This is a genomic window from Agarivorans sp. D1326, assembly GCF_056958115.1.
This window is the reverse complement of record NZ_JBTWEN010000003.1, coordinates 173014-230684: the sequence shown is the minus strand read 5'-3', so window position 1 is coordinate 230684 and position 57671 is coordinate 173014. Positions and strand designations below refer to the sequence as shown.

Below are 57671 nucleotides of genomic sequence, written 5' to 3'. Positions count from 1 at the left end.
ACAAATTGACAAATAAATTAGCCTTAATTAAGGAAATTCACTGTATTTGTTGAAAAGAACTAGGGTCTGTTGACCTTTGGTGTTGAAATTTTGTTCGAGATAAGCGGGCTTTAATCGCGGCGAGCACTTAGAAGCCTAGTGGGCTAAGCAAGAAGTGCTTAACAAAGAGTAAAGTTCGCTTATCCGAACCCTCCGGGCAGCATTTATTAGCCATTTATTCAGCGTTAGCGAGTGATTATTAAGCCCACTTAACTGCACACTCACTGCCTTGCCTAAATGGCTAATAAATTGCTGCAAAAACCATCAGCAAAGATCAACAGCCCCTAGTGAATAAACACAAATGATTAGCGAAAAACTGAGTGATAAAAGTGAATCAAAAACTTAAGCGAGCCACAACCACGAGTAGCTCATTTATAGTTAAATTGAAGCCTTAAGGCTGATAGCGCTTTTGGTTATAGTTATTAATAGCGTGTTCTAAGGCGAATGCTCGCTGCGGAGCTTGCTGCTCTACACGCTTTAAGAAGTGACTAAAGCTTTCCCCTTTAGCCCGAACAACTCCCCGCCTTGCCAATAGCCAACACTGCCATTTTAGCGAGACAACTTGTTTATTGGGCAGACGCCATTGCCAAGGTTTAGCCATAAGCAAAACAGTGGCAAGTAAACCCAGCAAAATCATCCCGGCGGTTAACATTAATAAGGAGCTGCCCGGCAGCCAAGCCAGCAATTGAGAAAACAGACTTAACTGACGTTTGTGGTCAAAGTTAAGTACCCACTTAGCCCACCAATAATCGGCCTGGGCAAGCCATAAGCGCAGTTGGTTAAAGCCTTGGGTGTACCAAATCTTTTGGCCCCAACCGCTAATGCTTTGCCACTGCTGAGCGGTAGCTTGGCTTTGCTGTAGATTGTTTTCCACCCGGTCAGGGGCGATCCAAGCAGTGGGATCAAGCCGCACCCAGCCTTGGCCATCCCAATACTCCATCCAAGCATGAGCATCGTAGTTGCGCACAGCCAGTAAGCTGTCTTGTTGTTCCCACTCGCCACCTAAAAAGCCGGTAACCATGCGAGCGGGTATCCCTTGTAAACGCGCCAGTATCACCACGCTTTGCGCATAATGAACACAAAAGCCGCTTTGCTGATCTAATAAAAAACGCTCGACACCTAACAGCCCTGGGTAAGCTGGCGGACTGAGGGTATAACTAAACTGCTGACTTAAGAACCACTGCTGCACGCGTACCATCACTTGCTTTGGGTAATCGGGTGATCGAGGGCTTAAGCCAGAACCTAAGTGCTCACTAAGCTCGCTAACTTTGGGTGTAATGTTTTGCGGTAAACGGGTGAGAAAGTGCAAATAAGCAGGTGGAACTGCGCTGCTGGTAGGCGGCTCTAATTGACTAAAATTTAGAATTTGTCGTGGAAAGCTCTCGCCTTCGCGCAGCCAGCTACCATCGGCCACGTAATTAGCGCCACCACCACGAACTTGGCTAGGGTTTAAGGTGGCTAACCACGCTTGGTTGGCGGGTTCTAACAAGAGTTGATACTGGTTTATAGCACTTGAGCTATCGGGAGCTTGTTTCTGTTGGGCTATCTGGCTGCGGGTCCATTGCTCACCATCAAATTCGTCTAAAACCATGGCTCGCCAATACAGCTCATCGGGTTCTGGCGCGCGACTAAACTCCGCCCGAAACACTAACTTATCTGAGCGAATCAATTGGCTGATATCACCAGGGCGAACCACATCAGACAAGCCAGTTTGCGCGCTGCTCGGGGTAGGCATTTTCCACAAAGGTGCTAAGCGTGGTGCAACAATAAATAGTGCGATAGCTAGGGGAGCAATAGCCAATAACCATAAGCCTAATCGCTTAGCCCAGTTAAAGCTTATTTTCACATCTAAGCTAAGCAACAGTAGCAAGTGTAAAAATGCCACTAGCGCTGCCAATAAAGCAGCTAAAGGCTGGCTTGAAAAAACCAATGAAAATGCCACCAAAAACAAGCCAGTAAGGCTAAACATTTCCACATCACGCCGCTTATGCAGCTCAATGTACTTTAAGCTGTAGCCAAGCATTACCAGGCTCACTAGCTTATCAAACAGCTCAAAGGAGCGCGCTAACCACAGCACCATTGCAATAAGTAGCACTAAGCTTAGCTTTACCCAGCGCGGTTTCGGTAAAGTGGCTAAGCCTTGCATCACCCGCAAGCGCCACCACCCCGCAGTCAAGCCTACAAGCACTAGCAGCCAAGGCACTTGTTGTAGCAATAACAAGGCTGTTGCCGAATAACACAACAACGACATGCGAATATGCGAACTATTGAGACTATTCATCACTGCTCGGCGCCTCTGCAAGTAATCTTAAACCCGCTTTTAGTTGCTGTTGACCGCTCCCGCTGGCCAGTTGCTTTGCACCAACTTGTAAGCTAAAACTCTGTTGTTGCTGCGCCAACTGGCGCAACCAAAAAGCCAATACCGAAAGAGTTTGTTCATAATTCAAACCGCTGTGCCTGCGATCACTAAGGTGTAAATCAATACTAGGGTTGCCAGTAAATGCCTTAGTCTGTAAGCCTCGCCCCGCAGCAAACTGCTTCCAAGCCAATAAGCTTTTTCGCTCGCCGCTACGATAAGCCTTAAGGCCCGAAAACTCACTTTGCAACTGGCTATCACTAGCCGCACGCTCAACATCATGGGCTTCTACCCATTCTTGAGAAGGGCAAGCAAAACCGGCCAGCGGTGCAGGATAAGCCAGCAGCTCACAATTAAAATCAGCCACCGTCCAACATCTAAATAAACCCAGAGGAAAGATACTTGAGAGACTTATCCGAGGCAGTAGTTGACGCCCACGTTGCTTTACTTCCAAGTCTAACGCCAACTGACCGTCGAGTTGTTGATAAGCTTGCTTACAGGGCCAGTTCTTTATTTCTGCGGCTAAAGCATGGGGCTGCTTGTTATTAACTATGTTAAGTAATAAACGCAGCGGCTTGTCACATTGCCCTTCTGGCCGCTGCAATAAACTCACGGTATTTCCGGACATGTTTTGATGGCATAACACCAAGCACACTAACCAAAGCGCCAACAACCACAGGCCCAAGGCAATAATTAAGTTATTTTGATAATTGCTGCCCATCATCAACATCACCACTAAGGCGATTAAAAACCCCCAACCAAAGCGAGTGGGCAGAATAAACAGATTTTTTCGAGTTAAACGTAAACTACTACTGCTAGGCACGCGTTTAGCTAACCAAGCCTCGCTGCGCACGCCCTTCCACTGTTTAAACGCTTTTAGTAATTTGAGTCTCATGCTTAAGTCAAATCACTATAGGGGTCTACTTCGGCCAATATTTGTTTGGCGTAGGCTTCTCCGCTATCTCCTCGCCCTAAACGGTGGGCACTCACCGCACTAAACACCGCTTGCACATCCTCTGGGGAAACGTGCTGCTTATGATGAACAAATGCCCACGCCTTGGCGCAAGCAAGTAAGGTTAAGCTGCAACGCGGCGACAAAGGACTAGCCCCTTCCAGCACTCGGCTGCAGTGCACCAAACGCAATAAATAATCTAACAAAGCATCACTGCAATGCAGTGCGTTCACTTGCTGTTGTAACTCCAACAGTTGCTCTACTGAAAGTGCCGCTAAAGATTGGCTGGTTTGCTTGCCTCGTTTAAGCATTGCCATTTCTGAATCTAAATCAGGAAAACCAATGCTTAAACGCATGGAAAAGCGATCTAACTGAGACTCGGGTAAGTCAAAGGTACCAAGCTGTTCGCGCGGGTTTTGGGTGGCAATAACAAAGAATGGCGCTTTTAAAGGGTAGCTCTCACCGTCGGTACTCACTTGTTGCTCTTCCATGGCTTCGAGCAAAGCACTTTGGGTGCGAGGACTGGCGCGATTAAGCTCATCAGCCAAAACTAGATGGTGAAAAATAGGCCCAGGATGAAACTTAAACTGCTGAGTAGGCGGTTCAAATACCGACACACCGATAATATCAGCAGGCAATAAATCGCTAGTAAATTGAATTCGCTGAAAACTTAAACCAAAACCAGCAGCAAGCCATTTAGCTAAACTGGTTTTCCCAGCACCCGGCAGATCTTCAATCAGCAAATGGCCAGAGGCCAATAAACAACTCAAAGCCAAACGCACCGCTTTGGGTTTGCCAAGCAATTGTTGCTCAAGGTAATCACAAATTGGCGCTAATTGAGGATGTATTTGATTCATATAAGTAAAGGCCCTATTTTTAGTCGCTCTAGCATACAAAGCTTTTGCTCATTTGTGCAGCCAAAGTCGTCAAACTTATCGCTCTAGTCGAAAATTTGTTGCGAGAGGTTCGCCTAACATTGATGCCCGAAAACCCAGTATCCACTTCCCTCTAAGGCATAATCAGCCAAACCACCTAAAGCCATACCTGTAAAGATAATGCTGCACAAGCCTCTGTCGTTATCGCCTTGTTTAACTGTAAGACTAGCTCACTAGACTAAAGTCTAAGCAGGTTAAATGGCGGAGTTTGAGATGAATACTCACCAACACGCAACAACTGGCAAGGCTAATGGCCGCTTATGGGGATTGTCATCTCAAGACTGGGCCAATATTCAAGAGCAAACCTGTCGCCCAGTATATCTAGCAGCATTTGATAAACTGGCCATCAACGAGACTAGCTACTACTTAGACGTTGGATGTGGCTCTGGTATGGCCGCCGCTTTGGCCAGCGAACAAGGCGCAACAGTGCATGGGGTTGATGCTTCACAAGCCTTAATAGAAATCGCCAAGCAGCGATCTCCAAAAGGATCATTTCATGTGTCTGATATAGAAACGCTGCCATTTAAATACAACAGTTTTTCTTGTATTACCGGCTTTAACTCATTTCAATATGCGGGGGATCATGTTGCAGCCTTGGGCGAAGCCAAGCGCGTTGCCAAGCCTAGCGCCAAGGTAATAATTATGACTTGGGGTGAACCAGAAGGAATGCAAGCGGCCTCCTTAGTGGCAGCCTTAAAACCGTTGTTACCCGCACCACCCAAAGGCGCTCCGGGGCCTTTTGCCCTATCCAACAAAACCTTATTGCGTGAATTTGCCCTTGAATCTGGGCTAAAACCTATAGACATTTTCGACGTTGTGTCCCCCTGGCAATACGCTGATTTAGAAACTGCCTTGCGCGGCTTAGCCTCATCTGGAGTTGCAGCAAAAGCCATTGAAAATACTAGCCATCATGCATTAGACAAAGCACATCGTAAGGCCTTGTCGCCATTTGAGAACCTCGATGGCAGCTACCACATAGAGGCCACTTTTCGTTGCTTATATGCCAGCGCTTAATTAGCCGAGTTGAACAGGGAGTATCAGAGTAAGTGACAGGAGGGAAAAACAAAGTTTCAATCGTTTATTAAGAACTATCACCATCGAATAAAGGCGATAGCTCTTAAATTATCGCGAAGTCATTCTAAATTATGCTTGAGCGACAGCAGGCTCTCGTTTGAAGTACTTAACAATACCTACCACTGATGCACCAATCCAGAATAGCTCAATAACAAAGCTAGCTAGGTTAAAATTAATGCACAAACTAATTAGCAGTAAAATAGCACCGCTTAAGTTCATTAGGTTATAGGCAAGTTGCTTGGGATTTAAACGCTCTAACTGTAAAAGAAAAAACGAACCTACCACTAAAGCAGTTCCAAGTAGTCCAACGATATCGGCAAAAATACTTTGCATAAAATTCTCATTAACAAGCAAAAATGTTCGTCCAAATTGCTGGCCCAATCCTTGGGGTGGACGTTCTCAACTGTTTAACAGCACTCCATGAGACAGCTTGTTAGTGGCATATAAAAATGCGGGCGTAATTTACCAGAAAACGCCCGCCGATGCATGAGGATTTTTTAAACAATTTAACGGAAGAATTATTCCGTTAATTAACTAATTGAAAAATCTAATTTTTAGCTTTTCTAAAGCGGCGTAACACCAGCAAAGCAATTAAACCTAGACCGCCAGCAGCCCCTCCACCACCAGAGCTAGGCCGAGGAACCGCAGCTAGTTGAGAGCACAAACTTGGGTCTGCTCGCTCTGCTTCGCTGGCTTGGATTACTTGGTTAATCCAGCCTGACAATTTGCCAACATCTGCGTAAACCCCAGGCGCATTAGCACAACTGCTTGTCCCCCAGCTAACAATGCCTGCCAGCTTGTATTGGGTCCCCTCATCAATAAACAATGGACCACCACTGTCGCCAGAACATGAATCGGCTATATCACTATCCGCACAAAACATTTGCTCACTTAACCACTCCGCGCCATAAAACTGGCTACATTCTGAGGTCGATGTTAAAGAGAGATCGGCTTGTTGAAGCTCATCAAGATACTCGGGGTTATCAGCATCATTGTTTACTCGGCCGTAACCAATTACTCGCAGGCCAAAACCAGGAGAATACTGGTCAAAAATCGCACTTTGATTAATCGTTATTGGCATAATAGAAGTAGCGTCAGCTAAACGTATCAACACTAGATCATAGTCTCCAATAACCTTGCCTTCCTCAGTGTTATCAAAATCAACGTAATCTGGATGTTGGCATACCTCTGCCATCGACAAACCGTCATCATAAGAATAATTGAATTCATCTTCGCCAATAAAAGCGATGATATCTTCAGCTTGGGTATGCTGCCCTTCTTCATATTGATCGAAAGTACAATGCGCAGCACTTAACAGCCATTGCTCATTAATTAACACAGCACCACAGTGGCTGCTACCCGCTTTAAGTTGAGCCATCCACGGATAAGCACCTTTAGGGGCATCTTCCCCCCCTACAACATAGGGAACGGCTAGATCGGAGCTTGCAAAAGAAGCGCCTGAGAATAGAGTTAGAACGAGCAAGCCACCTGCGGCGTTACGGCTTATTAGCATCAATACATCCTTGTTTTTACTACTATGAGTTGCGCTACCTTCACATCAAATATTATTTTAATCAATAGAGATGGATCAATGTAGCTTAGCTTTTATCTGCTAATCCTTAGCAGGCCAGCTTAAGGATGTTTGAGTCGTTACCACCTGCTGCAAGGTTTCGGTCAGCAAACTCACTGTATCTAATAAGCTGTCTGCTGCTTGCCCCACCTCAGCCAGCAAACGTTCGACATTTTCAGCTAGCTGGTCTGGACAAATATTGCAGTGTAGTTCAGCGTACTCAAGCATGCGCTTCTCTCCAGGATGCGGCAGCTCATTAATAGCAAAAAGAATGTCGAAATAACTGGCTAAAAACTCTGCACAACGGTGATTTAAGCTAACTCGGTCTTGGCGTTTTAAGGCCTTGGCTAATTGGAAGTAGTAAGCGGGCATTAGTGTTGTAAGCAAAGGCGCATTTTTATTTACTACTGCTTGTTGCAGTGCGTTGGGATAAGCCACATCAAAACGTTGCTGTAAACGCTTGGCTTCACCGTTAGCATCGTAAAGGATTTTTGAATCTAGCAAGTTTGCCCAAAAGCAGGAACTATAACCCACCTTTGCTTGATGGCGCTCCACTAAGTAATGCAGCTCATTTTCCAAGAAGGAAAAGTCTCTATAGATGAGTTCAATCTCTATTCCGTCGAGCAATACACCGTCGTCTTCGGTTTCCCAAAACTGATTATTTAACTCAAGATACTGACAATGCTTTGCCACTATCTTTTGACGTGCTTCAGCCGCCAAGGGGGCGTTTAAATAGACATATACATCGTAGTCAGAATAGCTATCAGAAAGGCCGCTAGCTCTTGAGCCCGCCAGTAAAATGGCATCAACTTGTGCAAGCGTCGAAAGCTCACCAACAAGCGCTAAGAAGTGGATAGATTCAGACATATTTAACATTCCCTGTTGTTTATCAAGCTAGCTTAATAAAAAACCCTGTTAAATATAGGGGCACTTTATAGAAAAGCGCTTTCAAGCACTAAATCACTATGTGGCTTGTTTCTCTTCGTCTTTTAAGAAGCGAATATCACTAAAGCCCAAACGCTGGAACTCTTTTGCTCGGTATTCTTTCAAGGTAGCCTTGTCTCTAGTAGACATAGCTAACTGTTTCTCCATAGCTAAAAATGAAGAAATATCAACACCTTCAGCTGCCGCTACTGCTTCATGTACGTCATGATATTTATCAAAAGAAAAATTTATGACCTTGGTTTGACGTTTATATTTGTATGTCACTTGGCGTGCCATCATGCCCTCTACGCGCTCTAAAATTTGGCTAGATAATAGCGTAAAGCCAAGCCCAATGCTGTGCTTTATCCATTTCATAAATAGCTTTTATAGAGAAATCAAACACTAACAGGCTGCTTTATTCTTCACTCACCAGATTAAGCATCAAGCAAACATCAAATTTGCGGATAAATCCCGAAGCTTAAACTCGGTATTACTGAGGCTACCTTTGGTAAATATGGGTGTATATTTAGCCCCTACTTATTTTTAGTAATTACTAAAAAATAAAGGCGTCAGAAAGGCGTTTCGCAAGGATCGCGTTCTAGTTAGCATCCGCCAACTATACCAATGCAGGGAGCTCTCGGCTCTTTCGGCAACTTGTTCCGCACCATTGTATAGTTTGAGGATAGTTTCATGTTTTCCATCCGTCTTCGTATGCTTGTGACTGCCGCAGCATTAGTTTTGCTCAGTGCGTGCAACTCTTCTACCGAGTCTGCCGCCCAGATACCCGCCAGCTTAGTTAATACTGAATTGGCACAAAACCTTCAATACGCGCCTTCCCAGCAATTTGTTGGTCGCATTGAGGCTTATCAAGATGTAGATATTCGCGCACAAGTAAGTGGCTATTTGGTAAAACGCCACTTTGAAGATGGCCAGATGGTAAAACGCGGACAACTGCTTTATGAAATTGACCCTACCCGCTACCAAGCCGCAGTAGCTCAAGCCAAAGCCTCACTAGCAAAAGCTAAGGCAGCACTAACCAATGCCGAGATAAACTGGCAACGTGGCGAACGTTTATTGCCAAAGAATAATATTAGCCGCTCAGAGTTTGACCGCTTAACCGCAGAAAAGCTATCTGCCGAAGCTCAGTTGGAAGCTGCAGAAGCAGAGCTTAACGCCAGCTTAGTCGATTTAAAACACACCAGCATTGTTGCCCCTTTTGATGGGCGAATTGGCCAAAGTAAAGTAAGTAAAGGTGACTTAATCACTATGACTAGCGGCGCGTTAACTAACCTTGTGAGCTTGAATCCAATTCGTGCCAGTTTTCGTGTATCGGAGCGCGAGCGCCTAGCAATGGGGCTTGATCATGTAGACGCACACTCAAGCGCACAAACCGACGATACCATCGTTGATTTGGTGATTAGCGATAACCGCAGTTACCCCAACAAAGGCCGTTTAGATTTCATCGACAACCGAATCGATTTGCAAACCGGTACTATCAATATCAGTGCTCAGTTCGACAACCCGCAACAGCAACTTTTGCCCGGCCAATATGTAGAAATAGGCCTCACCAGCACCGCATTAGTTGAAGCAACAGTGATTCCTCGTCGCGCGGTACAAAGTGATTTAGAGGGCGAATTTGTCATGTTAGTGGGCGAAGACAACAAGGCTGAGCGTCGTAATGTCACCATTGGCCCAGTGCTAGAGCAAGGCGTTGTGATACATAAAGGTTTGCAAGGTAACGAGCAGGTCATCACTGCTGGCTTACAACGTGTACGCCATGGTCACCCAGTACAAGTTGTTGAAAAGCAGCAAGGATAAGGTAATTAGTCACTATGCTTAGTCGCTTTTTTATTCAAAGGCCAAAGTTTGCTTTGGTAATTTCTATCTTATTGTCGTTGGCAGGGGCTATTGCCCTAATGGTTTTGCCAGTGGCCGAATATCCTCAAATTAGCCCGCCTTCGGTAAGTGTTTCCGCTTACTACACTGGTGCCAGCGCCGAAACCGTAGAAGAAGCCGTCGCCGAAGTGATTGAGAGCTCGGTGAATGGCGTGGAAGACATGTTATACATGAACTCCAAAAGCGCTAACGATGGCTCTTATTCGCTAACGGTAACCTTTGATATTGGTACCGACCCCGACATGGCACAAATTAATGTGCAAAACCGGGTTACTCAAATTGAATCTAAGTTGCCGCCAGAAGTGCGCCAAGTGGGTGTAACCGTACGTAAACGTTCACCAGACCTATTAATGGTGCTTAACTTTTATTCTCCAGACGGGCACTACGACGATACCTTCTTAAACAACTACGTCACGCTAAACATTGAAGACCAACTCGCTCGTGTAAAAGGCATTAGTGACGTACGAGTAATTAGCTCGGCTGAATACTCAATGCGGGTTTGGTTAGATCCATTAAAGCTTGCCAACCTTAACTTAACTACCAGTGATATTCGCGCCAGTTTAGCCGAGCAAAACGTGCAAGTAGCTGTGGGTTCTATTGGTGCACCGCCCTACCAAGCTAACAACGACGTGCAGTTTAGTCTGCTCACCAAAGGCCGCTTAGATACCGTAGAAGACTTTGAAAACATTCTACTGGTCGCCAATGCCGATGGCTCAAAAATATATTTGAAAGACGTAGCCCGAGTAGAGTTAGGCAAACGTGGTTATGCCGCCTTTGGCGAGTTTAGAGACCAGCCTTCGGTATCAGTGATTTTGTCCTTGCAAACTGGCGCTAACGCTTTAGAAAGTGGCGAAGCAGTAATGGCTTTAATGGGCCAGCTTAAAGCCAATATGCCAGAGAAAATGGATTACGAAATTGCCTACGACACAACCTTATTTGTGGAAGAGTCGGTCAAAGGTGTAATCAAAACCCTAATTGAAGCTATTTTGCTGGTGATTTTAGTTACCTACTTATTCTTAGGAAGTTGGCGTTCTACGCTAATACCGGTAGTGGCTATTCCGGTATCGCTGATCGGCACCTTTGCCATTATGTTGGCAACCGGCTTTACCATTAACACCATTACCTTATTTGGCTTAATTTTGGCCATCGGTATTGTGGTGGATGACGCGATTCTGGTGATTGAAAACGTCGACAGCAAACTGTCGGCGCACCCAGAACTCACCCCACGCCAAGCCACCTTAAAAGCGATGCGCGAAGTAACCGGGCCAATTATTTCCTCCACCTTGGTATTGCTAGCGGTGTTCTTACCGGTTGCTATGCTGCCAGGAATTACCGGGGTAATGTATCGTCAATTTGCCATTACCATTTGTATCTCGGTGGTTATTTCCTCAATCAACGCTTTAACCCTTTCACCGGCGATTTGTTCGTTGGTACTAAAGCGCGGTAAACAAAAACAAGCGCGTTGGTTTGCGCTGTTTAATCGAGGTTTAGTGGCAATTACCACCCGTTACGGACAAGCTGCTGGCATGTTGGTAAGGCGCAGTGCAGCGCTGGTGGTATTCTTCTGCTTAGCCATTGCTGCTGTAGCGTGGATGAACCACAACACGTCTAAAGCGTTTGTTCCGCAAGAAGATAAAGGCGTATTACTGGTTAACGTGCAGCTGCCCGACTCAGCTTCACTTAGCCGCACCGCGGAGGTCTCTCAGCGTCTCAATGACATTATCCTTGAAGAACCTGGCGTAGAAGCAGTGAGTTTAGCTAACGGCTACGGTTTATTAGCTGGGGCTATTCAGTCAAATGCTGCCACTATGTTTGTAAAACTAAAACACTGGGACGAGCGCAATGCCTTGCTGGGCGAACACAGCTCTTTTGCCATTAGCCAGCGTATTAATGAACAAGCCTATGGGCGAATTCAAGATGCAATGATTTTCGCCTTTGGCCCTCCTGCTGTTCCTGGCATGGGCACCGCTTCGGGCTTTGAGTTTGTGCTGCAAGATGGCTTAGGTCGCTCGCGCAGCGACCTTGCACAGGTGATGCAAGACATCACTATTAAGGCCAATGCCGCACCAGAAATTGGCAGTGCTTTTAGTACTTTCCGAGCCGATGTACCGCATTTTTATGTAGACATCGACCGCAGCAAAGCTAAACAGCTTGGCGTGCCACTAGGGGATTTGTTTACAACTTTACAAGCCAACCTTGGCTCGTTATATGTGAACGATTTTACCCTTTACGGTAAAAACTTCCGAGTCACCATGCAGGCAGAGGATGAATACCGCAGTCGCCTAGATAACCTTGGTCAGTTTCATGTTCGAAGCATGAGCGGCGACATGGTGCCACTGAGTACCTTGGTCACCATTGAACAGCAGTTTGCACCCGACGTTGCCTGGCGTTACAACCTTTACCGCAGCGCAGTACTGCAAGGCCAACCGGCACCGGGTTACTCATCTGGTGACGCCATTGCAGCAATGGAGCGAATAGCCGCAGAAGAGCTGCCAAATGGTTACCAATATGAATGGACAGGCATGGCTTACCAAGAGATCCAAGCGGGTAATATGGCCATATTCGCCTTTGCCTTAGCACTGCTATTCATCTACCTGTTTATGGTGGCACAATACGAAAGCTGGACGATTCCGCTTGCCATTATCCTAGTAGTGCCGGTAGCCACTTTAGGTTCTTTTGTTGCGTTAGCCATTGCTGGTTTGCCAATGAACTTATATGCGCAAATAGGCTTAGTACTGCTGATTGCCCTGGCCGCCAAAAATGCCATTTTGATTGTTGAGTTTGCTCGTATGCAACGAGAAGATAAGGACATGCCCATCAATCAAGCGGCGGTAACCGGAGGCACCTTGCGCTTTAGAGCGGTAAACATGACCTCTTGGTCGTTTATCTTTGGCATGATCCCTCTGGTATTAGCGAATGGCGCTGGCCATATTAGCCAAAACTCTTTGGGAATATCGCTGGTAGGTGGATTGCTGTGTGTATTACTAGTAGGCACCTTCTTAATACCTGGTTTCTACGCGATGATTCAGCGTCGCCGCGAAACACACCATGGTGGCTCTACAAAATTAGAAGAAATAGAAGAGGTTTAAGCCTTCGCTATTTACCTCACTAAAAAGCAAGCCCTAGGGCTTGCTTTTTTATTGGTAAGGCAACCGCTAAAAATTGTCTCGGTTACGCCTAATTGCGCGATTAATTTCATTTAAATGCTCTAAGCATGGAGAAGATTTAGACATCACCATATAGATGTTCTGCTCACTAATACTAGGCTGCATATCCACCAATACATCGGCATATTCTGTATCAGCAATTTTTAGCCTGCCCCCATGGGTGGCATATAGCAAATAGTCAGCTCTTTTTAAGGCAATCAGCTTAATAGCTCTATCTAGGTCATCCATTTTAGAAATAGTAAGATTTTGCTTGGCATAGCTATCAAACTGGTCACCAAAGCTACTACCCAACATTTGTATACCACGCTTGCCCTGTAAGCTTTCTAAGCCACTAAAAGCAGCACTTTGCTCTTTATGAATAAAGGCAGTGCTGTACTCCACGCCTACCGCTTCGCTAAATACAAACTTACTACCGCGCTGTTGATTATAGAAAGCAGCGATAACCACATCTAAATCACCCGTTTCCAACTGCAAAAACTGCCGCTTCCAAGGCACCATTGCTTGATATTCAACATCAATACCTACCTCGGCAAAAACTCGATTTGCCAAGTCGACCGCTAAGCCTTGCAAGGGAGCTTGAGCATTAACTCTGTATGACACGTCAAACCAATTATGCTCGCCATTCACGCGAATCTGTTCGCAGGTGGCTTGTACGGTTGCGCACAATAAGCTGCTAAAAAACAATGTGAGTAGTCGTAACACTGGCGGTTCCTTTTGCCGTTCCTTGTATAACATTAGTAAAAACAAGGCTACATTCAAGAGCATTTAAATGATAAAAATATCAAATTTAATTAGCAATAATAAGGTTGCTTAAACCTATACACGCCAATCTAAAACCTCGCGCTCTTCAAACAATTCTGACATTTATCTGCATATTATCCACAAAACTGGTTACTTGAAGAAAATGGCTAATGATTTAGCTCAACGATTCACAAAAATACGCTAGGGTTTATTATCGCAATCAGCTAATCTTGCGGGCAAAAATAGATAAGCCCCAAACAGCATATTATCTGCTTGGTAAAACCGCTTGGTTCGCCAAACAGGACTTTTCGTGCTAACTAATGGGTGAGGATAGAATATGAATTCATCAGACCAACCTTGGTTAAAAAGCTACCCAGACGATGTGCCCGCAGAAATAAGCACAGAGCAATTTGAGAATTTGCTGGAATTGTTTGAGCACAGCTGTAAACAATTTCCCAAACAAACCGCCTTTATCAACATGGGTAAAAGCCTCACCTATCAAGAGCTAGACCAAAAATCGCTGGCCTTTGCCGCTTATTTACAACAAGAGCTAGGCATGCAAGCTGGCGAGCGTATCGCCTTAATGATGCCCAACGTGTTGCAATACCCCATTGCACTTTATGGCGCCTTGCGAGCAGGCTTAGTGGTAGTCAATGTGAATCCGCTGTATACGCCACGTGAATTAAAGCACCAGCTTTGCGACTCAGAAGCTAGCGCAATAGTGGCCGTAACCAACTTTGGTAATAGCCTGCAGCAAGTGATAAAAGATACCCAAGTTAAACATGTGATTCTTACTAGTATCGGCGACCAACTAGCCGTGCATAAACGCACCCTAGTTAACTTTGTGGTTAAGTACGTTAAAAAAATGGTGCCTAAGTACAACCTGCCTGGCGCCATATCAATGCGTCGCGCCTTAACTCAGGGCAAAACCATGGCTTATCAAAAGCCCCAGCTTAGCGGCGATGATATTGCTTATTTGCAATATACCGGCGGCACAACTGGTGTGGCGAAAGGGGCGATGTTAACTCACCGCAACGTACTAGCTAACGTGATTCAGGTTTACTATCACTTTGCCCCACGCACCTTATTAGACCAAGAACACGCGGTAACGCCCCTACCGCTTTACCACATCTTCGCCAACACCGTGAGCATGATGTTCATCTTGTATATTGGTGGCAAAAACTTATTAATTACTAATCCACGTGATCTTAATAGCTTTGTAAACGATCTTCGTAAGTACCCGTTCACGATGATTTTTGGCTTAAACACGCTGTTTAACGGTTTGCTTAATCATGCCGGGTTTAGGCAGTTAGATTTTTCGAAAGCACGTTTCACCATTGCCGGTGGCATGGCTACCCAAAAGCACATTGCCGAGCAATGGCAAGAACTTACCCAAATGCCAATTATTGAAGGTTATGGGCTTACTGAATGTTCGCCAGTTGTGGCTGCCGGAACCCACCAACAACAAGCCTTTATCCCCTCTATTGGGGTACCGATGCCTAGCACCCAAATTCGAGTGGTAGATGAAGAAGGTAACGAGCTAGATGTGGGCGGTGTCGGTGAGCTACAAATAAAAGGCCCGCAAGTTATGCAGGGCTACTGGAAACAACCTGAAGAAACCGCCAACGTTATCACCAAAGACGGGTGGATTAAGTCTGGCGATATTGGTCGCATGGACGAACAAGGCTACTTCTTTATTGAAGACCGTAAAAAAGACATGATCTTGGTGTCAGGTTTTAATGTCTTTCCTAGCGAGATTGAGGAAGTTGCAACGCTACATCCATCCATTGTTGAGGCTGCAGCAGTTGGCGTTCCAGACGATGTGAGTGGCGAACGCATTCGCTTGTTTGTTGTGTGTAATGCGCGAGTTGGCCGAGAAGAAATTAAAAAGCACTGCCGCAAACACCTTACCGGTTACAAAATGCCAAAAGACATTGTTTACCGTGAAGAGCTACCTAAAACCAATGTAGGTAAAATTTTACGTCGCGAGTTACGCTAACAAAAAGGGCGCAGCTAAGCTGCGCCAAAATTCCAAGATTAGGCTCTGTCCCTATCGCCCATTAAAAGTGGTAATAATTACCACCACGCGTCGAACATCATGCCTACGTTAGTAGCCGGTGTTGTTTTATCACCCACTTTCACTTCACCATGAGTTACAAAGAATCGAATCTCTGGGCGCGACCATAAGAAGCTTCCCATCGACATGTTTTGCTGAATACTGACTTTCCAAGCACTCTCGTCTTGGTTATCGTTGAAATCTACACTGTCGTAACCAAACTCAAACGACGTAGAGTGGATATCAGACCAACGGTAATGAGGTTTAATAACAAACTGATTCCAGGTGCTTTCATCGTTGTTTTCTAAATCAGATTGTTCAAAGCTGTAACCATAATCAATAGCAAACGAATCACTTAGACCTAAGTTACCAAACCAGTAAAATGCTGTTGAATTAATGTCACCTTTAATTTGGCCGGCATCCAACAAGTTGTTATCGCTCACATTATCGTTGTAACGAATAGCAAATTCGTTAGTACCCATGCTCCAACCCACTTTATAGAAAGCTGCTGCTTGAAGCGAGGTTACGTGTTTTGGGTCATGCTCATCAGACTGGTCACCAAAACCATAGTTAAAGTTAAAGCCTATGCTACCTGAGCCTACTTCGATGCTGTGTAGCTTTGAGGTTACCGCGTAACGTCCGTTATTACCGTTATCGCCAGATACCACTGCCAAATCAAATTTAGCCATACCAAAATCCATGTTGTCGAAACCACCACCGGCACCGTCATTCATGAAATAGAAGTAATCATTTAAGCCAAACTGAGCTCGGCCATTAAAGCGTTTACCTGCCCACACATACATATCTTTCTGGCTTTCAAACAAGTTTGAACCACCCGCAAAAGCCTGAGCCATTCTTAAATTGTAAGTTGTACTATCATTGTGATCACGCTGCCAGCCATAGCCGTCGTCCGCCATAAAGTAGATATCCCAATCACCCGCATTTTCACTCTTTTGGTGATAATTAATACCTAACTCCATACCGGTACCTTCGTTACCAATACGACCAGGTTGTTGCGGGCTGCTTGGAGCTTTAATAATTGCAATACCATTTCGTACCGCGTTATAAGCTTGAGCTTCATGTTCACTATTATTTTTTTCTGTATTAAAACCCGCAACCATGCGGGCGTAGCCGTTGTAACTTAGGCCTTCTTCCTTCGCAAAAGCAGAACCACTAAATGCCATACCGGCACTCATCATCGCAACTGTAAGCGCTTTCATATTCATGTTTACAACTCCATGGAATAAATTTTTTTTATTAGTTTATCCGGCGAGTGAACCTCACCTTCGAGCCTGAGTATAATTTTGAGAGTCAAATTTAATTGAGACAAATATCACGCACAAGCAGAATAAAATAACTACAGATCACAAAAACAAAAGCTTTTACTGCGATTTAAATGTTAGCGATAATTTAAGATAATTGAGGATAAAATATCATTAAATGATTCAAAATCAGATCAAAACGCACATAAACGACAAAATATAGAGATAAAAGTTTAATGCAAAAAACATAAAAGCAAAGGCGGCGTTTAATTCAATCAGCATAAAACTCTAAACAGAAATGTTGTGATTTAGATATTGAGGCGTTAACTAAAGAAGAAATTAGTATTACTAGGTGGGAATTTATTAAAGGCTTACAAACAAAATAAAGGGCGTAAACAACGCCCTTTGATTATGCAACAGCCTCAACCGGTGAAGCTATAATTCATGGGTAAAACGCTTTACCACCAAGACTCAAACATAGCACCTAAAGCCAAAGTATCTTGCTTGGCTTCGATAGCTTCATTGCTACGAACTTGATTGTCGGCTTGGCCAGTAGTGGCATAGAAACGTAACATTGGACGAGCGTTACCAAAGGCATTAATGGTTACGTTTTGCGATAATGTCACTTTCCAAGCCGTGTTTTTACCGCCTTGATCGTAATCCACTACCGAGTAACCAGCCTCTAACCACGTAGAGTGCGTATCGTTCCAGTTATACATAGGTCGAACAATAGCGCTATAGTTGGTACGGTCATCTTCCGACGAGTTCGCATCGTAGTTGTGGTAGGCACCTAAATACTCTAAGGCTACTTGCTCACTAAAGTTAACCGCGCCTTCTAAGCTTAAATACAATGTGGTTAAATCTTCAGTTTTATTAAATACGCTGGTGTCTGCATTATCTGCATAGCGTGCAATAAACTGATTACGACCTTTAGACCAATTTTGGTCAATCACCGCAGCTAGGTGGTAGGCATTAATCTTGTCTTTGTTTTCTATTACGCCATTATCATCATATTGGTCGCTTTCAAAGCCATAGTTAAATAGAAAGCTCAATGCAACAGAGTCGGCGAGTTGCAAGGCATGCAGCTTAGACGTTAAGGCATAGTTACCGTTGTCTCCCGGCCCATCAACCTGGCCAACTACCGAGAAATCTAACTTGGCCATATCACCTAGTTCAAGGTTATAAATACCACCACCTTGACCATCGTGACTCATCCAAAAGTAATCATTTAAACCCTGTTGTGGACGTTGGTGGAAATCTCGACCCGCCCAAATATACGCATTAGGCTGGGATGCAAAAATATTGGTAGCGCCGGCGTAGAATTTTTTAAGAGCAATATCGCCATACTCACTAATTTCTTCGCCACTTTCGAGCTCAGATTCATACTTCCACCAGTTTTCTAGCATCAGCACTACATCCCAAATAGCACCACTTTCACTTTGAAATGCTTTAGCGAATTGGAATTCACCACCATTGGTTTCGTTACCTAAACGACCAACAGCACGGCCAGCAAGCTCACCTTCAGCTTGAACATACTTTTGAAAGTCATCTGAATAATGTAAGCCGTATCGGGCATATCCTGAAAAGATAATGCCTTCTTCAACAACAAACTCAGGGTCTAAAACCACTGGCTGAGAATCTTTAATTTGTTGAAATTGTTCAGAATTAACCTCGTCTTCTGCAGCGCTAACGAGGGGGGAACAAGTAAGTGCGATTGCCACAGCTGATGTAAGCGCTTTCACATTCATTAAAAAACTCCTGGAATAGTAATTATTTTATATTTTTATTCTGCCCGAATGGATTTATCTCTAGGCAAAAAGAATATAACTCCAAATAAGCCGAATTATTGAGAGCAATATCACGCATGAAAACCTTACCAAAGATTCAGATCACAAAAATAGCAGCAATAACTGTAAAAAATATAATCAAGTAAAAATGGCAATATTGAAGATAAAAATCACAAATAAACTTAATTTTAAGAAATAAGTTTCAAAAATCGCACAATAAACAGCATAAAGAAAAATAAACGAAAGATTAATTTGAACAATATTTGCTTGTTGTAAAGCTCAATCAGTGCAAGTAGATAAACTTAAGCCCGCCACTCTACACTACTGATTTTATTAGTAATAAATATCAATGCGCCCTGTTAGAACCTAGATCACAAAAACTATTTACTATAAGACGATTAGTGTTTTTGGTAATCATATGAAAGCGCTTTAATCTGATTTAATAACACAGACTTAAAGCAAATGACTGCTTGCTCCCCTGCGTTGTTAGCGCTAACAGACATCAAGGATTATTTATGCGTGTACTACCATTAGCACTACTTTCTACAGCTATAAGCATTGGCCTAATCGCTTGTGGAGGCTCAAGTTCTGATTCGGGAGAACCTATCGAGGTACCTCAAGTAGAAAGTCTAAAAGCACTAAGCACTACCTACATGGGGGCGGCCGTACCAGCAGGATACGAGGACCAGTTTAGTAACGGTATTGAAACACGCCCAGAATTGCAGGATGTTGTTATTCAACATTTTGATCAGATCACCGCTGAAAACATTATGAAATCGGCATACATACAGCCTCGCCAAGGCGATTTCACCTTTCAGGATGCCGATAACCTAGTTGATTGGGCCCTCGACAACAATATTACAGTGCATGCTCATGCTTTAGTGTGGCACTCACAAATGCCTAGCTGGATGGAGAACTATCAAGGTGACTGGCTCACTATGATGGATACCCACGTAAGCACCGTGGCCGATCACTTTAAAGGCCGTGTAGTAAGTTGGGACGTAGTAAACGAAGCGTTTAACGACAATGACGATAACGGCTATGCCACCTACCGTGATACCGATGCAAATAGCGGCGGCCATGGCAGCCCTTGGTACCAAAATTTAGGGAAAGACTACATTCCTGAAGCCTTTAAAATGGCCCATGCTGCAGATTCTGGTGCAGAGCTTTATTATAACGATTACAACATCGAAGACGACGGAGCCAAGCTAGCCTCGGTACTAAGAATGGCCGATGAGTTACTTGCCGATGACATCCCTATTGATGGAATTGGCTTTCAAATGCACGTTAACTACGATTGGCCAAGTGCTCAAGCTATTGGTACTTCCTTTGCCAAAGTTGTGGCAAAAGGACTGAAAGTGAAAGTGACCGAGCTTGATATAAAAATGAATCCAAACGGTGACCGAAATACTTTTACTGCCGCTATGGCCGAAGAGCAAAAATTACGTTACCAAGAAATCATCAAAGCCTATTACGACAACGTACCTGCTAATTTACGCGGCGGCATTACTGTTTGGGGTGTAAGTGACGCTGATAGCTGGATCCCTCACTTTACCGGCCACAATGATTGGCCACTGTTATTTAACAGCAGCCTTGAGCAGAAACCTGCCATTGAAGGTGTAGCAAGCGAACTAAAATAGAGAGTAAGGCTAAGGGTTGTTTATCTTTCGCGGTTAATATTGTTCGCGAAAGATAAACAGCCCCTAGCTGCCAAACCAGCAGTTAGCCGTTTCTTTTCGCTTAAATCCACACTAGGTCACTTCTTACCACACATAGCGTTGCCCCTCTTTAGCTAGCCAAGTAAAGTAAAACTAAGCACTCGTTACTTTTAGGCTATGCATGCCATATCAACATATTCGTGTACCCGCTGGCGGAGAGAAAATAAGCCTTAACCAGCAGCAAGAATTACAGGTTCCCGACAAACCCATTATCACCTACATAGAAGGTGATGGCGTAGGTGTAGACATCACCCCAGTGATGTTAAAAGTAGTTGATGCAGCCGTGGCCAAAGCCTATGGACAACAACGAAAAATTATGTGGATGGAAGTCTTTAATGGAGAAAAGGCCGCCAACATGTACGATGGCGACTGGTTTCCACAAGAAACATTGGGTGCAATACGTGAACATAAAGTAGCCATTAAAGGGCCACTTACTACACCGATTGGCGGAGGCTTTCGTTCGCTCAATATATCCCTGCGTCAAGAGATGGATCTGTTTGTAAATATTCGTCCGATTCGCTGGTTTCAAGGGGTGCCCTCACCACTTAAAAATCCCGAGCTAACCGACATGGTGGTGTTTAGAGAAAACTCTGAAGACATATATAGCGGCATCGAATGGAAAGCTGGTAGCCCAGGAGCAGAGCGAGTAATCGACTTCCTTCAACAAGAGATGGGCGTAACCAAAATGCGCTTTAGTGAGGAGTGTGGCATAGGGATAAAACATATTTCCGAGCAAGGCTCAAAACGGCTGATCCGCCATGCGATTCAGTACGCATTAGATCACCAACGCGACTCCGTTACTTTGGTGCACAAGGGTAACATCATGAAGTTTACCGAAGGCGCCTTTAAAAATTGGGGCTACCAACTGGCCCAAGAAGAATTTGGTGCAAAAAACCACAGCAACGGCTATTGGTTAGAGATCCCGCGACAAGACGGGCAAGCCCCGCTAGTGATCAAAGACATTATTGCCGATAGTATGTTCCAGCAGGTAACCTTGCACCCAAAGCTTTACGATGTAATAGCTACCATGAATCAAAATGGAGATTTACTGGCCGACGCATTAGCTGCCCATGTGGGAGGAATTGGCATTGCCCCAGGCGCTAATATGAGTAGCGAAGTAGCCTTTTTTGAACCCACACATGGCACCGTTCCACGCTTAGCTGGCCAAGATAAAGTAAACCCCTGCTCTATTATTTTATGCGCGCAAATGATGCTAAAACACATCGGTTGGATAGAAGCTGCCGACCTGATTAGCCAAGGCGTAGACGGTGCCATTGGCGCACGAACCGTCACTTACGACTTTGCCCGGATGATAGAAAATGCGACCGAAGTAAGCTGCTCTGCCTTTGGCGATGAAGTGATCAAACACATGAGCAGCTAAACGGGTACTTTTAGACTTCTTCAACAAAGCGGTTTAACTCTTTTATTGAACGAATCACATAAAGCTTTTTGCCCTTAGCTATAGTTTGCAGCTTCTGCATAAAATCATCATTCCAAAACCTAGGGCAGAGCTTCAAGGTTTTATAGCTTTGCAGCGACCCTTTAATCACCGAGCTACCACTAGGCCAACCAGCTGGTTTAACAAATAAGCCTTTTAGTAGCCTTTTAGTCACCAGCCAGTAACTCACTGCATAAGGCAAATCGATATAAATAAGTGTATCAGCAGCCTCAAGGCGCTCATAAAAAGAAGAAATTGGTCCAAAGCCGTCTATTATCCAGCTGTCTGCATGTAATATCGCGCGATGCTTTTGATCATAAGCTTCGCGCTCTATTTGGCTGCCATCAGGCTTGAATAAGATGGAGTCTAACGCGTGTAACTCTAGATGTGTTACTTGGGTCAAACCTTTGCTTAAGGTTGACTTACCACTGCCTGGTTTTCCAAATATCGCTACTTTTTTCATATGACCTCCTAACAGTAAATACCCCAGAGGCAGAAATAGAAAACCCGCCTCAAGGGCGGGTTTCTAAATTTTAAGCACATCAGCAAACCCACCATTCCTATGGAATGATGATAATTCGTGCTGAAAGTTGGCTAAATAATATACTCATAAACTAATATTTATCGATATCTAGATTAATGTCAACCAAGGGCTCTACTAGCTACCTATTTAGCAACAAGTAAATGTATACACCACTTATCTTAAGCTAACCCACTTTGGTACAAACTAGTCATCGCTTAACCAAGGCTTCTTAGAACCCTGTTAACAAATATCCTTCTTTTATCTTGCGCATCACTCAATATTTCTCTGCCAAATAATCAGTAAAAGCTTAAATATGAGATCTAGCTCAGAAAAATCATAAAAACATGCTTAAGGCTTAAGCGCTAAATAATCACACAAGAACCCTCAACACTACTGGCTAGGTATCGTTTTCAGAATTCATGAAACTAAACTATCTATATAATTATTATGAATTTTCATCAGTTATAATGATATTTGTTAGTTATTTTATAAATATTATATTAATTCAAATAAGCCAAGCTTTTTGACCGTTTGGTAAATAAACACCTAATTAATGGACTAACAAAAAGGTGTTAAGTGTTAACAATCAATAGGGAAATACATGAACAATATAGTGTGTCGCAGCATCATTTTCTGCTGCCTACTCCTCTCCTTTTCTAGCCACTTACAAGCTGCTCGCTACACTGGCGGTGTGGCGATTAACATAGATCAAAACGTCACCTTCAATTTTGGCATTGCCAATCAAGGCAACCGCACCGCTACCGTTTGGTATAGCAATAACATGGCTATCGCCATCGAGGGCGCAACAGCAAGCACTTATGAACGTGCAACCATGGAGAAGATTGTTGCGCTGATGGCAGCATCTAAGGCCTCATTTGAAGAATTCACTGGCCTACGTAATCTGCCTCTAAATGGCTCTTACAGAGGTCTACCCACCATTCAAGTTCCTAGAGACAACAATGGCGCGGGCGGCCTAGCAGCACATGGCGTATTTGGGCTTTCTGTTGGTAGCGGCCTGTTTAACCCTTTTTATGAGCGAGTCAAACAGGGTGATATCAGCATCGACCAAGTGTGGCTCTATGAGATGAACCGTAACTTCTACAAGAGTGGCAGCAACGGTTGGAACGCTTGGATAGACTGGGCCTGCGATGGTAATAACTCTAACTACGGTTATTGGACAGTCGGCTTCAACAATGCCGCTGCATTTTGGATTGTGGATGACTTAGGTGTAGGGCTGCACTACTTCGGTAAAGACTATGCACGCTTTCGCCAAGATCACAAAGACGAGCTAGATAAATACCTAAACAACACTGCCTATAACTTTAACAATGTGTGGGCAACCAGCAAGCTACCTTGGCGCAATGGCACCATCAATACGCTAATGTCTGCGGTATTGCTGGAGTGGTACGACGATCTTGGTGGTAAAGCCTTTGTTCAGCGCTTATATCAACAGATAGAAAACAACCCCAAATTACGCGATCGCTTCGACCATCAAGGTGCTAGGGATAACTGGTACCGCATGGTTAGCCGTGCTAGCCGCAGCGACCAAGCCCAGTATTTTGAAAACACGCTGCGCTGGAGTATCTCTAGCTCGGCCAAAACGCAAATTCAAAATGAGCTCGGTGGTGACAATGGCGGTGGTGGCAATGACAGCGACATCATTATAGAAGCAGAAGATGCCCAACTCTACGGTCTGTTCAAGGTAGGCAATGACAGCACCGCTTCAGCTGGTCAGTATATTCACTCCGAGTACCAAGGAAATTACTACGGCGAAAACGTTGAAGCCAATCGAGCCGAGCTAAGCTTTACCGCATCTCAAGCGGGTTTGTATGCGCTAAAAGGCACTACCTATGCACCGAACAATCAAGCCGACTCGTTCTACATTAAAGTTAACGACAACCCACGTCAGATTTGGGATACCACCAACAGCTCAGTCTACGAAGAGATGGACGTTAACTACCGCAACGAAGCCAACCAAGTTGAGATAGATATCTCAGCGGGCCAACACAAAATTGTGGTCTACGTGCGTGAAGATGGCACCCGTTTAGACCGTCTGCGCTTAGTGCGTATTGGTGACGGCAATGGTGGTCAGGATGATGGTGAGAATGGTGGCTATGACGGCATTCCCCGCCCCATAACCATTGAGGCAGAAAGCGCCACCCTATCGGGATTATTCCGCAAAGGTAGTGACGCAGCGGCAAATGTCGGTGGTTATATTGATTCGATTCTCAACGGCCAATATTTTGAGGGCAATGCTAGCAACCCTAATCGTGCTCAGATGTCCTTTATTGCGACTGGCGCAGGTCGCTACCTGCTAAAAGGTACGGCGTACTCGCCAACACAAAGTGCAGACTCGTTCTGGGTGCAAGTAAATGGCGGGACGATCCACCTCTGGGATACCTTGGCTACAGCAGCGTATGACGAGATGGACGTAAATTCTCGTGATGTTTCCGACACCCTTGAAGTCCAGCTGAACGAAGGTGAAAACACCATCACCGTGTACGTGCGTGAAGATGGTACTCGCTTAGACCAACTGCGCTTATTGCCACTTGATGGCAACGGTGGAGGCGAGGAGCCGCCAGTTCCTGAGCCAGAAGTAAACCTGCTGGTAAATGGTGACTTTGAAAGTGGCAACAGCACCGGCTGGGTTTCTGGCTACTCCGCTACCACCACTACCACCACCAGTGCTTACAGCGGCAATTATGCACTGTTGAGTAAAGACCGTAGCGCTTGGTATCACGGCCCTAAGCAAGACGTCATCGGCAAGCTTAATGTTGGTAGCAGCTACAAACTCAGCGCTATGGTGCGCATGGTTTCTGGCAGCAGCGCCAAGATTGAGTCACGCTTACTGACTCGAGATAACACCGGCCATGTATGGCACAAACTCGGTCAAGTATCGGGCTCTACTGCCTGGCAAGAGCTAAGCGCCGAATTCACCGTTCAAGCGACTGGCAGCCTGACCAATGCCGAGCTGTACTTCTTCGGCCCGGATGCAGGTAACAACTTCATCATTGATGAAGTCTCGCTGACCGAGCAATAAACCTTTGAGGCTGGCCAGCCTAGTGCTGGCCAAGCCCAATCCCCTCACTGCTTTATTTGTATTTAATACAAGAGAACGAAATGAAAAAGACAGCCCCCTTAGGCGCACTTGCTTTGCTAACCGCGAGCCTAGCTGCCATATACGGCCTAAATAGTGATGACCCACAACAAGACTTAGAGCAAGCCTTGGCTCAGCCGACGCCTCAGCAAAAATCAGCCAGTCCTAAAACTAAGCAAACAAAGCCAAGCGAAGGCAGCACTCTACTTGCTCAACAGAGCAAGACTATTACACCTCAGCCGGCCAACGCAGAAAAACAACAGACTGCACTTCAAGCAGCAAGCGATGAGGAAAACGTAGCCGGCGACTTACCGCGCGCAACACATGCTCGCGCTTGGAACGAATTGCCAGAAGTGCCAGCCCAGTTTGAAGAGCTGCTCAAAGACGGCACCGAGCGCCATTTTGTCGAGTATTCAAATTTCAAGGTGCAAGATTTGCGGGTTGGCGATCAACTTGACATCCCAGTCCCACAACTGGACCAAAGCTTCGCCACTGAAGTCGTCAGTGTGGTTCCCCTACAGCACGGCGGAAAGGACATTACCTCTCGTTTTGATACCGGAAACGGCGAGAACTATCGAGTCACGCTTACCTCGGGCCAAGGCGCGCTATACGCCACCATTGACACCCCCTATGAGACCTACTTTGTCCAAGGGCACGGCGGTGAAGCTTGGGTCATATCTAGCCGGGAAATGAGCTCACTGCGTAGCTGGGATCATTCCGATGAGTTACTGCCAGAACCAGTGAAAGCACCCAAACCACCCGTTAATTAATTCACTACAAACCAAATAAGAGAAACCACAACATGTTTCAAGGAACGAACAAAACTAAAGCAAAGCTAGGAATTTGCCTCGCTGGCTTGCTCGGCTCTGCCGTTGCACAAGCTACGCATACTGTTGATGTGATGGTGCTTTATACCCCTGGGGTAAAGGCCGAACAAAATGGTGCTATCGACACTTATATTAGCCACTTAATCAGCACCACAAACACTGCCTATCAAACTAGCAGCATGGACATTGAAGTGCGCTTAGTGCATAGCAGTGAGTACAACAAAGCGGGCGCTACTGCGATGAGTGGCGACGCGTTAAATCAATTTCGCCAAGACCAAAATGTAAAAAACCTACGCACTGAGCATGGTGCCGACATCGTTACCCTACTCACTATGCCCAGCAACAGTACTTGCGGCTTAGGCTATGTAGGCACTGGTTCCAATGGGCGCTTTGATGGCTATTTCAAAGATTGGGCTTACAACTTTGTGGGTGGCAGCTCGGGCTGTGATTCACTTACCTTTGCTCATGAACTTGGCCACAACATGGGACTTGGTCATTCGCGTAAGCAAAACAGCTTAGGAGGTGTATATGACTACGGCACCGGCTACGGGGTTGACCGCTCATTTAGTACCATTATGGGCTATCCTCAAGCCTTCAGCACCTATACTCGAGTTCGTCAGTTTTCTGATGCTTCTGTATCGACCTGCCGCGGTTACCCTTGCGGTGTAGACAAGAACACCGCTAACGGCGCTGAAGCTGTGGACGCGATTAATGCTGTCGCTCCCCAGCTAGCGGCATGGTATCCAACCGTCAATAATGGCGGTGACAACGGTGGCGACAACAGCGGCGGTGATAATGGCGGCGGAGACAACGGCGGTGGTGATAATGGCGGCAACAGTGAGGACGTCATTTTAGAAGCCGAAAGCGCTAGCTTGTTTGGTTTGTTTAGAACCGGCTCAGATACCGCAGCAAGTGCAGGTGGTTACATCGATACCGCTTTTCAAGGCAATTACTACGACGATACCGTTAGCACACATCGCGCCGAGCTGAAGTTTACCCTCGAAAGATCGGGAATCTATCGCCTAAAAGGCACTGCTTATTCTTCTAGCAACCAAAGCGACTCGTTTTGGCTGCAAGTTGATAATGGTACTCGCCACCTGTGGGATACCTTAAACACCCCAAGTTACGACGAGATGGACATAAACTCGCGTAACCTTAGTGACACCATTGAAGTTGACCTGAGCCGCGGCGAGCACTACATCACGGTTTACGCACGAGAAGATGGCACTCGCTTGGACCAAATCCGCTTAGTGCGCACAGGCGATAGCAATAATGGCGATAACGGCGGTGGTGACAATGGTGGCGGAGATAACGGCGGTGGCGAAACCGGCGGCGAACCAAGCACCATTGTGATTGAAGCAGAAGAAGCCCAGCTCTATGGCATCTTCCGCCGAGGTAATGACAGTGTAGCTAGCGCAGGCAACTACATAGATTCGGCCCACAACGGCAGCTACTACGAAGGCAACGCTGCAATAGCAAACCGCGCAGAGTTAAGCTTTTACGCTACCGGCACTGGGCTCTACAGCGTGAAAGCTACCAGCTATGCACCAACCGCAACCGCAGACTCATTCTGGTTTAGCATTAATGACGGTGAGCGCCATCTGTGGGATACCCATAACCAAGCTCAGTACCAAGAGATGGACCTAAACTCTCGCGGCATTTCAGACACCTTCGAGGTAGAGCTCGCTCAAGGCAATAACACCATTACTTTCTACATTCGCGAAGATGGTGCCCGCCTAGATCAAGTTCGCTTTATTCCAGTAGATGATAGCGGTGGCGATAACGGCGGTGATAGCGGCGGCGGTAGTGAACCTCCACAACCAGAAACTAACCTTCTGAAAAATGGTGACTTTGAGAGCGGCCAAACCACTAATTGGAAGTCTGGATACAGTGCCACCACTACTATCACCACCAGCGCTTACAACAGCAACTATGCGCTGCAAAGTAAGAACCGTACCCAGTGGTATCACGGTCCTAAGCAAGACGTGTTCAACGTGGTTCAAGCAGGACAACGCTACCAGCTAACCGCACAAGTGCGCACGGTATCTGGAACTAGCAAGATTGAATCACGCCTGTTGATTCGCGATGATGCTGGTCATACTTGGCATAAGCTAGGTCAAGTGTCTGGTAACAGTAGCTGGCAAGAGCTGACGGCAGATTTTACTGTGCAAGCCACTGGCGCAATTCAAAGTGCTGAGCTGTTCTTCTTCGGACCAGACGCTGGCACAGAGTTCATCATTGATGACGCTAAGCTAAACGACTGGCAAGAAACTGAAACGCCAACTGACCCGAGCGATCCGACAGATCCAACCGACCCTGGTGATGGCGGCGAAACCGGCACCGTTTCAGCTGAGTTACTTGTTGCAGTAAATGAAGCCAGAAGCGTCGGCCGCAACTGCGGTAGCACCTACTACGCGGCAACCACACCTGTGCAATTTCATCAGTCATTGCAACTAGCTGCACAGGAGCATTCCGACAACATGGCAAACAACAACTTCTTCTCACACACTGGCTTGGATGGTTCTGATTCAAACGACCGAGCCCAAAAGCATGGCTACGACAAATACTGGGCTGGAGAGAACATTGGTGCAGGCTATGGCTCTGTAGCTGATGTGATGAACGGCTGGTTAAATAGCTCTGGTCATTGTAGCCACATCATGAACCCGAACCATGTCGATTTTGGAGGTGCTAGCGCAGAAAATAGTAGTAGTAACTACCGTGTCTACTGGACTTTGTTGCTCGGCTACTAAAGTTACATCAATAAAAAACGAGGCTAATGCCTCGTTTTTTATTATCACTTAACCATGGCTCACCATAGCTTGGCTATCGTGGTACTCAGCACGTTTACGCGCTTGAGCAATACAAGCCACATTGTCTACAGGGCGAATCACTTCTATATGTTGCGAATCAAATCCCATTAAACAATGAGCGCGAGCAAACACCGCTTCCATTAACTCTGCTTCAGCTTGATTGGTGGTGCTAAGCGATAGCATCATATCTTGCTTGTTAGCAATTACCGTTGTGGTTAACACATCCAATAAACAGCTTGGGATGGCGCAGCTGTATTCATCTAAAATGGCTTTGCTGCTGCCATGGCTAATATTGATTGTGCTAGGCTTGTCAGCGCTGGCTTGGCACTGCTTTAAGTGGATCTCACAGGCCATCTCTTGGCAGCTCTGGTTTAGTTTACGGTAAGTTCCACCAAATTCTTCTACCAAGACAGACAGCGCTTCAAAAAACTGAGCCGCGTCGGCAGTATTATTGCCTAGCAATTTTTGCTCAATAAATGTCGCAAGGGGAGCGTCAATAAATAGGTTGTCTTTGTGTTGGTAACCTTGACCGCTTTGTTGTGTTGTATTCATGGTCAAATTCCTTCTGGTGGTATTTTGTTATTGTTTTATTGGCTAAGTCATTCGTTTAACTAAGCCTCAACTTCAAGATAGCGCGCCACCAAAATAAAATGAAATTGTAGTTTTCAATACAAACTATAGATTCTGTGAATAGTAGTAAGTTAGTCCCTCCAATTTACACATTGGTGACAGTGCTAACTTAGGAAAAACAAACAACTGAGCCCCTGCTTATTGCGTGCCGTATTGTACCCTAACAATCTAAAGAGCAGGCAATGTCGGCAGCGCCTCCGTTAACTGCTGCTGTGACAAGGTATGCATGGTAAACCACTGCCAATCATTATTAATACGGCTAAACCTGCCAATGCCTACATCACCGTTGGTGGTCCATTGTTGCCACCCCGCTTGTTTATCAAGCCAGTAATCGGAACCGACACTCATAAGGTATTGCGCTTGGTCGCGGTTATCAGGGCCCTCGGGATCATCTAATACCAAACGAGCTGCAACTACCGAAATCACCCCGGCTATACGCGATTCACTAATTGCTTTTCGTCCACTAGATTTAGGCCAAAAATGAAAATTGTAATCCGCTGTTAAGCTTACCGAACTGCCAAGCTCTTCTTTGCGCCTGTCAGCCATTTTGTTTTCATCATCAACAAAGTCTTCACGGTAATAATGACCATCAACATCTGCAGAAGATTGCAGCACGTACCAAAGACTATCTTCGCTATCTAATACATAGCTAGTAAGGTGAGCTATTTGAACTCGAACGTTATCAACTGGCTCACTACCAGCAGCCAAGTAAGCCTGCCCCCAAGTTAAAAAGGCGCTAAATTCACCAGGGTAATTACCATAACCAAGCCGAGGAACATGGGACCAATCATAAGAGCTGGGCACGCCACTTGGTAACATTTGATGCGGTAAACTCATATCGTCACTTAAGCGTTGAGCTAAGGCTGGCTGCAGTGAAACAAGTGCTGGAGACTCCACCTCTAACTGAGTGGAAGTGGTTTGATTTACATGTTGCGAAGAATTGCAGGCTAACAAGCCGCTACTCAACATTACTACGACGAGAGTATTGCTTGGGGTGATAGGTTTAAGCCATTTTACAAAAGTACGCATAGTCTTGTCTCACTGCTTGAGCATTAAATTTAAGCCACGGTTTAAGCAAAGAAACAAGACATAAGCATTTGAATAGAAGGGATAAGCCTGTACTCGCTCCATCACTTGGACTGTTTAATTTGCCACAGCCAACACACCCGTTTTGAGAGCCAGTTCATAAGCTTATTCAAACATACTAATGCCGACTAATGGTTTGAGAACAATCCAACAATATTGCTAAAAAACAGTAGCGATTAGCAATAATCATAAAGACTAGCGATCCAACACCGTAGTTGAAAACTCAGTAAGTGAACGGCGCAACCATTGGTGGGCTTTCGAATGCTGTAACAAAGGGCTCCAAATCATTTTGGTCTCGATAGGTACAATTTGAAAAGGTACCCTTACTATGCGCAGATCGGGGCTGTCTTTGTAAAGCATTGCCTGCCGGCGCGGCAATGTAGCCACCAACTGAGGCTGAGCCACCAACAAACCTGCCAGGGCATAATGGCGCGTATACACCCGAATATTGCGAACTTGTTCTAACTGCGCCAATGCTTCATCTACCCAGCCAAGCTTTTGGCTGGCGGCTTGATTACCAATGCTGGTTTCTGCACCCCAGCCTGCTCGGTTTAACCAAACATGCTCAGCAGCTAAATAACTGGATAAATCTAAGTGTTCTACATAAGGATGGTCTTTATGTACCAAGCAGCAAAAGTTATCGCGCCAAATGCTCGATTGATGAAAGGTTTTTGGCAAGCTAGTGAAGCGATTAATGGCTAAATCTATCTGGCCTTTTTCCATGTCACCTAAACGAATATCACCAGGCGCATAAATATCGAAGTTAATTTTGGGCGCACCACTAAGCACACTTTGAATAAAAGGAGCCAACAAGGTTGCTTCAATGTAGTCGTTACACATTATTCGAAAAGTAACGCTGCTTTGGGCCGGTGAAAAGTCCTTGTCGGGCTGAGTGATCTTCTCGGCCATACTTAATAAGCTTACAATTTCTGGCTTTAACTTGGTGGCTTTTTCGGTAGGGGTCATACCCTCTGCGGTGCGCACCAGTAGAGGATCATCAAATAGTTCTCGAAGGCGTTTAAGTGCATTGCTCATAGTAGGTTGAGTAAGCGCTAGCTTGCTGGCGGCTCGCGAAACATTGCGCTCTTCGAGCAACACATTTAAGTAAACTAATAGGTTTAAATCTACTTTTCTAATATTCACAAAAACTATACTCGGCTAAAAAACCATTGGTTAGTTCAATTTATGCAGCTCGCTGCCCACAGTAAAGCTTCACAGCTTAAAAGCGTGATAACACCTCCAAGACAGTAACACCCACCTCTAATATTGATTTTGTAAATATAATCACTGGCTACACTTTTGCTTATAAAACCCGCAAACAAAGCAAACTTTTATCACGCCACAGCTAAAGCATTTCTAAAGTGAAGTCGATAACAAACTTAGATTAGTTGGCACACCACCTGTAAGGTAAAGGAAGGTAGATGAGAAATAATCAACCCATCACTAAACAAGAGCAGAAGTTCACTTCTAAAGAAGACCTAGTTTCCATCACCGATTTACAAGGTAAAATTAAATACGTAAACGACGCGTTTGTTGCAATAAGCGGCTTCAGCCGTGAAGAACTAATTGGTCAAGATCACAACATTGTGCGTCACCCAGATATGCCGCCCGCTGCCTTTGAAAGCCTTTGGGGCACCGTTAAATCGGGCAATCCATGGCGAGGATTTGTTAAAAACCGCTGTAAGAATGGTGATCACTATTGGGTAGATGCTTTTGTCTCTCCCATCGTAAAACAAGGCCAAACCGTGGGTTATCAGTCGGTGCGCTCAGAGCCCACAGCTGCGCAAGTAAGCGATGCCGAAAAGCTCTACGCTAAAATGCGCAATGACTCGAGTATAAAAATTCCCAAAGCACCGCTGTTCGAACGTACTTCTATTAGCACTATTAACAGCATATTTAGCCTAGTTTTACTGTGTTTTTCCTTGGCCATTGTCTTCATGGCAGACAGCAGCCTACTCAGTGGCATAGCAATTGGCGCAGCAATATTGCAGGCTAGTTATTGGTTTTATAGTCATCAGCATGTTTATAAAAGAATTCAGTTGATTCAACAGCATAACCGAGATTTAGCCGCTGGAGATTTTACTCGCCCCATTGCGGTTGATGGCAACTTAGAAATGCTACAAGCCTTAGCTTCGATAAAAATTGTTCAAGCTCGCTACAAAGCTATGTTTATGCAAGTATCTGAATCGGTAAAAACCATGATAAACACCGCGGACAGTTTGTCTGCAACCAGTAATGACGTGCTGGAAAGCATGCGTACTCAAAGCAGCCACACCACGCAAATAGCAACCGGTATGAATCAAATGTCGGTAACCGTAGACGGGGTAAGAGAGAACGTACAACATACTGCCGAAACCACCCAGTTTTTGAGTAAAACCGTTGACGAAGGTGACCAAGTAGTAGCGGATGCCTTAGTCACCATGCAGCAATTTACCAGTGAAATGGCCAGTACTACCGAGAAGATTAAAAACCTTGCTCAAGAAAGCCAGCAAATTAGTTCGATTACCGACACCATTAGCAGTATTGCCGAGCAAACCAATTTGCTAGCACTAAATGCGGCCATTGAGGCAGCGCGAGCCGGGGAACAAGGCCGTGGATTTGCGGTAGTAGCAGATGAAGTACGTAATCTAGCCGCTCGCTCTCAAGAAGCCACCAAAGAAATTCAAACCATGTTAGAGCACCTTTCTTCAGGCATTAGCAGCTCTGCCAGCACTATCGACCACAATAACAACTCTGCAAACCAAGCCTTAGAGAAAGTAAGCCTATCTCGCGAGAAATTTGTTCAAATCACCGAGGGGGTTGAGCAAATAAACCAAATGAGTACACAAATCGCCACTGCAGCGAGCCAACAAAGTGTGGTTGCAAATGAAATGGCAAGCAGTATCGAAAGCATTAGCGCACAGGCCTCTAGTACCGAGTTAGAGGGAGAGAAGTTGCAAAATAACGCTACGCAGATAAATCAAAACTCTCTAAATCTACAAATACAAATTGATGAATTAGAGCTAGCACAAAAGGGCTAGCTCTCCATCTATAATAGCAATAAGAAGGAACTTAGGCTGCTTACTAGGTTCCTTTTTAAGGTCTCTTCAGCATCTAAAATTAGGCTATTAGCTATGAACTATAAGCTTTTATTAAATGTGATAATAATTTGGGATTTTGCAGACAAATAAACCGTGCGTTTCGGCTAAGCTAGCGGCACTTTTTAGCGCTAGAAATAGCATAAAACCTTTAAAACGTAAGCTAGCTCTATGTTTCGCAAACATAATTCACTTGTGAACTAGTAGATCCTAGAGATCCTTAGCTATGCTTTTATTGCAAGCAACTAACTCTTCTGATTTTGCTGCAATACTAAGCAAAAGCGTAAGCTGTTAACGCTCACCCAAAGCAATGATACCGATCAATCGAGCTAGTGCACTCAACGAGGTTTAAGCAGAGAAATTCTTATCAATAATAATGAATTAGAACAGAGCAACGAAAGAGATAGAGCCAACCTGTTATACGACAACGCATTTTCTGGCATTGTAATCTCGATCATTGCTTCCAGCTTTTTAGTTTTTGCCTTCAATATTAGTGGCACTCAGCAGTTTAAACACGCCTGGTGGGTAGTAATGACAAGTTTATTACTTATCCGATTGCTGGATTGGCGAGTATGGAAACACCGCGAGCAGCATAAAGCTTTTAACGGTAGAAAAGCCATTCGGCGTTTCATATTAGGCGCAAACATTACCGCTATAATGTGGTCGGTTTATATTCTCAAAGTTATTTCCAATCCACTAAGTGGTGATATTGATTTAAGCACTCATATTATTATTATTTCGGCCATGGCCGGCGGCTCAGCCACGGTGTTAGCTGGGCATAAGTACACCGCTATGGCTTATGCCTTTATTTTGCTAGCTCCGCCCTCTGTAGGCCTAATGTTCTCTGGTATCTACGAGCGCCAAATGCTGGGTATTCTGGGAGTGTTATTTGGTATTGTGATGGTGGTGATTGCTAAAAAAAATGCCGAGTTTACCGCCCAAGCGGTGTTACTAAAAAACCAAAACGCTGTACTGGTTCATCACATGGAAGAAAAAGTAGAGAGGCGTACCCACACCATTTATGAGCTGTCGAACCTAGACCCCCTCACCGGTTTATTTAATCGCACTGCCTTTTTGCAGCACTTAAAGCTTCGCTTACTAGAAGCCAAACAACAGCAACAGTCGTTAGCGGTTTTGTTTATCGACTTAGATGGCTTTAAAAAGATTAACGATGCTATTGGCCATGATACTGGCGACCAGGTATTGAATAATACCGCGCAGCGCCTAAAACACCTTTGTCATAATCATCAACTGCTGTGCCGCTGGGGTGGTAATGAGTTTTTACTTGCTATAGAAGATTGCGATGAATCACTCGCGATAAGCCGCTCAGAAGAGATTATTCAAACCCTATCTGCAGCTTATACCTTTGCCAATAATCGTTTGTCAGTTGGTGCTACGGTAGGCATCGCGCTTTATCCGCAGCATTCACAAAATGAGCACAGCCTAATTCGTCTTGCCGATACCGCAATGTACGCTCAGAAAAAACGGTTACCCTCTACGGTTGGCGTTTTTTCTGACCAACTAGAAAAACAAATTCACCGCGAATTACTGTTAAAAGATGGTTTAAGCCAAGCAGTAGAAAAAGATCAGCTGCATTTGGTCTACCAACCCATCATAGACGCTAATGATTGCCAAATAGTCTCCTTTGAGGCGCTGCTGCGCTGGCGCTTGAATGATGAGATGATTCCGCCCGATGAGTTCATTAGCATTGCTGAGCAATATGGTTTGATCCGAAAAATTGGCCAATGGGTATTAGAGCAGGCTTGCCAAACCGCCAGCATTTGGGCACAGCGCCACCCCATCGCCATTTGCGTAAATGTATCGGTGGCTCAATTAGAAGATGATGACTTTGTAGACATTGTGGATGCCGCTCTGCAACACAGTCAATTAGCGCCTGAGTTGCTGCACATCGAAATGACCGAATCGGTATTTACCAGCGACATTGGTTTGTTGGCCGAGCAAATTAAAGCGCTGCAAGACAAAGGAGTAAAAGTATCGATTGACGATTTTGGTACTGGTTATTCTTCGCTTTCCATCATGCAAGATTTAGCGGTAAATATTGTTAAAATCGACCGCTCTTTTGTGGAGCGTATTGATACCAATGGCTATGCGATTATTACTGCGGTGATGCACATGGCCAGAGCCTTAAACTACTCGGTAGTGGCTGAAGGTATAGAAACCCAAAGCCAAATGAATATCCTGCGAAGCCTTGGGGTGGATTACCTGCAAGGCTACTACTTTGCTAAACCCTTACCTCTTGACCAAGTTGAACAATTAATTAGCGCTGAGCAAGCGCCTAAGTTGTTGGCTGAGTCTTAAGCTAGCCTAGTATCAATTGAAGATTGATTAGATGCACTTAGCACAATGGCGACCGACTTAGAGGTTGGCGTATCACTAAAATCCCCTTTGCTAGCTAGCGGCACCAAAGGGTTTGCCTCGGGAAAATAAGCCGCGGCATTGCCCTGAGGAATATCATAAGCAATCAACTTAAAACCACTCACCTTACGCTCTACTGTATCGGGCCAGAGCGTTTCTATATCCACCAATGCGCCTTCTGTAAAGCCTAAAGCTTGAATGTCTTTAGGGTTAATCAGTAGTACTTTACGTTCGTTATAAATGCCACGATAACGGTCTTCAAAACCATAAATGGTGGTGTTGTATTGGTCATGCGACCGCAAGGTTTGCAACACTAATACTTGGTCTTCACTTAATGCACGCACTTCGGCGGGTAAAACATCATCTGGCAGAGGATGACTAATAAACTGGGCTTTGGCGGTCGCGGTATTCCACTCTCTACACCGCGCACTGTTACCTAGGTAGAAACCACCAGGCTGCTGTATTCGTTGATTAAAGTGCTCAAAACCTGGAATGGTCTGCTCGATATAGTCACGAATCTTGTCATAGTCTTGTACACTAGCTAGCCAGTCGATAGGCGATGCGCCTAATACGGCGTTAGCAATGCCGGCAATAATCGCTGGCTCAGAGCGCATATCATCGGCACTTTCATCCACCAAACCGGCAGAGGCATGCACCATAGAGAATGAGTCTTCAACAGTTACTTTTTGTGGCCCCGCAGCTTGCATGTCGACATCAGTGCGGCCAAGGCAAGGTAGAATAAGTGAGTATTTCCCCGGTGTTACATGAGTACGATTAAGCTTGGTGGCAATGCTCACGGTAAGTTCACAGTTTGCTAACGCTTGCTCGCTTAGGCCGGTATCTGGCGCTGCAGCCACCAAATTACCACCTAAGCCAATAAATACTTTGCTCTGGCCCTTTAACATTGCTTCGATGGCCTGCACAACGTTGTGACCAGGTTTGCTTGGTGGGGCAAAGCCAAACACATCTTCAATACTTTTCAGAAATGCTGCGTTGGGCTTTTCGTTAATGCCCATGGTCCGGTCACCTTGCACATTTGAATGGCCACGCACCGGACAAACACCAGCCCCCTCTTTACCTATTTGGCCAAACAATAACTGCAAGTTGGTGATTTCGTTTATTGTTGCCACCGAGTGTTTATGCTGAGTAATTCCCATGGCCCAAGCGATAATGACTCGCTCCGACTGCTGATAAATATCAGCAACACTTTCTAGCTGCGCTTGGCTAAGCCCTGATTGCTGTTCAATATGCTGCCAAGAGCTTTGTTCCACCTCTATTAAGTATGCTTCTATTCCCTGCGAGTGCTGCTCAATAAACGCTTGGTTAAACACGCTATCACCATGGCGTAAAGCTTGTTGATGACGCTCTAACAGTATTTTTACTATGCCACGAACCGCCGCCATATCGCCGCCAAGTTTTGGCGTAAAATAGTGGCTCGTTGTTGGACTGGCCGCTCCACCTAGCATTTCTACCGGCTTTTGAGGATTGGCAAAGCGCTCTAAGCCGCGCTCTTTAAGATTATTAAAGGCCACCACTTTTGCACCACGTTGCGTGGCGTGAGCCAAGGTTTCGAGCATTCTAGGATGGTTAGTACCGGGGTTTTGCCCAAATAAAAAGATCGCATCGGCCAGTTCAAAGTCTTCAATGGTAACCGTGCCCTTGCCTATGCCAATACTGGCAGTAAGCGCATGACCACTGGCTTCGTGACACATATTGGAACAATCAGGAAAATTGTTGGTGCCATAACGGCGTACAAACAGCTGATATAAAAATGCCGCTTCGTTGCTAGCTGGCCCAGAGGTATAGAATTCGGCTTGGTCGGGGCTGACTAACTGATGTAGATGCTCGGCTATCAACTTAAAGGCATCATCCCAAGAGATGGCTTGATAATGGTCACTGCCCGGCGCAAAAACCACTGGCTCGGCTAAGCGCCCTTGGTACTCCAAAAAGTAGTCACTTTGCTTGGCTAGCCACTGCACGGAGTATTGGGCGAAAAAACTAGCGTCAACCCGCTTGGAAGACGCTTCCCAATTAACTGCTTTTGCGCCATTTTCACAAAAGCGAAAAGTGGCTTTGTGTCCCTTTTCACCCCACGCACAACCGGGGCAGTCAAAGCCATGGTCTTGATTGGTATTGAGCAAATTCTTGAGATTTTTAGCGACGTTTTCGCTTTTTACGAGATGCTTCGCGGTGCTAGCTAAGGCAGCCCAACCTCCCGCAGCACCTTGATAAGGTTTATGACTCATGCTGGGACCCACCCTCTTTACTTATTCGCCATGGAGCGTGATAAACATTAAATTGGCTGTCTTTAGTAAAGCCAATTAAGGTGATATTAAATTGTTTTGCTACCGATAATGCCAAGCTAGAAGGAGCTCCAACCGCCACCACTACCGGTATATTAGCAATCAGCGCTTTTTGCATTAACTCAAAACTCACTCGACCACTTAATACCAAAACGCTGCAAGCCGCCTGTTGAGACTCCAACAGCAATTGGCCTAACGCTTTATCTAATGCATTGTGCCTACCGATATCTTCGGCAACACTAAGGAACTTGCCATCAGCCCAAACACCTACACCATGCACCGCACCACTTTGCTTAAACAAGGGTTGATGTTCTTGCAGCAAGCTAGGCAACTGATAAATAAGTGATGCAGCTAGCCACTCTTCTTGCGTGTCTAATTCTGGCTGCTGGTTTAAAGCCAAGGCCTTAACAGAGCTCGCGCCACACAAACCACAACTCGAATAGCTGGCAAAATTACGCTCTAATGCCGCCCAGTCAAATTGTCGTTGCCGATTGAGTTGTATCTCTAGGTGATTGTAATCTTCAACTTGCGCAGCCGCAGCCCCTTGAGCAAAGCGAATATCGTCTATGTCGTTTAGTGACTCTATAATATTTTGGCTTTGCAAAAAGCCCAGAACCAAGACCACGTCGTTACCTGGTGTGCGCATGGTAAGGCTAAGTGGCCGCTGCTGATATTGGTTGGTGCGTTGGCAAAACCATTGCAAAGAAAGCTGCAAGGGCTCTTCTATCGCTAAACAATCATGCTGAACTTGCGTGGAATACGCAGCTTGAGCAGAAAAGCGCTGAATACCTGTATGCAAGCTAGCCTTAGCAGTAGCACTAAGTTCTTGCACTACTGCTAATCCAAGATTCGAATGTTGCTGCTTAGGCTTTAGCATTTCGCTCCTACTTAAAGGGGTAATACCAATCGTACTAAGTAACTGTTCATTCTATCTGGCTAAAATACTTGATAACTGCATTAGAATTTTTGATTGTAGAATAAGCACTTATCGAAAAATCCTGCTTTATTCTCAAGTATTTTTCTGCGTTATTTCTGGTCACTTACTTAGTGTAATTGGTATAACAACTCTCGGCAGTTATTGCCGAATATTCAGCCTAATCAAAAGCCTGGCGCAAGGCCAGAACTTTGCTTATAGATGTTCCAAACTGTGCTGTTTACACCGCCTCACTCAAGGTCGTTAAACTCGCACGATTAGCATAGGCTTGAACGGCGATATCACGTACTTCCACTGAAATCATGTCAACACTGGGCAATAACTCACATACAGCGCGGGCAATATCAGTGGCTAAGGCTTTCTTTTGTAGCTCACTACGGCCACTTAGAATTTGCACTTCGGTATGTACATACGGGGCTCGCTTACCACCTACTCGATAGTGGTTGGCTAACACTAAGCGCGCTTTTACATCACCAGGTGAAAACAGGCCACTAGCATCGGCCGCATCGTGTACCGCTTCCACCAAAACATCAAAATTGACTATGCGGGCTAAATCAGCTGGGCATTCTATTACGCAGTGTGGCATGGGGATTCCTTAATCTGTGTTGTATTCCATTAACTCAATCCTCGCCATTATTGGTCAGGGATCGCACATTTGATCAGACTGCTTGAATCGCTATAGCTTCTTGCCTAGAGTGGTTTCTCGCTATCAAAGATATGACAAATACTCTAGGAAGAGTAAGCCAATTCAGCTTAAGTCTATTAAAAAGGAAAATTATGACAGTAGAAACCATTCATAAAATTATTCTTCATCCTTTCATCCAAGAATCTTTACAGAGCCTTAAGCTAATGACCGGCCTTGATGGCCGCGCCGATGAACCATTTATCGATAATGTTAAAGACTTCCGCTTTAAAGGTTATGCCGTTTGTTCTGACATGCAAGGCCAGCTAGATGGCGTGGTGCTCATGCACCACTATCAAGAAACTGCCGTAGCAATTGGTCAAGCAGTGCAACAATCCTTAGTAGGAGAAGCAAGTAGCAGCGAAAGCTTAGATGACGACCTAGTTGCAGCCCTTGAAGAATGGGGCAATACCATTGTGGGTCGGGCTACCCATATTCTACAAAAACACAACTTGGGCTTCGAGTTTGCCAGCCCCCATGTTGCTCTTGATTTAGCCGACATGAGCCGTTACTTAGAAGGCGTACAGCAAATTGTTACTGTGCCAGTGCATGTAGAAGGTGTTGGCCGCTATTACTTTAACTTGTTAGTACGCGAGCTTAATCAACAAAACGACTACCAAGAAGCGGTTTTCAACTCTGACGCTTGTATTGTTGCTCCACCTACCACCGGTGAAACCTTAGCTAAAGATGCGCTAATTATGACAGTGGATGACAGCCCATTGATCCGTAAAGCCATGAAACGCATTCTTGCTGGCATTGGTTACAACAACGTTATTGAAGCAGATGACGGCGACAGCGCAGTAGCCGCATTAACCGAGCATAAACCCGAATTTGTGTTTATGGATGTGGTAATGAATCGCTTGAATGGCGACAAAGCACTGGGCCAAATGCGCCAGCTGGATAAACAAACACCCATCGTAATGCTCTCTTCGGTCACCGACAGCAATGTGGTTGACGCCTGCCAAGAGCAAGGCATTCAAGGGTTTATTTTCAAACCGTTAAATGCCGCAACCGGTGGTGAGTTATTGCAAGCCTACCTAAAGCGTTAATGCTTTAACCACTTAGTTAATCTATAAAGGGGAGACCTTAGTCTCCCCTTCATTGTTGTTACCACCAATCGTCGATGCGCTAGCTGCTGATTAAATACAGCTAAGCTCAGGTTAGGATTGCTTAGGTTTTCTGGTGACAATAAGCAGCGCCAAGGCAAAAATGAACAGCACAATTGTCACTGGCTCTGATACTGAAAAAGCCGCTGCGCTAAAACCACTAAGCGGAATAACTTCCACATATACATTATCGATAAGGTTACCCAACGAACCATTTACCATAGAGTCGAAACGGATCCGTGATAAGGAATCGCTTGCAACAAAGTCACCAGAAAAGTTTCGCCAAGAGCTAGCGTCATGATCATCAATAACTTGCTCAAATACCTCGCTGCCACTGCTATCTTGAATGCTCACAGTAAAGGCCTCTGGTTTGTTAGTGCGTGCTCGATAGTCCAAACCAAAACGATATTTCGCTCCAGCTTCGGTTATAAAATCTTGGTAAATATGGTAATTGCCGGGTTGGCAAGCCTTTTTGCCTTTGCCAGAACAGTGTGCGTTTAGCTCAATAAACTGTTGCCCATGTGCTGCTTGAATATTGAACAAGTTATCCCAAATTTCGATATTGTGTCCCTGCCAACCAACTACATCCTCGCTGGCAAAAAAGCTCCAGCCGCCATAACGAACATCATTTTGCTCAAAACTGCCGTTGCTAATAATTCCAGCTTGGCTTACCAAGGGTAAGCAGCATATAAACATCAATAGGGTTCTCATAAAGCCTCTCTTGCAAATTGCAAATAACACCATTTGATTGGGATACAGCAAGCAGCGGGCCAAGTTATAAAAATCAACATAAGCCATTGAATAGTAATGACTTAATAAACCATGGGTGCATTGGTGAATTGAAAATCCAGCTAAATAACAACGTGGAATCAATACGGTAGATATAGATCCATAAACACCTTTTCGACGTAAACTTAAGCAGTAACCTACCATTAGGGATAAAGCATTATCAGCCACTCAGATAACAATAAAGCCTCTAAAGTGCCCAGTTCGCGCATTGCCCGCTTAGGAAAGCTAGGGTCTTTAGCCTCGCGTGTAGCAGGAGGTATGCTAGCAGAAGGCGCCGCCCAATTAGCAGCAGGCAAACGTCCAAAACTAAATGAAATACTTCTTACCCCCAACAATGTAAAACGGGTGGCCGACCAGCTGGCAAAACTTCGTGGTGCTGCCATGAAGGTAGGCCAACTTATGTCGATGGATGCTGGAGAGATGCTTCCTAAAGAAGTGAGTGAGCTGTTAGCGCGTTTGCGCGCAGATGCCGACCCAATGCCAATTGGTCAGCTTAGCCAAGTGTTGCTCAATGAATGGGGGGAAAACTGGCAGCAACAATTTAAACAGTTTTCTTTACAGCCAATAGCTGCGGCTTCTATTGGACAAGTACACAGTGCTTACTTATCCGAACAACAAAGAGTCGCGATTAAAATTCAATACCCTGGCGTTAAAGGCAGCATCGACAGTGATGTTGACAACGTTGTAAGCCTGCTCAATATCAGCGGTATATTGCCCAAGCAGTTTGATTACCAGCAAATTCTTCAAGACGCCAAACTACAGCTTCACCAAGAAGCAGATTACCTTCAAGAAGCCGAATATCTGCGCCAATATCAAGCTAAACTCGCTAAGCATTCAGAATTTGAATTACCAGAGCTATTTGGCCACTTAAGTACCAGTAACATTCTCACCATGAGTCATCATGAAGGAGAAGCGATTGACCAATTACAGCAGCAACCTCAGGCATTACGTGACCAAGTCATGCATAACTTATTCAAATTATTGATGATGGAGCTGTTTGAGTTTGGCCTAATGCAAACCGATCCCAACTTTGCTAACTACCTGTATTCAACGCAATCAAATAAAATTGTTTTGTTAGATTTTGGCGCAACTCGGCAAATTCCCCAACACATTAGCCAGAGTTATCGCAAACTTCTAAGTAGCGCATTGGCACAGCCATTTACTCTAGATTTAAGCGCCTTAGAGCAACTCGGTTTTGTTAACTCAAACAGTACCGAGCGCCAAATAGCCACCCTAAACAGTATGCTGCAGATGGTGATACAACCGCTTAAGTACCCTGGCGACTACAACTTTGCAAACTCACCGCTAGCTAAAGAACTACGCGAAGCAGGCATGGCACTTAGTTATGAACATGACTACTGGCACACCCCGCCTATCGACGTGCTGTTAATCCACCGAAAAATTGGAGGCATGTATTTACTGGCAAGCCGACTAAACGCCAAAGTAAACTTACAGCAGCTGTTTGAGCCTTATCGGCTAGAGCACTAAGCCTTAACGCTCCGGTCAATAATCACAGCCTAATAGACATAGGCTTGGTCAAACTCATGCCCACTGGCAGCTAACCCCCAGCGCCCATCGACGCGCTGTTAATACACAGAAAAATTGGTGGCATGTATTTACTGGCAAGCAGGCTAAACGCCAAAGTAAACTTAAAGCAGTTGTTTGAGCCTTATCGGCTAGAGCACTAAGCTCTTGCGCTCAGTTCAATCATTACAGCCCCATAGCCGCAGGCTTCTTGAAGCTATGCCTACTAGCACCGATACCTTCCAGCCCCTATCGACGTGCCGTTAATACAGCGAATAATTGGTGGCATGTATTTACTGGCAAGCAGGCTAAACGCCAAAGTAAACTTACAGCAGCTATTTGAGCCTTATCGGCTAGCGCATTAATCCCTTGCGCTCAGTTCAATCATTACCGCTGCGTGGTCACTGGCTTGGCTGTCTACAGAGTAATCTGCGTGGGTGAGATGGCGGTCAAAACAGTGATAAGCCACTACCTCTGCCAACTGCTGTTGATAATCAGGAGAAAACTCTCCAGACAATAAAATGTAATCTAATACACTGCCTTGTCCGCCCCAGTAATGCGTTGCGGCGCGTGGCTGGTCTGTTTGGCTTAAAGTAAAGCTGTCATGCATTCGCCAGTGCTGTTCTATTTCATCATGCTGCACTAAAGGCAAGTCGAATACATGGCTAAGTGCACCTTGAGATAGGTCATCATTAAAGTCTCCCAGCATCATTACTGCCTCGAGCTTATGTTTACGACAACTTAAAATATCCTGCATCAATAGACTTACTTCTTGTGCTCGCAAGGTATCAGACTGCCAGCGGCCCATGTATTCATCAATATCACTAGGCTCACCCACTAGGTCTTCATCTAAGATCGGCCGCTTGGATTTGAGATGAACCACATAAGCTTTAATCCAGCCTATTTCTGGTAACTTAACTTTTGCAATCAAAGGAGCACGACTAAAAGTATTCAAGTGATTAGGATTATAAAGGCTGCCACTACGCAGCGGATACTTGCTAGCCAGCGCTAAACCCGGTTTGCGGTAAACATAGCTAGACTCGTCGAGGCTACTGGGTGTAGATAAAAAGTGCGGGTAGCCAAGGCTTTTACATTGCTCAGCCAACGCTTCTGCACTAAATACTTCCTGAAAAGCCATTACATCGGCATCAGCTAAGGCAATGATTCTGCTTAACCAAGCTTGCTTTTGCTGCCATTGTTGCGAGTCCAAAATATTGTCGAACTCATACGCCGCATAGGGAGCAGCTAAGTAATTAAGTAGATTCAAACTGAGAATTTTAATGCCTACTCCTTAGCTAAGCTCCTGTTTTATCTAGGGGCAGTTTATCTTTCGCGATTAAATCGTTTTAGGCGCGGCAAGGCGTGTGTAGCCTAGCATTCTAGGTAAATACGGCTTAACAAAGCATAAAACAATTTTAGCCGACCCCTTCGGCAGCAATTGTGGCTGCAAAAATCAGCTCGAAAGATAAGCAGCCCCTAGCACTGTGCTTGATTAACTCATCAGTGACAAGCTTATTTCACGGTTATGGTTATTTTCTCAGATAGAATTGGCGGAGAATGAGGGATGTGAGTCATATCACCTAACAGCAACTGTAAGGTATGCTCACCCGGTGTTAACTCAATAGTGGTTTCGGTTTGTCCGCCACCAAAATGTATATGTTGAGCATCGGCTGGAACGGGCATATCGAGCGCTGGAAGCTCAGCCACATCAATTAGTAGATGATGATGCCCGGTATTAGCTTTATCAATTCCTGCTGGCGCTACGCCCATCCCCTTTAGTCCAAAACTCACCGTAACTGGATTGCTCACCATCGCGCCGTTGGTAGGAGAAATGATATATACGCTAGCGCCCTCAGGGGCTTTAGTTTGCGCCCAAGTCAGCGGAGCAAAGAGCACAGCTGTAAGTAAAGCTAAATAAACAAACGACTTACCACGTGTTAAATTACCCATATTCATTACCCTAAGTTTTTAACAAGAGAGCTTTAAAGGTAGTAACGAAGCCTTTACTAAGCAATTTAGCTAAGCTGCAAACTCGAGTTAGCCAGAGCAAAAGTATTTGATTAATGCGCTAAGCAAACTTCAGGTTTGTGAAAGTATCTAGCGCGTTCAGTTAAGCTAAATAGCAAATGAGTACGTATTATTTTATGATTAAAAATCTAACTAGATGGGTAAGTTAGCAGTAGTAGGTGAAGATGTTAAAAGCGATCAGTGCACAATTTGTAATTAAAGTAGATGGTATTCGAGTAGAGGTAAGCAAGGGGCAAGTACCAGAGTATTTTATTCGAGAGATTAAGCTGGTACAGCGCAGCGCCCAAGCGATTAAAGGCAAAATCTACGGGATGCGCCGAGGTCGTCAAATAAACCTAGAGTGCTCGAAAGAGATTCCCGAGCACATTTTACAGCGCTTACGTAATGTTTGGCGCCCTAATCCAACACCGAGTAACGATGGCAGTTTAAAGCGCCGCTAAGCGACGTGCGAAATTACGCTACTTGCTTTCTACGAAGCCAAGCAAGAGACAGCAGAGCTAAACCAGCAAAGCCAATACTACCTCCACCAGACTCCGCTGCTGGTTGGCTGATGTTCACCAGCTCGTCTGCCAATTTTGAGGTGAAATCACAATCTATAGAGCTAGATTTATTAGCTCCCTCTTCAAACTCTAGCCTCATGATTTGAGTATATAAATGCCTCTCGCTAGGGCTCATTTTTGCACCCACACTGGAGTTAGCATTAGCCTGAGTCGTAGTAGCTGCATCAGCTTGATAAGCGATTTTAACCGAGTGAACCCCTTCGGGTATATCGACTGCTAGTTCAGCCTTACAATCTCCACTTAACTGATATTTAGAATGCTCATCAACACTTATGGATAAAGAACCAGAGCCACTATAGCTGCCAAGGAAAACATCCAAAGCCAACTGCCCAGGGCCTTCAATATCGCCTGTTAAATACTGGCGCACTTGCTCATTACCAGATTCGAAAGCAATTCCTTCATCAAGCAAACTGCTCCATTGCTGCAATCCACTAACATTCCACACATCAAACGGAGTATCGTATACAGCTAGCAATTCAGAAGGCATTTGCGGTAATACTAAGAGATCAATAGTGAGGGCTTCATCAGCCAAGCTAAACGTTAGCTTTGCTGCTGCGTGACTAGCTTCGTTAAGCAATACATCCAGCTTCAACTGACAACTCGCACTTGCTTCTAGCAGGCTACATTCATTTTTATCAACAATACTGAAGTGCTCAGAGCCCACGTCAAAATCGCTTAGCTCAATTGTCGAATCACTGGTATTTTTTAGGTTTATGCTTAAAGGCTGGCTTTGATAAGGATCTTGGATATGCCAGATTTCTTCTTTTGCAAAATCAAGAGGACCAAGCAACTCCAGTTGCGTCGCCTTAATCCAATCCAAGTAGCGCCCTATTCGGGTGAATAACCCCATGTAGTTATAGCCATGCGACACTAAACCAGCATATACCTCCTGACCATCAACAAACACAAATGCAGGCGTTCCACTATCGCCAGGGGCAGGTCCTTTAGTCTGCTTTCCTGAACAGATAAAGTCCTCATCTGCGATGGCATGCGGAACATCCGCAGCAATTTGGTTATTACAGGTATCGATATCTGCTATCGGGGATATAGCCCCTTGCAACTGATAAGCGGGCTGATAGCTTTCATAGGCTGTAGAACCCAAGCCTAGTATTTTTAAGTTCTCTCCTGCTTGTAACTGTAGATTTTCAGCTTCACTAATCAATCGAACCGCTGGATAGTTTTCGGGATAACTTGCCATTTGATAAACAGCAATATCTTTATCATAGCTGCCAGCCACATATTGAGGATGGATAACGCTTTTAGCGAGAGGGTAACAATTATTCTTTGCTGCAGCGCCACTGCCTCCCATACAAGCATAAGCACGTGTTGCAGGAGCAAGAGCTACACAGTGTGCAGCACTTACAATCAAACCCCGGCCGATATAAGCTCCGCCACATTGGTGAGTTTCAAGGCTTCCAAGCCCAGTAAAATATCGCAGCGAAACCACACTTGGCCAATCTTTATCGGCCTCTTGCTCTCCACCAACAACGGCATTTGCACTACCGACAAACAGGCTTAAAATTAGCCCAAACCAAATCCTTATACTCACTTTCCCATCCTTAGCTTTATAGTTTTTTAGCACCCTACATTTAATAATATAAAACTCAATAAAAGGTTGGTGAATTTGTGATCAAGCAAAATCTAAGAAGAACTACCAAAGTAAAAAACTACAGCACTAATATACATGCTGTAGTTCTTTAAGATTGAACTAATATGGACAAACAAGAGTCCAGAGAGACCTATTAACCAGTAACATCGATATTTGAAAAGCTAGTTAACGGAAACAAGAAGCGAGAAAGTAACTTTAGCTACGCGATACTATAGTCAGACTAATCACGCTTAGGCTTTACTCTAATACGATCGAAGCGACCTTGCCCACCTTTTCGATAAGCACCAAATATGGTGACCTTATCGCTAATACCGCTGTTAAAATCGACTTCAATTACTTCCCAATCACCATGGTAATCATCGTCCGCATAGGTTTGGATGGAGAACTCTTGAAATTTGTTAATGAGCTTTTGTTCTTCGGTGGCTTCGGTTGTTACTGTCACCCCTATTTTTCCGGAGCCTTTTAAAAATACCGCTAAGGTATATTCGGTATTGGGTCGCACAGTTACTTCTTGCTCAAAACGGCCACTTTCACCGGTTATTTTGGCAGACGATTCATCATCGCGCCCTTGGCCTGAAATAGCGGTTGAACCAGACTTCTTCCAGCCATACCAGCCCTGCTCAAAATCTGGGTTAAGCACCAAGACCTTGGCCACAGCGGCTTGGCTAATTACCAGTGAGCATACACACCCACAGAGTATCGATAGTACTCGTTTTAACATGTTCAATTTCCTTATTTTTTGTTTACCGTACTGTCTCTTTTCGATAGCAAACTGCAGCCTGTTATTGGTACTCCTAAGCCGCAAAATAAGTAATCTTATAACACAAATAAATCAGGTTAGTTTTACTCCAATCTTTGTTGGATTAATCCCTGCATTGGCCTTCCCATACCAACATTTGTAATACCAAACTACTTATTGATGATTTTCTCGGGAATTATTGTTTAAAAACAGAGACAAGCAGTGATTTTGTGAGCCAGCTCATACACTTATTACATAACCTGAACTCGGGATAAGGAAGTGACGAGAACTCTGTAAGCCAGTATTTAATCTAGCTCCCTGTTTCTGGGGAGATAGCTTTGCTTAGCTCAAGGCGAAGCCGTGCGCCAATAGCTAGCCTATTGCAAGTTGCTTCAATACCGAAATAAGTAGAATTGACCTAACTAGTCAATTTTCCCGAGCTCAGCTTATATATCAAACCGTTAGTTGGTCATTGCGGGAACAGGGATCTGTTGAGAGTGATAGTAGTGAGCAATTGTAGAAGTCAGCTTTCCAGAGTAATGAAGATAGTTAAGCAAGTGCTCTAGCTTTTCTCGCTGCTGATATAAGCTTGATTGACGGGAGATACCTATATACACCTTGCTATCGTAAGGCACTTCAAACTTAGCAATCTTAAATTTTCCAGCCCACAAGGAAGAGTTCAAGGCTTTATGGCGGCCAGTCTCGCCGGCTAAGCATACATCAACGCGTTTTCGTTCAAGCATTTTCAAGCATTCGCTTTGGTTGTTTAGCTTCACTTTATATAGTTTGTGGTCTTGATCGAAGCGCGCGAAATGCTTAGCCCCAAGCTTAATGCCTACCCGCATGGGATAAAGATCTGAATACTGGTTTAAGCTTCGTAGTTCACTTTTACGTATAACGAAATAATGACGAGCAGTGCTTAAGTAAGCGGGCTCTAAGAAGTAGATATCTTGTTCACGCTGCTCAGTTTTAATTAAACCTGCGGTTATGTCCACTTGGCCAAGCTGCAAACTGCGCAAACGCCTAGCAAAGGGTAAGTAGTAGTTAACACTTTCTACACGCGCTTCTTTAACCAACAAGTTCATAATGTCGTGGCTCAGTAGATGTTGCTTTGTAGAATAGGCTACTCGCCAAGTCGCTCTTGACTCAGCCGTTGCAGTATTTAGCAACAAGTAAAGCCCAAGCAACAATAAGACCCTCATTAGCAAAAAATCCCTTTTAGCTAGTATTAAGCCTATGATTCCTTTAAGGCTTTCTCAAAAAGTCGCAATCAGGCTACAGCAAAGCAAGGTCAAATTAAAAGCACCTAAACGTAAAATCTTTAAGGTGAGAATTGGAAATAATTGTTTACAGCTTAGACTTGGGTAGGCTTGCAGAAAGCTTAAATGCAAACTGCCTTGCCTGCTCTAAATCGCGCTTTAAGCGCGGTATATCTGCATCGTCTAAAAAACGCGTAAAAGCCTTTACCGCTATTCGTTCAAACGCAGGAATGGTATCGCGATCAAAATACTGCGATACGCCGATAGATTCCTTTAGCATACTCGCGCCTTCACTCACTAAACTATCACTACTCACTTCTGACGCAGTAGAAGCAGGAATATAGCCTAAGCCTTCAGCTATTTGGGCTTGTACTTCTGCTCTTGCCATATACTTTATAAACTCTTCAGCTTGGTACACCTTCTTGGTGTGCTGAGCAATCATAAACACATCGGTGGGAGCCACCTCATAGGTGGGTAAATCATACAGCACCGGAAATGGCATAAATCCAATATCGTCTTCCAACTTAGCTGGCCACTTGGTGGCTACAAAATTACCTAACAACAAAAATGCTATCCGTTCTCGGTAAAAAATGGGTAATACTTCATCCCATGCGTAATCATGATGATCAGCATTAAAGAAGCCGAGTTTGATTAACGAGGCCCATTGTTCATAGACTGGTGTTAATCGAGGATCATAAAAAGAGACTTCCCCTCGAAGTAATTGCTGGTGAAAGCTAAGGTCGTTTATTCTCAGGTTTAAATGATCAAACCAAGCTGCGGCTGGCCAATAGTTTTTGGTACCAATACCAATGGGGGTAATACCAGCTTGTTTAAGCTGTTCGCATTGACGAACAAAATCTTCCCAAAAACGTTGCGGGCCACCATGTTTTTCGATAAGTGATTTTCGATAAAAAATACCCCAGTGATAATAAGCAAAAGGCAAGGCATATACCTGCCCTTCTTCACTCACTCCACTTTGTAAATGGGCAAAACTATCAGCAAGTTTTAACTCTTGCCAAACATGATTAATTGGCCTTATCAGGCCCTTACGAGAAAACTGAAACAAGCGTTCAGAAGCTTGCCAGTGCAGCACATCGGGTGAGTTTTCTCCCCCTTTAAGCCACTTATCGATCTCGCTTTTATAGTCTTCATCACTGCGAATAATCGTTTGAATATGAATGCCAGTCTCTTGAGTAAAAGCCTCAAATACAAAATGAAAACTATCGCGTTGCTTGGGCGTTAACAGCAAAGACACTCTAAGCGGCTGGGCAACACAACTTAAACTTAAAGAGACAATTAGCAAGACTAGCCATTTGAGCGACATAAGGTTCCTTCACTATTCGTTTGCTAACCCTCTGGCTAGGTGTAGTTATAGTGTAGTCTCAATTAGATAATCTCGCGTTAGCGAGCTCCGGCTAATAAGTGACAAAAAAGCCAATAAAAACAAAAGCCAGTAGCTTTGTGAGCGATTAGGTATACTTAACTTAGCCTCAATCAGCGTGTTTTAAGAACCAATGACATTTAACCAACTGCCTCTCAACCCTAACTTACTTAAAAACCTTAGCGCTTTGGGCTATCAACAAGCTAGCGAGATTCAACAGCAAGCCATACCTCTGGCGTTGGCTGGTCATGATTTAATGGCTTGTGCCCAAACCGGCACCGGCAAAACCGCAGCATTTTGCTTGCCTATTTTGCAAGCCCTTAGCCAACAAGAGCGTACTCACCCTATCCAAGCCTTAATCATCACACCTACTCGTGAGTTGGCTCAGCAAGTGCACCAAAACCTAGAAAATTACGCCAAAGGCTGCGAACTTAATTGCGCATTGGTGTATGGCGGTGTGAGTATAGAAAAGCAGCAATTAGCTCTTAAGCAAGTCTGCAACATAGCGGTGGCGACTCCAGGCCGAATGTTAGATCACCTAAAGCGCGGCTCCTGTGACTTAAAACACTTACAACATTTGGTATTAGACGAAGCCGACCGCATGCTCGACCTTGGCTTTAAAGATGAATTAAGAGCCCTATTCAAGTATTTACCACAGCAGCGCCAAACCATGCTGTTCTCGGCTACCTTAGATGCAAGCATTTACCGCTTTGCTAAACCTTGGTTAAACCAAGCCAAACAACTAAATATTGCCGAAGCTCATAGCAAGGCAGTAAAAATAGAAGAACGCGTTTACAACGTGGACCAAGATAAAAAAGCCGCATTGCTTTGCCAGCTAGCTAAAAAGGCCAGTTGGCAGCAAGCCTTGGTATTTTGCCGCACCAAACAAGGCGTGGACAAACTGGTTAAACAACTGATTCAACAAGGTATAAGTGCCGCAGCTTTACATGGAGACTTAAGCCAAGCCGCCCGCGAACAAAATTTAGTTAAATTTAAGGCTTCCGAAATACGCCTCTTGGTCGCAACTGATGTAGCGGCTCGGGGGATAGATATCGAAAATATGCCCTGTGTTATCAACCTAGAGCTACCATACAAAAACGAAGACTATACCCACCGCATTGGCCGTACTGGTCGCGCTGGGCAAAGCGGCATTGCCATCACATTGTTGAGTGTTGACGACGAACACTTATTGCATGACTTAGAAGCCCAACTCGACCGCCGATTACCTCAGCAATGGTATCCTGGCTTTGAGCCCGATTTAAGCCAGCCCGCCCCCTCTAACAAACGTAATTCACGTTCAGTGCAAAAACGTAAAGCCCGACAACGCGCTTTAGGCAATAACAAGCGACACAAATAATTCATCGATAAACATTGCCTAATTGCCAACAATGGGCAAGGATCCAGTATTACTTAAATCGGAGCAAAACATGTCTACTTCAGAAACAAATCTATCAGCCTTTAGCCAAGCAGTAATTGCTGCAGGGGAGCTTTGGGTGCTTAGCGCCGATGATGAATTTGTAGTGGTGGATTCCATCGAATTTGAAGCCACCGACGTAATGCCGCTATTTTCTAAGCAAGCAAATGCGCAAGCCTTATGTATTGAAGATTGGGCGAGCTATCAGCCAGTAGCCGTTAAACTTGAAGAGTTTTTTGAAGAATGGTTACCAAGCCTTGATGAAGACAAAGTATTGGTGGCCATAGACTTAGATGAAAACTTAGTAGGTGAAGAAATCGAAGCCTTTACTTTAGCCAAGCAACTGGCCGAAGACGACGCCTAAGCGCAAACAAAAACGCCACTCTGCAGTGGCGTTCTCTTTTTATCACTAGGCACTTAACTGAGCTAGCTTAGCTGTTTCGCCATTAATCGTATTTAAGAAAATGAGCTGAAATCCGTTAAATACGAAGCCAACTGTTTTTGCTCATGATACTCGTCTATTCTGCGCCGAGTACGCGAACTATTTTTGGCTTTTTTAGCGTGTTTAATCTGAGCGGCTTTATCTTCTTCTTCCCACTCATCAATATCATCAAATCTTGAAAATCTCATCGCTGGTAACCTAATTTAACTAAAAATATAACAGGCTATATCGCGCGACAAAAAGTTAGCTAAGCTGAGCTTTTTTCGCCATTTAAATGTGCTAAAAAACCCTACTTTCGTCAATCTATTTCACAGCTAGCAAAAACCACCCAACAAAACAAATAACCATTAACAAACAATACCTTAAAGGCAAAATGAGTTATTTTCCTACCGAGTAAAACTTTCTTATCGTTACCATAAAAATTCTTTGTTTCAACGTGAACAAACTTACTGACATTATCGCGCGGCTTTGGATAAAGCACTGTCTATTAATCGTGTTTGTAGGTACGCCATGTTAAACAATTCTGCACAACAGTCCAGCTCAGGGATCCTTAGCCCATTGTTAGGCTTGGGCTTATTTGCGGTAGCCTCAGGCTACCTCATGAGCCTATTACCACTGGCCTTAACAGCCTTAGCGCTTCCACTGTCGTTAAGTGCATGGTTGGCTAGTGCGTATTACACAGGTTTGTTACTCGGCGCCTTACAAGCACAGCGCTTAATCGCAGCTATTGGCCATCGGATGGCCTTCATCCTTTGTTTGTTAGCATTGCTCACTACCGTTTTATTGATGTTCTTGCTTCCCTATGCGAGCGCTTGGCTAGCCCTGCGCTTAGTGGCTGGTGTGGCAACCGCAGGTATTTTTGTGGTGGTTGAATCCTGGCTTTTACTCGTGGATGACGACAAACAACGAGCCTCTCGCTTAGGCGTTTACATGCTGACTCTTTACGCTGGTAGTGCTGTTGGTCAGTTGTTAATTGAGCCAATCGGGACCGCGGGCTTAGTGCCCTTTTTAAGCATTGCGACTCTGCTGGCTTTAGCTATTTTGGCGCCTCTGTTTACGCGCACAGCCAAACCCCACCAGATTTTACATAGCGCTGTATCTATCAAGGAGCTTTCAAGCTTAAGTAAGCCAGCCTTTATCGGCTGTATTGTATCCGGTTTGGTGCTGGGCCCTATCTACGGTCTAATGCCCAGCTATTTAAGTAGCTCAACTCAGTGGAGCTACAAGGTAGGAGTGTTAATGGCAAGCTTAGTACTTGGTGGAATGTTGGTTCAACCCTTAAGTAGCTATTTATCGGCACGATTAAACAAAACCTTGCTACAAGCTTTCGCTGCAGCCATAGGCGTACTAGCAGCTTTGGCGATAGCCATGGCTAACTCTTGGCTTGCCTTGTCAGTAAGCTTATTTATATTAGGAGCGGCGGCATTTTCTATTTACCCTATCGCGATATCTCAAGCTTGTGTAAATGTGCCAGCGGAAAAAATTGTCGCCATCACCGAATTAATGCTAATTAGCTATAGCATCGGCTCAATAAGCGGCCCGTTGCTGGCAGAATCCGCTCAAAGCTTAGCGCTTAAACTGCCCTTGTATATTGCGTTGGTCTTGGCTAGTACCAGCATGTATATGTTAATTGTGGCCAGCAAAGAAAAAACGGGCCGAGGCCACCTACCACCTACACTTGGGGTTTGAACTTAACGATAATCCTGAGCGCAGTAGAGCTGGCCACTACCTGCCTCTTCATCAAGTATTACCGGGACTAACGCGCCCGGTAATACTGAATCTGGATGATTTGGCGCTTGCTCTCCGCCTAAGTCGGTCTGCAACCAACCAGGATCCATTAAGTTCATTAATACACCACTACCAGCTAAGCTAGGCAGCATGTCGCGCACATAACGATCTAAGGCAGCTTTGGAACAGCTATAAGCCATAAGCTGAGGTTGGTCGGCAATGCCAGAGGTAACATTAACTATACGCCCCTCACCTTGCTGCTTCATTTGCGGTAAAAAGGCGTCACATAGACTTGCTGGTGCAATGCAATTTACTTGAAAACTTAAGGCATAATCTGAGGCAGGAACCACGGCGTCATCTCGCCAAGGGGTCATAATTGCGGCATTGTTATATAACACTGTCAAAGATTGATGAGTTAATTGATTAACTTGAGTCACCAAACTGGCTACAGCTTGGTTATCAGACAGTTCCGCCTCAACTGCAACCGCGAAGCCTTGCTGGCGGATAATCTCATCTACCACTTTTTGCGATGCGCTCAAGCTTCGACTGTGCACAATTACTTTGGCACCTTTAGCTGCTAGTGCTTTGGCAATGCGTAATCCCACGCCTCGACTTGCCCCAGTCACTAAAGCCCATTTACCTGCTACTTGCATACTTTGCCCACCCTCAAATACCTTGAAATCAATTCACTTTCACAATGCTTAATATTACTCTTAGTGAGGCGCAATCCAGCTTTCAGCCTGAGTTAAATTGGCAAAAATTGAAGTACTTCAAAAGAGAGTGAAACTGAATGAAACAGTGAGATAGTTACTCGCAAAATAAACCAACAAGTACCGCGTTAACTCACAGAAAAAATCAGCCAAATAAAACTCTAATGCTGATAAACAAAACCACCATAAAGGTATTTTGTCGCTTCTGCTCCTAACACCAATACTTGGTCTCCAGGCTCTAAGGGGCAATTATCAAGTAAGCGAGCAAAGCTTAACCAAATGGCTGCTGACCCAAGATTACCAAATAGTTTTGCATCATTAATAATTTGCTGTTGCGGGTAGTTAAGTGCTTTGCTAAGTAGTTTATCGATATGGCCATTGGCTTGATGCGGCAAGATATAACGAAAATCACTGAGTTGATAACCCCGCGACAGCACTGCCTCTAAGCCTAATTCAAATAACTGTGAGCCAGTTTCCTTCACCTGAGTAATATTGTGATGAAAACGCGCCATATTGCCCTCACCAACAGTATTGGCCCCTGCATCTAAGTAAAAGCCAGGGGCTTTGTTATGACCAATTTGCCCTAGGTAAATATCTTTGATTAATCGCTCAGGCTTGCAAGCGGGGCCAACAATAACTCCACCACAACCATCCCCCATTTGCACAAAATTCACTAACTGTTGCTGGTCGACAAATTGCTTATCTAAATCGAAATATACCGAGCCAGTTTCACTGCCCACAATAGCCACTGGCGCTTGGTCTGCAGCACATAACGCACTAGCTAGCTGCAAACCATTGGCAAAACCAGTACAGGCTTGGCGAAGTTCGGCATAAGCGCCGTGGTATGCCAACCCATCGGCCAACCATGCTGCATTGGGCGGAACTTGGGTGTGCGGCGTACAGGTATGGCTTAATAAATACCCTAGTTGCTCAACCTGCAAATCCGCCTGCTGCAAGCACTGTTGTAGCACCTGCTTTGCCATATCCACGCCAGTTGGCGAAGCTTGACTGCGAGGCTGGGCAAAACTGCGGCTTAAAAACCGCCGCTCCACCCCTAAACGTTTGGCAATAATTTTGGCTTTACGTGCCATGCGCCAACCACATTGCTCTGCCATGTAGCCCAACAACTGTTCATTAGCGACTGGCTGATGTGGCACAAACCAGTTAGCAGCCAATAGGTTTAATGAATGGCTTGCAAATTTTACTGCCATTTTAGCTCCAATCTTTTTTCTAACTTATCCAAATCAACGCCTATAATTTCAAACTGATCGGCTTGCTGTTTGAGCAGCTGCATTAATGCACCAAGCACCCACAAACGCTCTTCTGCCATGTCACTCACACTTGCCCCAAGATGCTGAGCAAAGTGCTTGCTCACATACACATGCTTGGCTTCGTCTTTTTTAATTAAGCCACACAGCAGCGAAAAAGGATGACGACTGCCAATGCTGCCGCGCTCAATCAACTTCATGAGCTGGGTTACACAGGCATCTAAACTGGCAATTCTCACAAACTGCTGCTGTAAACTTAAGCTGCGGCCTAAGCCAGCATAAAATCGCTGGGCGGTACGGCGAACCTTATGCTGTTCTGCAAGCTCTGGCAGTTGAGAAAATACCGTTTGTAGCGCTTCATCATGCCACGCTTCATCGGCTTCTACTTCATTTAACGCTAATACTGAATCGGCACATTGTTGCTGGCTAAATTGCAATGCTTGCTGCTGAAACACCAACTGGGCTGATTGTTCGCCACACAATAATAGCGGCATAAGTATCGCGAGTGCCTCGGTATGTGCTGAAGAAAACTCTAATGGTGAGCCTGCATATTGCTTGCTCCAACTGGCAATAGGGTGCTGCAAGTTTAAGCTCGGAGTCGCTAGCTTGGTGGCAAAACAGTTGCCCATAGCATGTCGTTTCATGGCTGCTCCCCTAACTCTGCTGACAAACGGCTTTTAGCATGAGGTAAACACAAAGGCAGTATCAATAAGTCCACCAACAAGGCTAATAACAGAGTAAGCGCTGAGAGCAAACCCATTTGCTGAATAGGCAAAAAATCAGATAGATAAGCTAGGGCGAAACCAACCGTTAGCGCCCCAGAAGTGAGCAATAAAGCGGGAGTAATGCTAGCC

General features: G+C 44.9%; 46 protein-coding genes (1 of these 46 running past the window's edge). 17 read left to right on the top strand and 29 right to left on the bottom strand.

Annotation, left to right across the window (positions count from 1 at the left end):
* Positions 1-430 precede the first annotated feature (430 nt).
* The 3 genes from ACYFDN_RS07615 to ACYFDN_RS07605 are packed head-to-tail and all read right to left on the bottom strand — an operon-like array spanning position 431 to position 4204.
* A complete protein-coding gene (locus tag ACYFDN_RS07615; protein ID WP_483510785.1) occupies positions 431-2320 on the bottom strand; it encodes a transglutaminase TgpA family protein in 1890 nt (629 codons plus the stop codon).
* Positions 2313-3290 carry a DUF58 domain-containing protein gene (locus tag ACYFDN_RS07610; protein ID WP_483510639.1) on the bottom strand — a complete coding sequence of 326 codons (978 nt, stop codon included), beginning with the start codon at positions 3288-3290 and terminating at the stop codon, positions 2313-2315. The genes ACYFDN_RS07615 and ACYFDN_RS07610 overlap by 8 nt, the downstream gene beginning before the upstream one ends.
* A gap of 2 nt (positions 3291-3292) precedes the next feature.
* Positions 3293-4204, bottom strand: a complete 912-nt coding sequence (locus tag ACYFDN_RS07605) for an AAA family ATPase (RefSeq protein WP_483510638.1) — start codon at positions 4202-4204, stop codon at positions 3293-3295.
* A 276-nt stretch (positions 4205-4480) separates the two neighbouring features.
* On the opposite strand from ACYFDN_RS07605, the gene ACYFDN_RS07600 reads away from it, so the two are divergent.
* Positions 4481-5296 (top strand): class I SAM-dependent methyltransferase, encoded by an 816-nt coding sequence (locus ACYFDN_RS07600; RefSeq protein ID WP_483510637.1) that lies wholly within the window; start codon positions 4481-4483, stop codon positions 5294-5296.
* Positions 5297-5425: 129 nt separating this feature from the next.
* Here the strand turns inward: ACYFDN_RS07600 and ACYFDN_RS07595 are convergent, their stop codons facing one another.
* The 4 genes from ACYFDN_RS07595 to ACYFDN_RS07580 form a co-directional block, all read right to left on the bottom strand.
* Positions 5426-5689 (bottom strand): CBU_0592 family membrane protein, encoded by a 264-nt coding sequence (locus tag ACYFDN_RS07595; RefSeq protein ID WP_016400397.1) that lies wholly within the window; start codon positions 5687-5689, stop codon positions 5426-5428.
* 214 nt (positions 5690-5903) lie between these two features.
* A complete protein-coding gene (locus ACYFDN_RS07590) occupies positions 5904-6869 on the bottom strand; it encodes a S1 family peptidase (protein ID WP_483510636.1) in 966 nt (321 codons plus the stop codon).
* Positions 6870-6968: 99 nt separating this feature from the next.
* Positions 6969-7793, bottom strand: a complete 825-nt coding sequence (locus tag ACYFDN_RS07585; protein ID WP_483510635.1) for a DUF4037 domain-containing protein — start codon at positions 7791-7793, stop codon at positions 6969-6971.
* Between the two features lie 96 nt (positions 7794-7889).
* Positions 7890-8225 carry a DUF2960 domain-containing protein gene (locus tag ACYFDN_RS07580; RefSeq protein ID WP_483510634.1) on the bottom strand — a complete coding sequence of 112 codons (336 nt, stop codon included), beginning with the start codon at positions 8223-8225 and terminating at the stop codon, positions 7890-7892.
* A 315-nt stretch (positions 8226-8540) separates the two neighbouring features.
* On the opposite strand from ACYFDN_RS07580, the gene ACYFDN_RS07575 reads away from it, so the two are divergent.
* A complete protein-coding gene (locus ACYFDN_RS07575) occupies positions 8541-9668 on the top strand; it encodes an efflux RND transporter periplasmic adaptor subunit (protein ID WP_483510633.1) in 1128 nt (375 codons plus the stop codon).
* Between the two features lie 14 nt (positions 9669-9682).
* A complete protein-coding gene (locus tag ACYFDN_RS07570) occupies positions 9683-12835 on the top strand; it encodes an efflux RND transporter permease subunit (RefSeq protein WP_483510632.1) in 3153 nt (1050 codons plus the stop codon).
* 66 nt (positions 12836-12901) lie between these two features.
* Here the strand turns inward: ACYFDN_RS07570 and ACYFDN_RS07565 are convergent, their stop codons facing one another.
* Positions 12902-13615, bottom strand: coding sequence for a substrate-binding periplasmic protein (locus tag ACYFDN_RS07565; RefSeq protein ID WP_483510631.1), 714 nt, complete (start codon positions 13613-13615; stop codon positions 12902-12904).
* Between the two features lie 376 nt (positions 13616-13991).
* Between ACYFDN_RS07565 and ACYFDN_RS07560 the strand changes: the two genes are divergently transcribed.
* A complete protein-coding gene (locus ACYFDN_RS07560; RefSeq protein WP_016400406.1) occupies positions 13992-15653 on the top strand; it encodes a long-chain-fatty-acid--CoA ligase in 1662 nt (553 codons plus the stop codon).
* A gap of 77 nt (positions 15654-15730) precedes the next feature.
* Here ACYFDN_RS07560 and ACYFDN_RS07555 read toward each other — a convergent pair whose 3' ends face one another.
* Together ACYFDN_RS07555 and ACYFDN_RS07550 are read right to left on the bottom strand one after the other, a co-directional pair.
* On the bottom strand, positions 15731-16936 hold the full coding sequence (locus tag ACYFDN_RS07555; RefSeq protein WP_152780148.1) for a carbohydrate porin: 1206 nt from the start codon (positions 16934-16936) through the stop codon (positions 15731-15733).
* A 494-nt stretch (positions 16937-17430) separates the two neighbouring features.
* Positions 17431-18720, bottom strand: a complete 1290-nt coding sequence (locus ACYFDN_RS07550) for a carbohydrate porin (protein WP_016400409.1) — start codon at positions 18718-18720, stop codon at positions 17431-17433.
* Positions 18721-19274: 554 nt separating this feature from the next.
* Between ACYFDN_RS07550 and ACYFDN_RS07545 the strand changes: the two genes are divergently transcribed.
* Together ACYFDN_RS07545 and icd are read left to right on the top strand one after the other, a co-directional pair.
* The gene (locus tag ACYFDN_RS07545) at positions 19275-20399 is read left to right on the top strand and encodes an endo-1,4-beta-xylanase (protein ID WP_483510630.1); all 1125 of its coding nucleotides are present in this window, start codon (positions 19275-19277) and stop codon (positions 20397-20399) included.
* Between the two features lie 199 nt (positions 20400-20598).
* A complete protein-coding gene (gene icd, locus ACYFDN_RS07540) occupies positions 20599-21858 on the top strand; it encodes an NADP-dependent isocitrate dehydrogenase (RefSeq protein ID WP_483510629.1) in 1260 nt (419 codons plus the stop codon).
* Positions 21859-21868: 10 nt separating this feature from the next.
* Here the strand turns inward: icd and ACYFDN_RS07535 are convergent, their stop codons facing one another.
* Positions 21869-22378: a P-loop NTPase family protein gene (locus ACYFDN_RS07535; RefSeq protein ID WP_483510628.1), complete on the bottom strand. Its 510-nt coding sequence runs from the start codon at positions 22376-22378 to the stop codon at positions 21869-21871.
* Positions 22379-23039: 661 nt separating this feature from the next.
* Between ACYFDN_RS07535 and ACYFDN_RS07530 the strand changes: the two genes are divergently transcribed.
* The 3 genes from ACYFDN_RS07530 to ACYFDN_RS07520 all read left to right on the top strand — a co-directional run bounded on the left by ACYFDN_RS07530 (position 23040) and on the right by ACYFDN_RS07520 (position 29112).
* On the top strand, positions 23040-25478 hold the full coding sequence (locus ACYFDN_RS07530; protein ID WP_483510627.1) for a carbohydrate binding domain-containing protein: 2439 nt from the start codon (positions 23040-23042) through the stop codon (positions 25476-25478).
* 80 nt (positions 25479-25558) lie between these two features.
* Positions 25559-26305, top strand: a complete 747-nt coding sequence (locus ACYFDN_RS07525; RefSeq protein WP_483510626.1) for a hypothetical protein — start codon at positions 25559-25561, stop codon at positions 26303-26305.
* A 32-nt stretch (positions 26306-26337) separates the two neighbouring features.
* Positions 26338-29112, top strand: coding sequence for a carbohydrate binding domain-containing protein (locus tag ACYFDN_RS07520; RefSeq protein ID WP_483510625.1), 2775 nt, complete (start codon positions 26338-26340; stop codon positions 29110-29112).
* Positions 29113-29160: 48 nt separating this feature from the next.
* On the opposite strand, the gene ACYFDN_RS07515 is transcribed toward ACYFDN_RS07520, so the two are convergent.
* The 3 genes from ACYFDN_RS07515 to ACYFDN_RS07505 all read right to left on the bottom strand — a co-directional run bounded on the left by ACYFDN_RS07515 (position 29161) and on the right by ACYFDN_RS07505 (position 32031).
* Entirely contained in the window at positions 29161-29724 is a 564-nt protein-coding gene (locus ACYFDN_RS07515) for a hypothetical protein (protein ID WP_152780162.1), read from the bottom strand.
* 246 nt (positions 29725-29970) lie between these two features.
* Positions 29971-30831 (bottom strand): hypothetical protein, encoded by an 861-nt coding sequence (locus ACYFDN_RS07510; RefSeq protein WP_483510624.1) that lies wholly within the window; start codon positions 30829-30831, stop codon positions 29971-29973.
* 252 nt (positions 30832-31083) lie between these two features.
* Positions 31084-32031, bottom strand: a complete 948-nt coding sequence (locus ACYFDN_RS07505; RefSeq protein WP_483510623.1) for a LysR family transcriptional regulator — start codon at positions 32029-32031, stop codon at positions 31084-31086.
* Positions 32032-32309: 278 nt separating this feature from the next.
* On the opposite strand from ACYFDN_RS07505, the gene ACYFDN_RS07500 reads away from it, so the two are divergent.
* Complete coding sequence (locus tag ACYFDN_RS07500; RefSeq protein ID WP_483510622.1) at positions 32310-33908, top strand: methyl-accepting chemotaxis protein; 1599 nt, start codon at positions 32310-32312, stop codon at positions 33906-33908.
* A 588-nt stretch (positions 33909-34496) separates the two neighbouring features.
* Positions 34497-36284 carry a putative bifunctional diguanylate cyclase/phosphodiesterase gene (locus ACYFDN_RS07495; protein WP_483510621.1) on the top strand — a complete coding sequence of 596 codons (1788 nt, stop codon included), beginning with the start codon at positions 34497-34499 and terminating at the stop codon, positions 36282-36284.
* On the opposite strand, the gene ACYFDN_RS07490 is transcribed toward ACYFDN_RS07495, so the two are convergent.
* The 3 genes from ACYFDN_RS07490 to ACYFDN_RS07480 form a co-directional block, all read right to left on the bottom strand.
* Positions 36281-38587, bottom strand: a complete 2307-nt coding sequence (locus tag ACYFDN_RS07490) for an FdhF/YdeP family oxidoreductase (protein ID WP_483510620.1) — start codon at positions 38585-38587, stop codon at positions 36281-36283. The genes ACYFDN_RS07495 and ACYFDN_RS07490 overlap by 4 nt on opposite strands.
* Entirely contained in the window at positions 38577-39521 is a 945-nt protein-coding gene (locus ACYFDN_RS07485) for a formate dehydrogenase accessory sulfurtransferase FdhD (RefSeq protein WP_483510619.1), read from the bottom strand. Before ACYFDN_RS07485 ends, ACYFDN_RS07490 begins: the two co-directional genes overlap by 11 nt.
* 277 nt (positions 39522-39798) lie before the next feature.
* Entirely contained in the window at positions 39799-40164 is a 366-nt protein-coding gene (locus ACYFDN_RS07480) for a 5-carboxymethyl-2-hydroxymuconate Delta-isomerase (RefSeq protein WP_016400425.1), read from the bottom strand.
* Positions 40165-40355: 191 nt separating this feature from the next.
* Between ACYFDN_RS07480 and ACYFDN_RS07475 the strand changes: the two genes are divergently transcribed.
* A complete protein-coding gene (locus ACYFDN_RS07475) occupies positions 40356-41309 on the top strand; it encodes a response regulator (RefSeq protein ID WP_483510618.1) in 954 nt (317 codons plus the stop codon).
* A 111-nt stretch (positions 41310-41420) separates the two neighbouring features.
* On the opposite strand, the gene ACYFDN_RS07470 is transcribed toward ACYFDN_RS07475, so the two are convergent.
* On the bottom strand, positions 41421-42077 hold the full coding sequence (locus ACYFDN_RS07470) for a carbohydrate binding domain-containing protein (RefSeq protein WP_483510617.1): 657 nt from the start codon (positions 42075-42077) through the stop codon (positions 41421-41423).
* A 336-nt stretch (positions 42078-42413) separates the two neighbouring features.
* Between ACYFDN_RS07470 and ACYFDN_RS07465 the strand changes: the two genes are divergently transcribed.
* A complete protein-coding gene (locus tag ACYFDN_RS07465) occupies positions 42414-43643 on the top strand; it encodes an ABC1 kinase family protein (RefSeq protein ID WP_483510616.1) in 1230 nt (409 codons plus the stop codon).
* A gap of 397 nt (positions 43644-44040) precedes the next feature.
* Here the strand turns inward: ACYFDN_RS07465 and ACYFDN_RS07460 are convergent, their stop codons facing one another.
* Positions 44041-44946 carry an endonuclease/exonuclease/phosphatase family protein gene (locus ACYFDN_RS07460; RefSeq protein ID WP_483510615.1) on the bottom strand — a complete coding sequence of 302 codons (906 nt, stop codon included), beginning with the start codon at positions 44944-44946 and terminating at the stop codon, positions 44041-44043.
* Positions 44947-45191: 245 nt separating this feature from the next.
* The gene (locus ACYFDN_RS07455) at positions 45192-45629 is read right to left on the bottom strand and encodes a DUF4399 domain-containing protein (protein ID WP_483510614.1); all 438 of its coding nucleotides are present in this window, start codon (positions 45627-45629) and stop codon (positions 45192-45194) included.
* Positions 45630-45871: 242 nt separating this feature from the next.
* On the opposite strand from ACYFDN_RS07455, the gene ACYFDN_RS07450 reads away from it, so the two are divergent.
* The gene (locus ACYFDN_RS07450; RefSeq protein WP_016400432.1) at positions 45872-46147 is read left to right on the top strand and encodes a DUF3634 family protein; all 276 of its coding nucleotides are present in this window, start codon (positions 45872-45874) and stop codon (positions 46145-46147) included.
* Positions 46148-46160: 13 nt separating this feature from the next.
* Here the strand turns inward: ACYFDN_RS07450 and ACYFDN_RS07445 are convergent, their stop codons facing one another.
* The 4 genes from ACYFDN_RS07445 to ACYFDN_RS07430 all read right to left on the bottom strand — a co-directional run bounded on the left by ACYFDN_RS07445 (position 46161) and on the right by ACYFDN_RS07430 (position 51198).
* Complete coding sequence (locus ACYFDN_RS07445; protein WP_483510613.1) at positions 46161-47816, bottom strand: trypsin-like serine protease; 1656 nt, start codon at positions 47814-47816, stop codon at positions 46161-46163.
* Between the two features lie 280 nt (positions 47817-48096).
* On the bottom strand, positions 48097-48597 hold the full coding sequence (locus ACYFDN_RS07440) for a carbohydrate binding domain-containing protein (RefSeq protein WP_152780184.1): 501 nt from the start codon (positions 48595-48597) through the stop codon (positions 48097-48099).
* Positions 48598-49076: 479 nt separating this feature from the next.
* Positions 49077-49817 carry a substrate-binding periplasmic protein gene (locus tag ACYFDN_RS07435; RefSeq protein ID WP_483510612.1) on the bottom strand — a complete coding sequence of 247 codons (741 nt, stop codon included), beginning with the start codon at positions 49815-49817 and terminating at the stop codon, positions 49077-49079.
* Positions 49818-49962: 145 nt separating this feature from the next.
* On the bottom strand, positions 49963-51198 hold the full coding sequence (locus ACYFDN_RS07430; RefSeq protein ID WP_483510611.1) for an ABC transporter substrate-binding protein: 1236 nt from the start codon (positions 51196-51198) through the stop codon (positions 49963-49965).
* Between the two features lie 190 nt (positions 51199-51388).
* On the opposite strand from ACYFDN_RS07430, the gene ACYFDN_RS07425 reads away from it, so the two are divergent.
* Positions 51389-52612: a DEAD/DEAH box helicase gene (locus ACYFDN_RS07425; protein WP_483510610.1), complete on the top strand. Its 1224-nt coding sequence runs from the start codon at positions 51389-51391 to the stop codon at positions 52610-52612.
* A 70-nt stretch (positions 52613-52682) separates the two neighbouring features.
* The gene (locus ACYFDN_RS07420; protein WP_152780195.1) at positions 52683-53033 is read left to right on the top strand and encodes a DUF2750 domain-containing protein; all 351 of its coding nucleotides are present in this window, start codon (positions 52683-52685) and stop codon (positions 53031-53033) included.
* A 92-nt stretch (positions 53034-53125) separates the two neighbouring features.
* Here the strand turns inward: ACYFDN_RS07420 and ACYFDN_RS07415 are convergent, their stop codons facing one another.
* A complete protein-coding gene (locus tag ACYFDN_RS07415) occupies positions 53126-53299 on the bottom strand; it encodes a PA3496 family putative envelope integrity protein (protein ID WP_194164066.1) in 174 nt (57 codons plus the stop codon).
* Between the two features lie 322 nt (positions 53300-53621).
* On the opposite strand from ACYFDN_RS07415, the gene ACYFDN_RS07410 reads away from it, so the two are divergent.
* The gene (locus tag ACYFDN_RS07410) at positions 53622-54800 is read left to right on the top strand and encodes an MFS transporter (protein WP_483510609.1); all 1179 of its coding nucleotides are present in this window, start codon (positions 53622-53624) and stop codon (positions 54798-54800) included.
* Between the two features lie 2 nt (positions 54801-54802).
* Here ACYFDN_RS07410 and ACYFDN_RS07405 read toward each other — a convergent pair whose 3' ends face one another.
* The 4 genes from ACYFDN_RS07405 to ACYFDN_RS07390 all read right to left on the bottom strand — a co-directional run.
* Positions 54803-55492, bottom strand: coding sequence for an SDR family NAD(P)-dependent oxidoreductase (locus ACYFDN_RS07405; protein WP_483510608.1), 690 nt, complete (start codon positions 55490-55492; stop codon positions 54803-54805).
* 218 nt (positions 55493-55710) lie between these two features.
* Positions 55711-56760, bottom strand: a complete 1050-nt coding sequence (locus ACYFDN_RS07400; protein ID WP_483510607.1) for a 3-oxoacyl-ACP synthase III family protein — start codon at positions 56758-56760, stop codon at positions 55711-55713.
* A complete protein-coding gene (locus ACYFDN_RS07395) occupies positions 56751-57461 on the bottom strand; it encodes a hypothetical protein (RefSeq protein WP_483510606.1) in 711 nt (236 codons plus the stop codon). The genes ACYFDN_RS07400 and ACYFDN_RS07395 overlap by 10 nt, the downstream gene beginning before the upstream one ends.
* Positions 57458-57671, bottom strand: partial view of an efflux RND transporter permease subunit gene (locus ACYFDN_RS07390; RefSeq protein WP_483510605.1) — the end only. 1892 nt of this gene lie beyond the right edge of the window; the window shows 214 of its 2106 coding nt (coding positions 1893-2106); the start codon falls outside the window, past its right edge — the gene reads right to left on this strand; the stop codon is at positions 57458-57460. Before ACYFDN_RS07390 ends, ACYFDN_RS07395 begins: the two co-directional genes overlap by 4 nt.

What these genes read in the sequence shown, in the direction of transcription:
- ACYFDN_RS07615 (WP_483510785.1), bottom strand. Translation starts at nt 2,320, where the DNA reads ATGAATAGTCTCAATAGTTCGCATATTCGCATGTCGTTGTTGTGTTAT.
- ACYFDN_RS07610 (WP_483510639.1), bottom strand. Translation starts at nt 3,290, where the DNA reads ATGAGACTCAAATTACTAAAAGCGTTTAAACAGTGGAAGGGCGTGCGC.
- ACYFDN_RS07605 (WP_483510638.1), bottom strand. Translation starts at nt 4,204, where the DNA reads ATGAATCAAATACATCCTCAATTAGCGCCAATTTGTGATTACCTTGAG.
- ACYFDN_RS07600 (WP_483510637.1), top strand. Translation starts at nt 4,481, where the DNA reads ATGGCGGAGTTTGAGATGAATACTCACCAACACGCAACAACTGGCAAG.
- ACYFDN_RS07595 (WP_016400397.1), bottom strand. Translation starts at nt 5,689, where the DNA reads ATGCAAAGTATTTTTGCCGATATCGTTGGACTACTTGGAACTGCTTTA.
- ACYFDN_RS07590 (WP_483510636.1), bottom strand. Translation starts at nt 6,869, where the DNA reads ATGCTAATAAGCCGTAACGCCGCAGGTGGCTTGCTCGTTCTAACTCTA.
- ACYFDN_RS07585 (WP_483510635.1), bottom strand. Translation starts at nt 7,793, where the DNA reads ATGTCTGAATCTATCCACTTCTTAGCGCTTGTTGGTGAGCTTTCGACG.
- ACYFDN_RS07580 (WP_483510634.1), bottom strand. Translation starts at nt 8,225, where the DNA reads ATGAAATGGATAAAGCACAGCATTGGGCTTGGCTTTACGCTATTATCT.
- ACYFDN_RS07575 (WP_483510633.1), top strand. Translation starts at nt 8,541, where the DNA reads ATGTTTTCCATCCGTCTTCGTATGCTTGTGACTGCCGCAGCATTAGTT.
- ACYFDN_RS07570 (WP_483510632.1), top strand. Translation starts at nt 9,683, where the DNA reads ATGCTTAGTCGCTTTTTTATTCAAAGGCCAAAGTTTGCTTTGGTAATT.
- ACYFDN_RS07560 (WP_016400406.1), top strand. Translation starts at nt 13,992, where the DNA reads ATGAATTCATCAGACCAACCTTGGTTAAAAAGCTACCCAGACGATGTG.
- ACYFDN_RS07555 (WP_152780148.1), bottom strand. Translation starts at nt 16,936, where the DNA reads ATGAATATGAAAGCGCTTACAGTTGCGATGATGAGTGCCGGTATGGCA.
- ACYFDN_RS07550 (WP_016400409.1), bottom strand. Translation starts at nt 18,720, where the DNA reads ATGAATGTGAAAGCGCTTACATCAGCTGTGGCAATCGCACTTACTTGT.
- ACYFDN_RS07545 (WP_483510630.1), top strand. Translation starts at nt 19,275, where the DNA reads ATGCGTGTACTACCATTAGCACTACTTTCTACAGCTATAAGCATTGGC.
- icd (WP_483510629.1), top strand. Translation starts at nt 20,599, where the DNA reads ATGCCATATCAACATATTCGTGTACCCGCTGGCGGAGAGAAAATAAGC.
- ACYFDN_RS07535 (WP_483510628.1), bottom strand. Translation starts at nt 22,378, where the DNA reads ATGAAAAAAGTAGCGATATTTGGAAAACCAGGCAGTGGTAAGTCAACC.
- ACYFDN_RS07530 (WP_483510627.1), top strand. Translation starts at nt 23,040, where the DNA reads ATGAACAATATAGTGTGTCGCAGCATCATTTTCTGCTGCCTACTCCTC.
- ACYFDN_RS07525 (WP_483510626.1), top strand. Translation starts at nt 25,559, where the DNA reads ATGAAAAAGACAGCCCCCTTAGGCGCACTTGCTTTGCTAACCGCGAGC.
- ACYFDN_RS07520 (WP_483510625.1), top strand. Translation starts at nt 26,338, where the DNA reads ATGTTTCAAGGAACGAACAAAACTAAAGCAAAGCTAGGAATTTGCCTC.
- ACYFDN_RS07515 (WP_152780162.1), bottom strand. Translation starts at nt 29,724, where the DNA reads ATGAATACAACACAACAAAGCGGTCAAGGTTACCAACACAAAGACAAC.
- ACYFDN_RS07510 (WP_483510624.1), bottom strand. Translation starts at nt 30,831, where the DNA reads ATGCGTACTTTTGTAAAATGGCTTAAACCTATCACCCCAAGCAATACT.
- ACYFDN_RS07500 (WP_483510622.1), top strand. Translation starts at nt 32,310, where the DNA reads ATGAGAAATAATCAACCCATCACTAAACAAGAGCAGAAGTTCACTTCT.
- ACYFDN_RS07495 (WP_483510621.1), top strand. Translation starts at nt 34,497, where the DNA reads ATGACAAGTTTATTACTTATCCGATTGCTGGATTGGCGAGTATGGAAA.
- ACYFDN_RS07490 (WP_483510620.1), bottom strand. Translation starts at nt 38,587, where the DNA reads ATGAGTCATAAACCTTATCAAGGTGCTGCGGGAGGTTGGGCTGCCTTA.
- ACYFDN_RS07485 (WP_483510619.1), bottom strand. Translation starts at nt 39,521, where the DNA reads ATGCTAAAGCCTAAGCAGCAACATTCGAATCTTGGATTAGCAGTAGTG.
- ACYFDN_RS07480 (WP_016400425.1), bottom strand. Translation starts at nt 40,164, where the DNA reads ATGCCACACTGCGTAATAGAATGCCCAGCTGATTTAGCCCGCATAGTC.
- ACYFDN_RS07475 (WP_483510618.1), top strand. Translation starts at nt 40,356, where the DNA reads ATGACAGTAGAAACCATTCATAAAATTATTCTTCATCCTTTCATCCAA.
- ACYFDN_RS07470 (WP_483510617.1), bottom strand. Translation starts at nt 42,077, where the DNA reads ATGAGAACCCTATTGATGTTTATATGCTGCTTACCCTTGGTAAGCCAA.
- ACYFDN_RS07465 (WP_483510616.1), top strand. Translation starts at nt 42,414, where the DNA reads ATGCTAGCAGAAGGCGCCGCCCAATTAGCAGCAGGCAAACGTCCAAAA.
- ACYFDN_RS07455 (WP_483510614.1), bottom strand. Translation starts at nt 45,629, where the DNA reads ATGGGTAATTTAACACGTGGTAAGTCGTTTGTTTATTTAGCTTTACTT.
- ACYFDN_RS07450 (WP_016400432.1), top strand. Translation starts at nt 45,872, where the DNA reads ATGTTAAAAGCGATCAGTGCACAATTTGTAATTAAAGTAGATGGTATT.
- ACYFDN_RS07440 (WP_152780184.1), bottom strand. Translation starts at nt 48,597, where the DNA reads ATGTTAAAACGAGTACTATCGATACTCTGTGGGTGTGTATGCTCACTG.
- ACYFDN_RS07435 (WP_483510612.1), bottom strand. Translation starts at nt 49,817, where the DNA reads ATGAGGGTCTTATTGTTGCTTGGGCTTTACTTGTTGCTAAATACTGCA.
- ACYFDN_RS07430 (WP_483510611.1), bottom strand. Translation starts at nt 51,198, where the DNA reads ATGTCGCTCAAATGGCTAGTCTTGCTAATTGTCTCTTTAAGTTTAAGT.
- ACYFDN_RS07425 (WP_483510610.1), top strand. Translation starts at nt 51,389, where the DNA reads ATGACATTTAACCAACTGCCTCTCAACCCTAACTTACTTAAAAACCTT.
- ACYFDN_RS07420 (WP_152780195.1), top strand. Translation starts at nt 52,683, where the DNA reads ATGTCTACTTCAGAAACAAATCTATCAGCCTTTAGCCAAGCAGTAATT.
- ACYFDN_RS07415 (WP_194164066.1), bottom strand. Translation starts at nt 53,299, where the DNA reads ATGAGATTTTCAAGATTTGATGATATTGATGAGTGGGAAGAAGAAGAT.
- ACYFDN_RS07410 (WP_483510609.1), top strand. Translation starts at nt 53,622, where the DNA reads ATGTTAAACAATTCTGCACAACAGTCCAGCTCAGGGATCCTTAGCCCA.
- ACYFDN_RS07405 (WP_483510608.1), bottom strand. Translation starts at nt 55,492, where the DNA reads ATGCAAGTAGCAGGTAAATGGGCTTTAGTGACTGGGGCAAGTCGAGGC.
- ACYFDN_RS07400 (WP_483510607.1), bottom strand. Translation starts at nt 56,760, where the DNA reads ATGGCAGTAAAATTTGCAAGCCATTCATTAAACCTATTGGCTGCTAAC.
- ACYFDN_RS07395 (WP_483510606.1), bottom strand. Translation starts at nt 57,461, where the DNA reads ATGAAACGACATGCTATGGGCAACTGTTTTGCCACCAAGCTAGCGACT.